Source organism: Microbacterium invictum, assembly GCF_034421375.1.
GTDB lineage: Bacteria > Actinomycetota > Actinomycetes > Actinomycetales > Microbacteriaceae > Microbacterium > Microbacterium invictum_A.
Map to the genome: position 1 here is coordinate 3,116,032 of NZ_CP139779.1, position 57,671 is coordinate 3,173,702.

General features: G+C 71.4%; 40 protein-coding genes (2 of these 40 only partly in view). 13 read left to right on the top strand and 27 right to left on the bottom strand.

The genetic code is table 11. The annotated features are described in order from the left end of the window. The 14 genes from tuf to T9R20_RS15110 form a co-directional block, all read right to left on the bottom strand. Nucleotides 1–577: the beginning of an elongation factor Tu gene (gene tuf, locus T9R20_RS15045; protein ID WP_322410122.1), read on the bottom strand. 617 nt of this gene lie to the left of the window's left edge; only the first 577 of its 1,194 coding nucleotides appear in the window; the start codon lies at nucleotides 575–577; its stop codon lies beyond the left edge, outside the window. A gap of 126 nt (nucleotides 578–703) precedes the next feature. Further along, a complete protein-coding gene (gene fusA, locus T9R20_RS15050; protein ID WP_322410123.1) occupies nucleotides 704–2,818 on the bottom strand; it encodes an elongation factor G in 2,115 nt (704 codons plus the stop codon). A gap of 129 nt (nucleotides 2,819–2,947) precedes the next feature. After that, complete coding sequence (gene rpsG, locus T9R20_RS15055) at nucleotides 2,948–3,418, bottom strand: 30S ribosomal protein S7 (RefSeq protein WP_124291717.1); 471 nt, start codon at nucleotides 3,416–3,418, stop codon at nucleotides 2,948–2,950. A gap of 5 nt (nucleotides 3,419–3,423) precedes the next feature. Beyond that, the gene (rpsL, locus tag T9R20_RS15060) at nucleotides 3,424–3,792 is read right to left on the bottom strand and encodes a 30S ribosomal protein S12 (RefSeq protein WP_018171438.1); all 369 of its coding nucleotides are present in this window, start codon (nucleotides 3,790–3,792) and stop codon (nucleotides 3,424–3,426) included. Nucleotides 3,793–4,035: 243 nt separating this feature from the next. Then, the gene (locus T9R20_RS15065; protein WP_322410124.1) at nucleotides 4,036–4,602 is read right to left on the bottom strand and encodes a hypothetical protein; all 567 of its coding nucleotides are present in this window, start codon (nucleotides 4,600–4,602) and stop codon (nucleotides 4,036–4,038) included. Between the two features lie 2 nt (nucleotides 4,603–4,604). Next, the gene (locus T9R20_RS15070; RefSeq protein ID WP_322410125.1) at nucleotides 4,605–6,746 is read right to left on the bottom strand and encodes a DUF5684 domain-containing protein; all 2,142 of its coding nucleotides are present in this window, start codon (nucleotides 6,744–6,746) and stop codon (nucleotides 4,605–4,607) included. Then, complete coding sequence (locus T9R20_RS15075; protein WP_322410126.1) at nucleotides 6,743–9,262, bottom strand: DUF3488 and transglutaminase-like domain-containing protein; 2,520 nt, start codon at nucleotides 9,260–9,262, stop codon at nucleotides 6,743–6,745. Before T9R20_RS15075 ends, T9R20_RS15070 begins: the two co-directional genes overlap by 4 nt. Further along, a complete protein-coding gene (locus tag T9R20_RS15080; RefSeq protein ID WP_322410127.1) occupies nucleotides 9,259–10,668 on the bottom strand; it encodes a DUF58 domain-containing protein in 1,410 nt (469 codons plus the stop codon). Before T9R20_RS15080 ends, T9R20_RS15075 begins: the two co-directional genes overlap by 4 nt. Before the next feature lie 22 nt (nucleotides 10,669–10,690). Next, nucleotides 10,691–11,659: a MoxR family ATPase gene (locus T9R20_RS15085; RefSeq protein ID WP_322410128.1), complete on the bottom strand. Its 969-nt coding sequence runs from the start codon at nucleotides 11,657–11,659 to the stop codon at nucleotides 10,691–10,693. Between the two features lie 33 nt (nucleotides 11,660–11,692). Next, complete coding sequence (locus tag T9R20_RS15090; protein ID WP_322410129.1) at nucleotides 11,693–17,725, bottom strand: Ig-like domain-containing protein; 6,033 nt, start codon at nucleotides 17,723–17,725, stop codon at nucleotides 11,693–11,695. Continuing rightward, nucleotides 17,725–18,861, bottom strand: coding sequence for a serine/threonine-protein kinase (locus T9R20_RS15095; protein WP_322410130.1), 1,137 nt, complete (start codon nucleotides 18,859–18,861; stop codon nucleotides 17,725–17,727). The genes T9R20_RS15090 and T9R20_RS15095 overlap by 1 nt, the downstream gene beginning before the upstream one ends. 155 nt (nucleotides 18,862–19,016) lie before the next feature. Further along, nucleotides 19,017–19,676 carry a spermidine/putrescine ABC transporter substrate-binding protein gene (locus T9R20_RS15100; protein ID WP_322412199.1) on the bottom strand — a complete coding sequence of 220 codons (660 nt, stop codon included), beginning with the start codon at nucleotides 19,674–19,676 and terminating at the stop codon, nucleotides 19,017–19,019. Nucleotides 19,677–19,707: 31 nt separating this feature from the next. Further along, on the bottom strand, nucleotides 19,708–20,319 hold the full coding sequence (locus tag T9R20_RS15105) for a hypothetical protein (protein ID WP_322410131.1): 612 nt from the start codon (nucleotides 20,317–20,319) through the stop codon (nucleotides 19,708–19,710). A 59-nt stretch (nucleotides 20,320–20,378) separates the two neighbouring features. Then, the gene (locus tag T9R20_RS15110; RefSeq protein ID WP_322410132.1) at nucleotides 20,379–21,488 is read right to left on the bottom strand and encodes an ABC transporter; all 1,110 of its coding nucleotides are present in this window, start codon (nucleotides 21,486–21,488) and stop codon (nucleotides 20,379–20,381) included. A gap of 216 nt (nucleotides 21,489–21,704) precedes the next feature. Here T9R20_RS15110 and T9R20_RS15115 point away from each other — a divergent pair, with 216 nt between their 5' ends. Next, nucleotides 21,705–22,340 (top strand): hypothetical protein, encoded by a 636-nt coding sequence (locus T9R20_RS15115; RefSeq protein WP_322410133.1) that lies wholly within the window; start codon nucleotides 21,705–21,707, stop codon nucleotides 22,338–22,340. A 25-nt stretch (nucleotides 22,341–22,365) separates the two neighbouring features. Here the strand turns inward: T9R20_RS15115 and T9R20_RS15120 are convergent, their stop codons facing one another. From T9R20_RS15120 to T9R20_RS15130, 3 genes are all read right to left on the bottom strand, one after another. Beyond that, nucleotides 22,366–22,983 carry a hypothetical protein gene (locus tag T9R20_RS15120; RefSeq protein ID WP_322410135.1) on the bottom strand — a complete coding sequence of 206 codons (618 nt, stop codon included), beginning with the start codon at nucleotides 22,981–22,983 and terminating at the stop codon, nucleotides 22,366–22,368. Nucleotides 22,984–23,358: 375 nt separating this feature from the next. Beyond that, nucleotides 23,359–27,228 (bottom strand): DNA-directed RNA polymerase subunit beta', encoded by a 3,870-nt coding sequence (gene rpoC, locus T9R20_RS15125; RefSeq protein WP_322410137.1) that lies wholly within the window; start codon nucleotides 27,226–27,228, stop codon nucleotides 23,359–23,361. A 45-nt stretch (nucleotides 27,229–27,273) separates the two neighbouring features. Beyond that, nucleotides 27,274–30,771 carry a DNA-directed RNA polymerase subunit beta gene (locus tag T9R20_RS15130; RefSeq protein ID WP_322410138.1) on the bottom strand — a complete coding sequence of 1,166 codons (3,498 nt, stop codon included), beginning with the start codon at nucleotides 30,769–30,771 and terminating at the stop codon, nucleotides 27,274–27,276. 296 nt (nucleotides 30,772–31,067) lie between these two features. Between T9R20_RS15130 and T9R20_RS15135 the strand changes: the two genes are divergently transcribed. Together T9R20_RS15135 and T9R20_RS15140 are read left to right on the top strand one after the other, a co-directional pair. Beyond that, entirely contained in the window at nucleotides 31,068–33,737 is a 2,670-nt protein-coding gene (locus T9R20_RS15135; protein WP_322410140.1) for a DUF4062 domain-containing protein, read from the top strand. Nucleotide 33,738: 1 nt separating this feature from the next. Beyond that, entirely contained in the window at nucleotides 33,739–36,342 is a 2,604-nt protein-coding gene (locus T9R20_RS15140; protein ID WP_322410141.1) for an ATP-binding protein, read from the top strand. Here the strand turns inward: T9R20_RS15140 and T9R20_RS15145 are convergent. Next, entirely contained in the window at nucleotides 36,332–37,924 is a 1,593-nt protein-coding gene (locus T9R20_RS15145; RefSeq protein ID WP_322410142.1) for an urea amidolyase family protein, read from the bottom strand. The two genes, T9R20_RS15140 and T9R20_RS15145, sit on opposite strands and share 11 nt — an antisense overlap. Nucleotides 37,925–37,937: 13 nt before the next feature. After that, nucleotides 37,938–38,693 (bottom strand): 5-oxoprolinase subunit PxpA, encoded by a 756-nt coding sequence (locus T9R20_RS15150; RefSeq protein ID WP_322410143.1) that lies wholly within the window; start codon nucleotides 38,691–38,693, stop codon nucleotides 37,938–37,940. Nucleotides 38,694–38,785: 92 nt separating this feature from the next. Between T9R20_RS15150 and T9R20_RS15155 the strand changes: the two genes are divergently transcribed. Next, nucleotides 38,786–40,525, top strand: coding sequence for an ABC transporter ATP-binding protein (locus tag T9R20_RS15155; protein ID WP_322410144.1), 1,740 nt, complete (start codon nucleotides 38,786–38,788; stop codon nucleotides 40,523–40,525). 327 nt (nucleotides 40,526–40,852) lie between these two features. Here the strand turns inward: T9R20_RS15155 and T9R20_RS15160 are convergent, their stop codons facing one another. The 3 genes from T9R20_RS15160 to T9R20_RS15170 all read right to left on the bottom strand — a co-directional run bounded on the left by T9R20_RS15160 (nucleotide 40,853) and on the right by T9R20_RS15170 (nucleotide 44,570). Then, a complete protein-coding gene (locus tag T9R20_RS15160; protein WP_179558497.1) occupies nucleotides 40,853–41,812 on the bottom strand; it encodes an ABC transporter permease in 960 nt (319 codons plus the stop codon). After that, nucleotides 41,809–42,813 carry an ABC transporter permease gene (locus T9R20_RS15165; protein ID WP_322410145.1) on the bottom strand — a complete coding sequence of 335 codons (1,005 nt, stop codon included), beginning with the start codon at nucleotides 42,811–42,813 and terminating at the stop codon, nucleotides 41,809–41,811. The genes T9R20_RS15160 and T9R20_RS15165 overlap by 4 nt, the downstream gene beginning before the upstream one ends. 89 nt (nucleotides 42,814–42,902) lie before the next feature. Next, a complete protein-coding gene (locus T9R20_RS15170) occupies nucleotides 42,903–44,570 on the bottom strand; it encodes an ABC transporter substrate-binding protein (RefSeq protein WP_322410146.1) in 1,668 nt (555 codons plus the stop codon). A gap of 218 nt (nucleotides 44,571–44,788) precedes the next feature. Between T9R20_RS15170 and T9R20_RS15175 the strand changes: the two genes are divergently transcribed. From T9R20_RS15175 to T9R20_RS15185, 3 genes are all read left to right on the top strand, one after another. Continuing rightward, nucleotides 44,789–45,652 (top strand): fused MFS/spermidine synthase, encoded by an 864-nt coding sequence (locus T9R20_RS15175; RefSeq protein ID WP_322410147.1) that lies wholly within the window; start codon nucleotides 44,789–44,791, stop codon nucleotides 45,650–45,652. Between the two features lie 109 nt (nucleotides 45,653–45,761). Continuing rightward, entirely contained in the window at nucleotides 45,762–46,289 is a 528-nt protein-coding gene (locus tag T9R20_RS15180; RefSeq protein ID WP_322410149.1) for a hypothetical protein, read from the top strand. Nucleotides 46,290–46,319: 30 nt separating this feature from the next. Continuing rightward, nucleotides 46,320–46,877, top strand: a complete 558-nt coding sequence (locus tag T9R20_RS15185) for a SprT-like domain-containing protein (protein WP_322410150.1) — start codon at nucleotides 46,320–46,322, stop codon at nucleotides 46,875–46,877. Here the strand turns inward: T9R20_RS15185 and T9R20_RS15190 are convergent. Beyond that, nucleotides 46,830–47,510, bottom strand: coding sequence for a 2-phosphosulfolactate phosphatase (locus T9R20_RS15190; RefSeq protein ID WP_322410151.1), 681 nt, complete (start codon nucleotides 47,508–47,510; stop codon nucleotides 46,830–46,832). The genes T9R20_RS15185 and T9R20_RS15190 overlap by 48 nt on opposite strands. Before the next feature lie 52 nt (nucleotides 47,511–47,562). On the opposite strand from T9R20_RS15190, the gene T9R20_RS15195 reads away from it, so the two are divergent. Beyond that, nucleotides 47,563–48,096 carry a hypothetical protein gene (locus tag T9R20_RS15195; protein ID WP_322410152.1) on the top strand — a complete coding sequence of 178 codons (534 nt, stop codon included), beginning with the start codon at nucleotides 47,563–47,565 and terminating at the stop codon, nucleotides 48,094–48,096. A 293-nt stretch (nucleotides 48,097–48,389) separates the two neighbouring features. Here T9R20_RS15195 and T9R20_RS15200 read toward each other — a convergent pair whose 3' ends face one another. The 4 genes from T9R20_RS15200 to T9R20_RS15215 all read right to left on the bottom strand — a co-directional run bounded on the left by T9R20_RS15200 (nucleotide 48,390) and on the right by T9R20_RS15215 (nucleotide 52,883). Further along, on the bottom strand, nucleotides 48,390–49,862 hold the full coding sequence (locus T9R20_RS15200; RefSeq protein ID WP_416182917.1) for an FtsX-like permease family protein: 1,473 nt from the start codon (nucleotides 49,860–49,862) through the stop codon (nucleotides 48,390–48,392). Then, nucleotides 49,859–50,641, bottom strand: coding sequence for an ABC transporter ATP-binding protein (locus T9R20_RS15205; protein WP_322410154.1), 783 nt, complete (start codon nucleotides 50,639–50,641; stop codon nucleotides 49,859–49,861). The genes T9R20_RS15200 and T9R20_RS15205 overlap by 4 nt, the downstream gene beginning before the upstream one ends. 273 nt (nucleotides 50,642–50,914) lie before the next feature. Beyond that, complete coding sequence (locus T9R20_RS15210; protein ID WP_322410156.1) at nucleotides 50,915–51,553, bottom strand: response regulator transcription factor; 639 nt, start codon at nucleotides 51,551–51,553, stop codon at nucleotides 50,915–50,917. Nucleotides 51,554–51,701: 148 nt separating this feature from the next. Beyond that, on the bottom strand, nucleotides 51,702–52,883 hold the full coding sequence (locus T9R20_RS15215; RefSeq protein ID WP_322410158.1) for a histidine kinase: 1,182 nt from the start codon (nucleotides 52,881–52,883) through the stop codon (nucleotides 51,702–51,704). 248 nt (nucleotides 52,884–53,131) lie between these two features. On the opposite strand from T9R20_RS15215, the gene T9R20_RS15220 reads away from it, so the two are divergent. The 5 genes from T9R20_RS15220 to T9R20_RS15240 all read left to right on the top strand — a co-directional run. Beyond that, a complete protein-coding gene (locus T9R20_RS15220; protein ID WP_322410159.1) occupies nucleotides 53,132–53,980 on the top strand; it encodes a nitrilase-related carbon-nitrogen hydrolase in 849 nt (282 codons plus the stop codon). 157 nt (nucleotides 53,981–54,137) lie between these two features. Continuing rightward, a complete protein-coding gene (gene hydA, locus T9R20_RS15225; protein ID WP_322410161.1) occupies nucleotides 54,138–55,571 on the top strand; it encodes a dihydropyrimidinase in 1,434 nt (477 codons plus the stop codon). Nucleotides 55,572–55,576: 5 nt separating this feature from the next. Then, nucleotides 55,577–56,593 carry a TIGR03842 family LLM class F420-dependent oxidoreductase gene (locus T9R20_RS15230; RefSeq protein ID WP_322412201.1) on the top strand — a complete coding sequence of 339 codons (1,017 nt, stop codon included), beginning with the start codon at nucleotides 55,577–55,579 and terminating at the stop codon, nucleotides 56,591–56,593. A 7-nt stretch (nucleotides 56,594–56,600) separates the two neighbouring features. Beyond that, nucleotides 56,601–57,560, top strand: coding sequence for an ABC transporter permease (locus T9R20_RS15235; RefSeq protein WP_322410162.1), 960 nt, complete (start codon nucleotides 56,601–56,603; stop codon nucleotides 57,558–57,560). Continuing rightward, nucleotides 57,557–57,671, top strand: partial view of an ABC transporter ATP-binding protein gene (locus tag T9R20_RS15240; protein ID WP_322410163.1) — the 5' end (the start) only. 725 nt of this gene lie beyond the right edge of the window; 115 of the gene's 840 nt are visible here — the first part of the coding sequence; the start codon lies at nucleotides 57,557–57,559; its stop codon lies off the right edge, out of view. The genes T9R20_RS15235 and T9R20_RS15240 overlap by 4 nt, the downstream gene beginning before the upstream one ends.

A 57,671-nucleotide genomic window follows, 5' to 3' on the forward strand; every position in this document is an offset into this window, starting at 1 on the left:
TGATCGACTCGACCCACTTGTCGTCGCCCTCGAGAGCCTTCAGGCCCGAGACGCGGATGACGGGGGCGTCGTCGCCGGGGAAGCCCTGGCTGGACAGCAGCTCGCGGACCTCGAGCTCGACGAGCTCCAGGATCTCCTCGTCGTCGACCATGTCGGCCTTGTTCAGGGCGACCATCAGGTACGGCACGCCGACCTGCTTGGCGAGCAGGACGTGCTCGCGGGTCTGCGCCATCGGGCCGTCGGTGGCGGCGACCACGAGGATCGCGCCGTCCATCTGAGCGGCACCGGTGATCATGTTCTTGATGTAGTCAGCGTGACCCGGGGCGTCGACGTGAGCGTAGTGACGCTTCGGGGTCTCGTACTCGACGTGCGAGATGTTGATCGTGATACCGCGCTGACGCTCCTCGGGAGCCGAGTCGATCGACGCGAAGTCGCGCTGCACGTTGGTGGCCGACGGGTACTTGTCGGCGAGCACCTTCGAGATCGCGGCGGTGAGCGTGGTCTTGCCGTGGTCGACGTGACCGATCGTTCCGATGTTCACGTGCGGCTTGGTCCGCTCGAACTTGGCCTTAGCCACTGGGTCCTCCTCAGGACGGTCGTGTAGAAGTTCCGGGCACTGGTTTGCGACCGGTCGTCTACGGGGATGGCTCTCAGTGTAGTAGAGAGGGTTTCTGGTGGTTGGTGTGCGAGAAGCCCCGGGGGGTCACTCGCCCTTGGTCTTCTGGACGATCTCGTCCATGACGTTGCGCGGCACCTCGGCGTAGCTGTCGAACTCCATGGAGTACACAGCACGGCCCGAGGTCTTCGAGCGCAGGTCGCCGATGTAGCCGAACATCTCCGAGAGCGGCACGTTGGCACGCACCACCTTGACGCCGGCGGCATCCTCCATCGACTGGATCTGCCCGCGACGGGAGTTCAGGTCGCCGATGACGTCGCCCATGTACTCCTCGGGAGTACGCACCTCGACGGCCATGATCGGCTCGAGGATGACGGGGTTCGCCTTGCGGATGGCCTCCTTGAAGCCCATGGACCCTGCGATCTTGAACGCCATCTCCGACGAGTCGACGTCGTGCGCCGCACCGTCGAGGAGGATCGCCTTCACGCCGACCATCGGGTAGCCCGCGAGCACGCCGACGTTCATCGCGTCCTGGAAGCCCGCGTCGACCGAGGGGATGTACTCGCGCGGGATGCGGCCACCGGTGACCTTGTTCTCGAACTCGTACGTCTTCTCGGCCGTGACCTCGAGCGGCTCGATCGCGAACTGGATTTTCGCGAACTGACCCGAACCACCGGTCTGCTTCTTGTGGGTGTAGTCGTGACGCTCGACGGTCTTGCGGATCGTCTCGCGGTACGCCACCTGGGGCTTTCCGACGTTGGCCTCGACCTTGAACTCGCGCTTCATGCGGTCCACGAGGATGTCGAGGTGCAGCTCGCCCATTCCGCGGATGACGGTCTGGCCGGTCTCGGCGTTCTGCTCGACGCGGAACGTCGGGTCCTCTTCAGCGAGCTTCTGGATCGCGAGACCCAGCTTCTCCTGGTCGGCCTTGGTCTTGGGCTCGATGGCGACCTCGATGACCGGCTCGGGGAAGGTCATCGACTCCAGGACCACCTGGTTGGCGCTGTCGGAGAGGGTGTCACCGGTCGTGGTGTCCTTCAGGCCGATCACGGCGTAGATGTGCCCCGCGGTGACCGAGTCGACCGGCATCTCCTTGTTGGCGTGCATCTGGAAGATCTTCCCGATGCGCTCCTTCTTGCCCTTGGTCGCGTTGACGACCTGGGCGCCGGAGTCGAGGTGACCCGAGTACACGCGGATGTAGGTGAGGCGACCGAAGAACGGGTGCGTGACGATCTTGAACGCCAGCGCCGTGAACGGCTCATCGCGGTCGGGGTGACGCTCGATGAGGATCTCTTCGTCCTTGGGGTCGTGCGCCTCGATGGCAGGGACGTCCAGGGGCGAGGGGAGGTAGTCCACGACCGCGTCGAGCATGGGCTGCACACCACGGTTCTTGAACGCCGAGCCGCACAGCACGGGGTAGATCTCGCTGGCGATGGTCATCTTGCGGATGGCGCCCTTGATCTCCTCGTGGGTGAGCTCCTCGCCGCCGAAGTACTTCTCCAGGAGCACCTCGTCGCTCTCGGCGACGGTCTCCATGAGCTTCTCGCGGTACTCGTTGGCCTTGTCCACGAGGTCGGCCGGGATCTCCTGGATCTCGTACTTCGCACCCATGGTCACGTCACCCTTGGCGTCGCCGGGCCACACCAGCGCGCGCATGTAGACGAGGTCCACGACGCCGACGAAGTCGTTCTCGGCGCCGATGGGGATCTGCAGCACGAGGGGCTTCGCCTTCAGGCGGTTCACGATCGTGTCGACGGTGAAGTAGAAGTCCGCGCCCAGCTTGTCCATCTTGTTGACGAAGCAGATGCGGGGGACGTCGTACTTGTCGGCCTGGCGCCACACCGTCTCGGACTGGGGCTCGACGCCCTCCTTGCCGTCGAAGACGGCGACCGCACCGTCGAGGACGCGGAGAGAACGCTCCACCTCGACCGTGAAGTCGACGTGCCCGGGGGTGTCGATGATGTTGATCTGGTTCTTCTCCCAGAAGCACGTCACCGCGGCAGAGGTGATCGTGATGCCACGCTCCTGCTCCTGCTCCATCCAGTCGGTGGTCGCAGCGCCGTCGTGGGTCTCGCCGATCTTGTGGTTGACGCCCGTGTAGAAGAGGATGCGCTCGGTCGTCGTCGTCTTTCCGGCATCGATGTGCGCCATGATGCCGATGTTGCGGACCTTCTTGAGGTCGGTGAGCACTTCTTGTGCCACGGGGTGTCTTCCTAACTTGTGGTTGCGGTGGAGCGTTTCGTCTCGCTTCGCTCGCTCAACGACCGTGCGGTCCGGTCGTTGAGCGAGCGGCGAAGCCGCGAGTCGAAACGCGGCGACGCGGAGTGCTGGTTACCAGCGGTAGTGCGCGAAGGCGCGGTTCGACTCGGCCATCTTGTGGGTGTCCTCGCGGCGCTTCACCGCGGCACCCAGGCCGTTCGAGGCATCCAGGATCTCGTTCTGGAGGCGCTCGGTCATGGTCTTCTCACGACGGCCCTTGGCGTAGCTGACGAGCCAGCGCAGCGCCAGCGTGTTGGCGCGGTGCGGCTTGACCTCGACCGGCACCTGGTAGGTCGAACCACCGACGCGGCGGCTCTTGACCTCGAGGGTCGGGCGGACGTTGTCGAGCGCCTTCTTCAGGGTCGCGACGGCGTCCTGGCCGTTCTTGGCCTCGACGCCGCGCAGGGCGTTGTAGACGATCGACTCGGCGATGGACTTCTTGCCGTCGACGAGGATCTTGTTGACGAGCTGGGTGACGATCGGCGCGCCGTAGACCGGGTCGTTGACGACGACGCGGCGAGGAGCGGGTCCCTTACGAGGCATCTAACTCAACCCTTCTTCGCGCCGTAGCGGCTACGGGCCTGCTTGCGGTTCTTCACGGCCTGGGTGTCCAGGGCGCCGCGGACGATCTTGTAGCGGACACCGGGGAGGTCCTTCACACGACCGCCGCGCACGAGCACCAGCGAGTGCTCCTGCAGGTTGTGACCCTCGCCGGGGATGTAGGCGGTGACCTCGGTCCCGTTGCGCAGCTTCACACGGGCGACCTTGCGCATCGCCGAGTTCGGCTTCTTGGGGGTGGTGGTGTACACGCGGGTGCACACGCCCGCCTGCTGCGGGTTCGCCTTCAGGGCGGGCGCCTTGGTCTTCGAGACCTTGGGCGAGCGACCCTTGCGAACCAACTGCTGAATGGTTGGCACGTTCTCTCCTTGTCAGTGCTGCACGGTGACAGCGTCGTGGTTTCACCACAGATCCACCGGCGCAGCAGAATGACCTGACACGATTTCGAGGGTGGATATGCCGTGGGGGTGGCCTGTTCGCAGGACCAATCCCGTGCGGCGCCGGAACGGCCGCTCGCCGGTCCGACCATCGTCGGGCACAGCGGACGGCGCGCGTGAGCGCACACCCGCTCAATGATACGCCCCTTTCGGGGACCGGGCAATTCAGGCGGGGAGCGTCAGGAGCGCGACGACCGCGACGACCGCCGCCGCCATGGTCAGCGCGGCCGCCAGGATCGTCACGACGGCGCGGCGCCGGGTGCGCCGGCGACGCTCGGCCGCCACGCGGGCAGCGTCCACGACGGGCTGCTGCGGCTGGGACGCGGGGGCCGTGCGCGGCACGCGGGCCGCCGTATCGGGCCGGGGCGAGTAGACATCGGCCTCGGGGCCGGGGCGGCGGGCCGACCGCGACGCCGTGTCGCCGCCCTGGGCGCCACCGGCGTCGGGAGCGGGGCGGATGACGCCCGTCGACCGCGCATCGGCGGTGCGCACCGTCCATTCGTCCACACCGTCGCTGCGGCTGCGCGCCCGCTCCGAGATCACCGTCTCTTCGGCGGGAACCTGCCGGCGGGAGGGCGCGGTCGTCTCGATCGGCGTCTGCCGGCGGGAGGGCGCGGTCTGCTCGAGGGCATCGCGCTCGCCCGACTCCCGCCCACCGGGCTCGCCCGGCTCGAGCGCATCGGGCGCCTGGCGCTTCGAGGGCGCCGTGCGCTCGTCGGGGAGGTCGGTCATCGTCAGCTGTTGCTGCGCACCAGTCGGATCTCGGCGTCGCCGAGGAAGAAGCGGTCTCCCGCCTCGACCTCGACCCCCGAGGGCGCCTCGACCTCGGTGCCCATGAGCGTGGCGAAGACGACGCCGTTGGTCGACCCGAGGTCGGTGATGTACCAGGTGTCCTTCCGCAGCTCCAGCCGTGCGTGCCTGCTCGAGACGGTCGAGTCGTCGATGCGGATGAGCTGCGCGCGCGGGTGCTCGGGGTCGGGCGTGGGCCGGCGGCCGAGGATCGCGACATCGGAGGTGATCGCGATGGACTCCCCCGCGGGCGTGACGACGGCCCAGTTGGTGCGGCGGCGTCGCGCGACGATGGTCTGGTCGATTCCGTCGTCGAGGTCCGGGACGCCGGGGCGGGCGTACTGGGCCGACACGGCGCCCCCCGCGGCCCGCGGCGCACCGGCCACGGGTGCGCCGGCGATGGCCGACACCGGACCGGAGGTCTCGGGGAAGGGCTCGGATTCCGGCATCGGCGAGTGCGCCGGCCGCCACGGCTCGTCGCCGGGCGCCGCAGGCGCCGGGGCGGACGCGGGCGGTGCAGGATCGGCGGCCGGCACCCGCGTGAGGGGCGCCTGGAAGAGCGGTGCGGATGCGGCGGAGACCGCGCCGTCAGGGGCGTCGGCGCCGTCGGCGGGGGTGCTGCGGCGCCGGATGCCCGGGACGTCCCCCTCATCGGCCGCGTCACCGACGGCGGGGGTGACGACCGCACCGGGGACCGCGGCGATCGGGGCAGGTGCTCCGGTGACGGCACCGGTGACCTCGCCGGTGACGTCCTGATCGAGGACGAACCCGTTCCACACCGACTCCGAGCGGCGGATCTCGGCGCGCGACGACGCGGTCGACGGCCCCGACGCGTCGTCGGCATCCTGCGCGCCGGGGTTCCGCGCGTCGGCGCCCGTCGCGTCCGTGCCCGTCGCGTCCGTGCCGATCACGCCGCGGTCCATCGCGGTGGCGGGGCCCTGAGCGGGAGCGTGGAGAACCGCCTCGGCGGCGACCTCGGGTCCGGAGGCACCCTCGGGGCGCGATGCGGGCGAGTCGTCGCCGGGGCCCGGCGAGCCGCCGGCGGCATCCGTCCCCGGCTCGGGGTCCCACGACCGCACCGGGCGGAAGGGCTCCAGCGACGGCCACACCGGACCGGACCGCACCGGGGTCTCGGGCTCGGCCGGAGAGGAGACCGGCGGCCAGGAGGGGAGGGCGAACGGATCGGATGCCGCCGGCGCGGGTTCCGCGGCCGGCGCGGGCTCCGCGGCGCGTTCGACCCCTGCCGCAGGTGCGGCCTCGGGTTCGACCACCGGCGGGGTGAAGCGGGGCACGTCGGGCTCGGCGAACAGGCCCTCGACGGCGTCATCGGCGTCGGGGCCGCGGCCTGTCCCGGCCGCCCCCGCACGGCGTGCCCGCGTCGCGATCGGCGCGGTGTCGGGGGCGCCGGGCGCCGTCTGCACGGCAGGCGCCGACCGGCGCGCGTCGTCGGTCGACGAGTCCTCGTCCAGGCCCGGAGCGTCGGTGTCCGCGTCGGCGTCGGCGCGGTACCCCTCATCCGCGCCTCGAATGGTGTCCTCCCAGGACGCCTCGCTCCGTGTCGCCGGAGCGGGGCCTGCGTAGTCCGGGGCCGGGAGAAGGGGCGTGTAGACGGCGCCGCGCGCGGTCGGGACCCCGTACGCGCGCTCGGCGAAGTCGTCCTCGACCGAGCCCCCGAGATCGGGGTTGACGCTGCGGCGAGGGCCGGCGTCCTCGGTTCCGATCCACCGGGCAGACCCGAAGCCGATCACCGAGGCCCAGACCGGGAGCAGAACGGCGGCGAGCACCGTCATCCCGGCGCCGTAGCCGAACTCGCGACCGACGCGGTGGCAGGCGACGATCAGCGCCACCCACACCAGCAGAGCGCCCAGGACGGGCAGGAGCAGCAGCAGGACGAGCCAGCCCGAGAAGCCGCCGAGCTGCAGCAGCACGGCGAGGTTCAGGACCGGCACCCAGGCCTTCCAGCTCTGCTCGCCGGACTTGCGGAAGACCGCGCCGAGGGCGAGGGCGGTCCACGCGTAGACGACGATCACGACGAGGGCGCTGGAGACCCCCACCGTCACGACCAGCGATGCATCGGTTGCGCTCATGTCGTTGCGCGCGCAGGGAGGATCCCTCGGCGCTTCCCCCTCTCGACGGGGCGCGGGCTGTCGCCCCCGGGCGACAGGTGTCGGATGAACGATCTCAACGATACGGTCGCGGCAAGGCCTCGCCAGAAGCCACGCTCGCGGCGCAGGCGCCGCCGTTCGCCGTCCACCCCGCGCCAGAACTCCGCCGCCTCGGCGTCGGAGAGGTCGGCGCGGGAGAAGACGGCGCGGTCCGCGGCGAGCGCAAGGTCGCGACCGACCGGTGCGTGGAGGGCGGCGGCGACCTCGGTGCGCGTGAGCGCGGCGGGGACGGCGTGCCCGGCATCCACCGCCGCGTCGACGTACTCGTCCCAGCCCGAGGCCACTCGGGTGGCCGCGTCACCCCGGCGGCGCCGGCCGCGGCGACGGAGCGACTTGGCGAGAACGATCGCGAGGAACGGCCCCAGGACGAGCAGCAGGATGAGGAGCACGAGGCCGGTGATCCGCAGGATCGGCCACAGCCACGCGAGGTCGAGGCCGTCCCGTGCCTCGTCGGTGTCGTCCCGCGCCGAGTCCTCCTGCGTGGGATCCGGCGGCACGACCTCCTCGACGGGATCGGGGAGCACCTCGGTGACGTTCTCGGGGTCACGCTGCTCGGTGACCTCGAGGCTCGGCGACTGGGCGTACTGCGGCGTGACGTCGATCGGCACCCAGCGGCCGTCTTCGCCCTGCACCTCTGTCCAGGCCGAGATGTCCTGAGCGCGGCACGCACCGCCATCGCACACCGACACCCCGGTGTCGGGGGACGCCAGCCGGGCGCCGACGACGACCCGCGACGGGAAGCCGAGCTCCCGGGCGATGAGGGCGACGGCGACGGCGAACTGCTCGTCGTCGCCGATCGCGGCGACGTAGTTGCCCGTCTCGGCGGCGCGCGGGTCGCTCTCGCGCTCGAGGAGGGTGTCGAACATGTCGTCGATGCGGGCGAGGGAGTGCCCGGCCGCGCTCGGCTGGAACCGGTAGTCGGGCAGATCGCTCATCCACAGCGGGGGCTGCGCGCCCATCTCGAGCGCGTGGCTGAGGTAGCCGCGCTCGCGCAACAGCGACACGAGGCCTTCGAGCGCCTGACCGCCCTCTCCCACGGCGTGCCGCTCGACCCACCGCGACAGGTTCTCGGGCGCGGCGGGGGCGCCGTCCTCCGGAGCGCCCGGCGCGCTCAGGCTCGACAGCGCGGGCGGGGCGGGCTCGACGCCGTCGACGACGTACCGATCGCCCGGGACGAAGCCGCCGTCGGCGGTCTGCACGGCCGCGGCGAGGTCGGCGTTGTAGTAGAACCGGTCGGTGAGGGCATCGGCCCGGTCACCGTCGAAGCGCACCGTGGCGACCCGGCCGAGCGTCGGCATCCAGATCCCCTCCCACTCGCCGATCTCGATCTCGGCGCGCGCCGGGGTGCCCGCTCCGGGATCGAGCGCCGAGGGCAGGCGGACGAACCGCGATGCGGCGTCGGCGCCGCTTCGGAAGACCTCGCCGTCATAGGTGTCGAGGGTCGCCAGCCGCACCCGGTCCGGCGTCCGCTCGCCGCCCGCGGCGACGGTGAAGAGCACGTCGCCGGCGCGGTCGTCGGCGAACAGGGCGCGGTACTCGGCGAGGGGGCTCACCTCGCGCGAGAGGTCGAGGTCGGGGCCAGCCGCCGAGCGCAGCACGTCGCGCGACCCGCCCGGGGCGAGGAGGGGCACCACTCCGGCACCGATCACGAGGGCGAGGACGACCATGCCGGCGCCGAGGAGAGTGCGCCGCCGCTCGCTCCGCGACGGGCGGCGGGTGATGCGCACGCCGCTGGAGAGGGCGGCGCGCTGGAGCGCCCGGATGCGTTCGTCGTGCGTGCGCCAGGCCAGCCACAGGATGCCGGCGAGCACCGCCAGGGCGCCGACCGCCGTCTCGACGGGGGCGGTCAGGGTCACCGGGCCGAAGACGAGCGGCGCGCTGACGACGGGCTGCCCGAACAGCAGGCCGAAACCGGTCATCGCCAGGCCGACGGGCACCGCGGCGTAGGCCAGGCGGTCCGCGCGCCAGGACAGCCGGAGCGCCGCGGCGGTGCCGACCAGGAAGACGACGAGCGCGGGCATCAGGAGGTTGCGGTACGACCCCACCGGCAGCTCGACGGTGACGAGGTCCTTCCAGCCGACGACGACACCGGCACCGAGTTCGGCCAGCCCGCGGACGAACTCCGCCGGCCCGGCCAGGCGAGCGGGCACGGCGAGGGGGACGCCCACGACAACGAACGCTCCCGCGAGGAGGGCGGCCACGAGCCATCCGCTCCACCGCCGCAGCTGCGCGAGGACGGCGATCCCGGCGGCGAGCGAGGCGGCGACCGCGACGAGGAGGATGAAAGAGGTCGAGCGGTAGACCGGCCAGGCCGCGACCGCCGCGATGAGCACCATGAGGAGGGTGAACACGCCCCCCGCGATGAGCCGCGGCAGGTCGGTCGACCGGTCCTCCCGCGTGTCGGCCGCGCGCTCGTGGGCCGCGATCACCGCGCTCACGAGGCCGCTCCCCGCACGAGGAGTCCGGAGAGGTCGTCGAGGGTGCCGACGGTGAGGACGCTGAGACCCGTGAGCACCCGCATCCGCGGGTGCGCGCGCTCGTCGCAGATGACCGCGGCGACGGCGGTGTCGGCGGGGAAGGTGAGGGCGGCCTGCTGCAGGCGCGGGAGCGTGACCGTCGACCCGACGACGAGGAAGGCCACCGAGAGACGCTCATTGGCCTCGGCGGTCAGCCGGCAGACGTCGACGATCGGCATGGTGCTCTCGAGTCGCTCCACTCCGCTGAAGCCGTCGAGCATGGCGCGCGGCGAGATGGTGGGCAGGTGACGGATGGCGCGAAGGCGCCCCCGCACGACGCGCGGGATCTCCGATCCCACGACGATGTCGAGGTCGCGCGCGTCTCGGACGGCCCGGAGGCCCAGCGACGCGGCGGTGCTGACGGCCAGCTCGAATTCGTCGTCGTCGAGGAACTCGTTCTCGGCGACGCCGAGCACCACCGCCATCCGCGAGCGCCGGGTCTCTTCGTACTGGCGCACCATGAGCCGGCCGGTCTTCGCGGTGGACTTCCAGTGGATGTGCCGGCGCGAGTCTCCCGCGGTGTACTCGCGGATGGCGTGGAACGACATGTCGGCGTCGACGAGGCGTCGGGTCGGGCTCCCCTCGAGGTCGCGCACCAAGCCCGCGCTCGTGGAGGGCAGCGCGACCGTGCGGGGGTGGACGAAGACCTCGTGGACGTCGTCGAAGCTGTGCTCGCGCCGGAGGAGCCCCAGCGGATCGGAGCGCACCGTCGTCGCGGGGCCCACCGGCACGATCCCGCGGCGGAGTGAGGGGATGTCCAGCGGCTGCGAGACGGTGTGACCGGGGCGCAGGAGCGGGACGCCGAACTCTACGAGGCCGCGACCGACCGGGATGTCGAGGCGCCCGGGGAGGGCGATCCGCCGGCTGTCGTTGCGGACGGTGATCTCACCGGTGATCCCCTGGCCCGCCACCACCCGCTCGTGGGTGAGGGCGAGGTCGACGTCGTAGGCCCGGGCGCCGAAGAGGAACGGGATGCTGAGGAGGAGGAGGACCAGCGAGATGCCGCCGGCGACCACCCACTCCGTCCAGCCGAGCACGAGGCCGATCACGAGGCCCGCCGTGGCGGCGAGTGCGACGAGCGCCCCGGCGGGACGGATCGTGCGCGAGGCCCACGAGGCGCCGACCCGCGACGCGGCGCGAACGGCTCGCGCGGCGGCGGTGACCGCGACCGCGGCGCGGACGAGCCGGCCCGAGCGCCCTCCCGGGGCGAGCTGCGTGGTGCTCTGCAGCCCCGTTCCCTGCACGGTGCTGTGCAGGGTGTGCCCGCCCGCGCCCGTCCGCCCCCCGGTGCGGGAGGTGCGGGTCACGCGGGACTCGGTGGCGCTCATGGCTCTCGGATCAGGTCGATTCTCAGACGGTCGCTTCGCGACGGGTCGGGGGCGCGACGTCCAGAAGCACCTGGCCGACGACAGCCTCGGGGGTCACCCCGTCGAACTCGGCCTCGGGCTGCAGAATGAGGCGATGCGAGAGCACGGCGACAGCGAGGGCCTTGACGTCGTCGGGGGTGGCGTAGGTGCGTCCCTGCGAGGCGGCGCGGGTGCGAGTCGCGCGGGTGAGGGCGAGGGCGCCGCGGATGCTGACGCCCAGGCGCACCTCGTCGGCCGAGCGCGTGCCGTCGACGAGGCGGGCGATGTAGTCGAGGACCAGGGCGTCGACGTAGACGTTCGCGGCGAGGTCGGCCATGCCGACGAGGGCCTGCGGGGTGATGACCGCCGGCAGGTCGGAGGTGGCGACCGCGGCGCCGTCGAGGATGCGGACGGTCGCGGCGTGGTCGGGGTAGCCGAGCGAGGTCCGCATGAGGAACCGGTCGAGCTGCGCCTCGGGAAGGCGATAGGTGCCCGCCTGTTCGACGGGATTCTGGGTGGCGAGGACCAGGAAGGGCACGCCCACCTGGCGGCTCACCCCGTCGACGGTCACCCGCCCCTCCTCCATGACCTCCAGGAGCGCGGCCTGGGTCTTGGGGCTCGCACGGTTGATCTCGTCGGCGAGGACGATGTTGGCGAAGACCGGGCCGGCGTGGAACTCGAACGTGCCGCTTTTCTGGTCGTAGACCGAGATGCCGGTGATGTCGCCCGGCAGCAGGTCAGGGGTGAACTGGATGCGGGTGTTGGTGCCCTGCACCGACTGCGCCATCGCACGGGCGAGCGACGTCTTGCCGGTGCCGGGCACGTCCTCGAGGAGCACGTGACCGTCGCTGAGCATCGCCGTCAGCACGAGCTCGACGACGCGGCGCTTGCCGAGCACCGCCCGCTCGACGTTGTCGGCGAGCTGGCTGAAGGTCTGCGCGAACCAGGTCGCCTGCTCCTGCGTGATGGTCATCGTGTCGTTCCTCGGTGTCGGTGGAGCGTGAGATCAGGGTTGGGCGGGCGGGGCAGCGGGCGGGGCAGCACCGTCGCCGGGCTGGCAGTCGGCCCGGAACTGCTCGGTGACGTTCTGCAGCCCCCAGCCGCGCGCCGACCAGTCCACGGTCACGGTGATGCCCTCGACGCGGTCGGCGCCTGCCGGAACCGACCAGGTGTCGGCACTGTGCGGCAGGACGTTCCCGGCGGCGTCGAAATACCGCAGGTTCGCCGGGCTGAAGCTGATGGCCGCGCCGTTGCCCCCCGGCCCCGTCGAGGAGTCGCCGACGAGGGTCAGAGTGCTGCCGCCGACACAGGAGGTGGCCCGCCAGGTCGCGGTCATCTGCCACGGGGCGCTCCCCTCGCGCGGGGTGACCGTGGCCTCGGCCGAGCGCGTGCCCCAGAACTGATGCTCGTACCAGACCCGGACGCGAGGGTCCTGCCCGAAGACCGTCGAGGGAAGGCCCGAGAAGCGCACCTGGTTGCGGTTGGGGATCTCCTCGTTCGAGGTCGGCTGGTCCCGGATGACCCAGTCCGCGCGGTTCTGCCCGATGGTGGGCCGGCCGTCCACGACGAAGGTGTACCCGGTCGGCGCCGCGGCCGACTGCGCGGCGCGCACCGTCGCGGTCGCCGTGGCGGTGCCGTAGACCTCGCCCTGATAGACCGATTCGACGCACATCTCGAACTCGTACTCTTCGCCGTCCTCCAGGCCCGGGAACGTGGCCACGGCGCCGTCGTCGCTCGTCACGCATCGGTCGCCCTCGGGGACGATGCCGTATCGCAGCGTCGAGCCCGCTCCGTTCGTGCCGGCGCTCGCACGCGCGGTGACCGTCGAGGTGCCCTCCCCGTCGGAAACGGACTCGAGGTCGAGCGCGGGGCTGAGGGGCGCACCCACCCCGTTGGCGTTGACGGTGACCGAGGCTCCGGCGTTCACGCCCCCACCCCCGAGTCCCGGTGGCCGGTCGAATCGGGAGTAGGGCGTGACCGTGACGGGCGTCGGGGCGTTGGAGCCGACCCGGTAGGAGCGGACGTCGACGGTCGTGTCGCGGCTGCCGACGTTCACCACCGACCGGTCGCCGGTGGAACTGGTGATCTCCAGCGACCCGGTGCGCGAGGGGTCGATCCCGTCGATCCGAAGGGCGATGTACCCGCCCTCACCGCGGGTCTCGAGCGGTACCCACTGCACACCCGTGGGCGCCGGCGGGGCGTCGTAGGCCCATGCCTCGGTGCGCACGACCCCGCGCGACTCGCCGACGGCATTGACGGCGACGGCCTCATAGACGCGGCGCTCGCCGTTGGGCGCCGAGATGGGCGGGCACGACCCGGCGGGACCGCACTCGGCGACCACCTGGCCGGCGTACCGGATGCGGAAGCCGCTCAGCCCGGGGTAGGCCAGTCGCGCGTCGCCCGGGTCGACCCGGAGCGTGACCGTCTCGTTGCCGAACGCCGTCTGAACGAGCGCGGCCGGCGGACGCGGGAATCCCTGGAGGTCCAGCAGCAGGCGGCCGTCGCGTTCACCTGCGGTACGACGGCCCTGCGCGTCGACGACCGAGAACGTCGCGGAGCACGTGGCCCCCGGAGCATCCGGCGCCCACGACGCCACGACCGTGCGGGGCGATGACACCTGGAAGCTCACGCCCGCGCAGGCGCCCGTCGGGCGGACGTCGACGACCGCGAGAGGGGTTCGCGGCAGCGGGTTGATCTCCCCCGCGGCGCCGATCACGGTGATGGTGCACGACGACCCCCCGGCCTGCGAGCACTGCTGCGTCACCGATCCGCCCTGCGGGAGGGTGGAGGGCGCCTGACCGACCCGGAGGATGAGCCGGGACGGCGCCGTGTTCGGGTGGCTCGGCGCCGACACGGCGACGACCTCCTCGCGACCGGGGACGGCGGTGTCCGCACCTGTCACGGTGACGATCGAGCCCTCGAGCGACACCTCGAAGGCCCCTCCCGGGTACGACAGCGCGTAGGCGATGCCGTCCCAGTCCTCGCGCAGCTGCCAGGTGGTCATGTTCCGCAGGTCGAAGGTGGCGGTCTCGCCCGGTCCGACGGTGAGGGCGCCGGGACGCAGCTCCGGCTGAGGGTCCGTCGCCTCGACGAGGATCGGCACCGAGAGGTAGGTGAAGTCCTCGGTGCCGGCCACCCGCACCGGCACCTGGCAGGCGTCGGTCCATGGGGCGCCCGCCCCGGCGTCGTAGCGGATCTGCCCGTCCCCCGCCGCCGTGCAGACCGCCTCGGCGCGGGCTCCCGATGCGCGCACGTCGTCGCCGACCTCGAGCGCGGCCGTCCGCGGGATCGCGACGAGGTCGTCCATGTCGAAGGTCGCCGATTCGAGCTCGGGCACCTCGACGGGCTGTGCGGATGATCGCAGCGCCAGCGACAGGTCGTCGTCGCCGGGGACGCGGAGGAAGCCGTAGCTGGTCACCTCTCCCGAGGCCCCTTCGCCGGTCACCGAGAAGGGGATGACGCGGGTGGTGGCCGGGAGCGGACCGGAGATCTCCGACCCGCGGACCGTGACGTCGCCCGGCTCGCCCCAGAGATCGAGCTCGAGGTCGTCGATGTCGCCGCCGGACCACGAGACGTTGCCCGAGAGCACGTCGACGCCGTCGACGAAGTCCTCACGGGTCTCGGCGGTGAGGACCGTGTCCTCGACCACGGGGAAGTCCGGCACGCTCTCGCGCACGACCGTGACGACGATGAGTCCGCGCCCGGTGTTGCCCGAGCTCGATGTCACGTCGTAGAGGAACGACATCGTGCCGGGCTCGGTGCCTGCCGCGATCACCACCTGGCTGTCGCCGACCGAGCGGATCCTCTCGGCCAGCCGGACGAACTCGGGGTTCTCCGACCCGTCCTCGAGCGTCTCGGGCACGTCGGGGCGCACCTCGTCGACGGTCAGCTCGCCCATCGTCGGATCGCTGTCGTTGGAGAGGGGGTTGACGCGGATGGTGCTGTCGGAGCCCGCCTGCACCTGGACGGAGTCGGTGAAGGTCACCGGGCTGGGGTTGGCGTCGCTGTCGAGGACGCCGACGCGCGCCGTGCCCTCCCCGGCCTGGCCGAACTCGTCCACGACGCGGTAGGGGAAGGTGACCTGACCGCTGAAGCCGGCGACGCTGGTGTAGACGATCGCGTCCCCGTCGGCGGAGATGGTCGCCACGCCCGACTCGGGCTGGGCGACGACGCGGTCGAGCGACACGGTGTCGCCGTCGGGGTCGACGCCATAGCCGTCGAACTCGATCCTCGTCGACTGCCCGCTGAGCACCCGGCCCTCGACGGTGTCGGGGGCGGGAGCACGGTTCTCGTCGTCGGGCAGCACCTGTACCGTGACCCGCGCCTGATCCGTCAGCGACGGCGCCCCGGTGGTGTACACGTCGTAGTCGATCGCGTACTCGCCGGGCTCGTCGGGAGCGAGGTAGCGCAGCACGTCCCCCGACCCGAAGGCCAGAGCGGCGGCGGAGGACGAGAGCACCGTGGCCGGATTCAGCGTCGGGCGTCCGCCGGCGGGCGCGACGTCGTTCTCGAGCACGGGGATGTCGATCTGGGTTCCGGCGCGGACGACGACGGTGTCGTCGACCGCGATGGGGGCGAGCTCGGGGGCGGGGGGCAGCAGGTACACCGTGGCCTGCCCCTCGACCGACGATCCCTGGTTCTCGGTGCCGTCGGTGACGGTGTAGGTGATCGTCCCGAGCCGCCCCGGAGCGCCGTCGGCGGTCGAGCCCGACACCCGCAGGTAGTTCTGCGACAGCGTGTCGAAGGACAGCGACGCCCCCGCGTCGGGCTGGGCCTGCACATCGCTGAGGAGCAGCACGCGCCGGGTCGGGTTCGACACCGCAGCGAGGATGTCGAGCGTCGCGTCCTGCTGCGGACGGACGAACGCCACCACGGGCGCGGTGGAAAGGTCCGTCGGCGCGTCGGCGGCGAGCGCGGTCACACGGACCGTGCCGTTCTCCTGGGTGGTGCCGTCGGTGACGGTCACGTCGACGCGGTAGGTGCCCGGTTCTTCGGCGCGGAAGTCGAACGACGTCGAGCCGCCGACGATCGTGGCGCTCGCCCGGGCGTCGTCGAGGACGCGGACCGCGTCCAGGCGCACGGTGCCGGCCGTGCCGGTGACGTGCGGTCCGACGTCGATGGTGGTGGTGGCCCCGACGGTGTCGACGACGGCGAAGGACTGCACCGACAGGGTCGGCTGCGGCGACACCCGGATGACCAGCGGTTTCGTCGTCACGGCTCCCCGCGTGTCGGCGACCGACACGACGATCTCGATCAGCTGCTCAGCGCCGCTGCCGTCATCGGCGTGCTGATAGACGATGTCGCCCGCGGGGGTCGCGGCGACCTTGCCGACACCCGAGGTGTTCTCGGCCGAGAGGAGCAGCATGGGGTCGCCGTCGGGGTCGACCCAGCCCGTCATCACCGGCACGGTGACCGTCCCACCGCGGGCGACCTCGGGGGTCGGCCACTCGGCGAGGCAGCGCTCGACGCCGCACCACACGGGCGCGGTGTTCTGCTCGTCGCCGGCCACCTGCAGCGTCACGGTCGTCGCGGTCGAGGCGAGGCCCCCCGGTGCGGTGCCGTCGGTCACGGCGTACGCGAAGCTCGCAGCCCCGCTGGCGCCCGGCTCGACGCGGACGGCGAGCCGCTGGCCGTCGTCGGTGATCGAGACCGTGCCGAATCCTGGGTCGAGTCCGGTCACCGACGCGGGATCCACGCTCAGGACGTCCTCGTTCGGGTCGTGATCGTTGAGCAGCACCGGCAGGCTCACCAGAGCCCCGGGCCGCACCCCGAACGCGTCCGGCTCGGCGATCGGCGCCTTCGGATCGATGACGACGCTCAGCTGCTCCTCGCTCGGCTGCGCATCCGAGACGACCTCGTCGTCGAGGCTCCATCGCTGGCTGGAGGGCACCAGGCGCCCGTCGGGCACCGTCCAGACCCAGCCGGTGCGCGTCTCGTTCAGGATGACGGTGTCGCCGTTGGAGGTGAAGACCGGACGCCGCTGGTCGGAGAGCTCCTGCCCGGCGTAGTCGAGGGGGCTGAGGGTGCCCTGTTCGGAGGTCCACAGCTGACCGCCCAGATCGCCCTCCGCCAGCCACGCGGCGTGGACCACCCCGTCCTGGACGAGCGGTTGCGCCGGGGTGCCGAGCAGTGTCGTGTCGCCGACCACCGGCTCGGGATCACCGCCGTCGACGGGGATGCGCGCGAGCCCGGTGTCGGAGGCGAGGTACACCGCCGTCCCGTCTGGGTCGGGCGAGCTGGCGACCACGGCTCCGGTGACGGGCGCCGTCTGCGCGGCATCCGTCCCCGCGACGAGATACGACCCGTCCTCGCGATCGACCAGCACCCACGTGTCGCCTGCGCCGGTGATGGCGGGATCGGCGAGGTCGTCGATCGAGACTTCGTCGCGCGAGCGCACGGCGGATGCTCCGATGTCGTAGGTGAGCACCGATCCGTCGCCCTCGGAGTAGCTGAGGAGGATGCCGCGGGCGTCGAGGGCGACGGCGTCGGCGGCGTAGGACGGGGCGTCCTCGTCGTCGGAGGGGAACGGCTCGAGCCGTGAGGGGGAGCGCCCTTCGGCGAGGGTGCCGGTGTAGAGCACGCCCGACTCGGTGCGGTAGACGACGAACTCACCCGCGGTGACGACCTCGACGGTGCCGTCGGGGGTGCTCGGCGACTCCCGGAGCGCCTCGTCGTCGAGGTCGACGGGGAGTGCCTCGTCGACGCGGGTCACGCGGCTGTTGCTGCCGGTGAAGAGGAAGGTGCCGGCGCTGGACTGCGCGACCTGACTGGGATCGGAGACGGTGCGCACCGTGTCGAGCTCGAGGATGGAGGTGTTGACGCGCGCGTAGCGCGTGCCCTCGCCCGTCTGCAGCGCCCAGACGGACGTGTCCACCGGCGGCGTCTCCTGCGCGTCGAGCCCCGGCCAGACGATGCTCGCCACGACGACCGTCGCCACGGCGACGCCGCCCGCGACCAGGGCCAGGAGCGGACCGCGGCGGGCGATGCCCTGCCCGCGGGAGCGCACCGCGTGCGCGGGCCTCGCCCGGCGCGCCGCCATCACAGCACCCCCGCCGCGCGGAGAGCCGCGAGGACCACGGCGATGAGCGCGGCGGCGCCCGCTCCGCCGAGGATCCACGGCAGCGCACGGTGGGGAGCGGGAGCGGGGGCGGGTGAGGAGAGCGAGGTGTCCTCGTCGCGCAGCAGCGCGGCGACCCCCGTCGCCGCGGCCCGCTTGCGGGTCACCTCGCGCTCGAGGCGACTGCGCGCGGGACCCCGGAGTGCATCGTCGGAGAGATCGATGCCGCCGCTCGCCGCCCAGTCGGACGCCGGCACCTCCAGCGGCGTCGGCGACAGGCCGAGGCCCGCCTGGACCTCGCGGAGCGCGTCGGCGAGCTCCCGCGAGGTGGCGTAGCGCTCGCGCGGATCCCGGCTCATCGCTCGGGCCAGCACGTCCTGCAGTGCTGCGGGCACGTCGGCGCGGTTGATGGGGGTGTAGCTGGCCTTGGCGATCCGCCGCCGCAGGAGCTCTTTGGTGTTCTGCCCCTTCTCGCGCCGCTCGAACGGACTGTGCCCGGCCAACAGCGAATAGACGGTGGCGCCCAGGCTCCACACCTCGCTCGCGATGGTGCCGGCGGTCTCCTCGGCCACGACCTCGGGCGCGCTCCACGGGATCGACATCGCCAGCACCTCGCCGGCGCTCACACGCGCGAGGGAGGACGAGATGCCGAAGTCGGCCAGCACCGGGGCGCCGAAGGTGGTCACGAGGATGTTGCTGGGCTTGACGTCTCGGTGCACGAGCCCGGCGCGATGCGCCGACTCGAGGGCGCTGGCCATCTTCACACCGATGGTGAGGACCTCGTCCACCGGCATCCGCTCGATCCGGTAGCGCTGCGCGAGGGAGCCGGGGCAGTACTCCATCACGATGTACGGCCGCCCATCGGCGGAGATCCCGGCCTGGTAGACCGTGACGATCGACGGATGCGCGGACAGGTGCGCCAGGACGTCGGCCTCGGCGTTGAACATGCGCCGCAGCTCCGGATCGCCCACATCGCTCGGAAGGACCTTCACCGCGACATCGCGCCGCGGCATGTCCTGCCCGTAGAGGAAGACGTCGGCGAACCCGCCCGAGCCGAGAGGCCGGATGTACGACAGACCCGGCAGGATCGGAGGCGCGGAGGGCAGGCGAGTCGTCACCGCATCCCCTCCCCGGAATCCCACCCGCCCGACCGGCGGGATCACAGCGCTACGACGCTGGAAACCCGGCCATGCTAACAAAGCCCGCCTGCACCCTCGCCCAGGGCTGCGGAGAGCCCGGCGAACAGCGCCTGGATCGTTACCGACGACGGGGGTCAGGGCAGGGGATGCGGGTCGTTCGGGTCGAACGGCGCATCCAGCGACCGGGTGAGCTCGTCGAGCATCGCCTCGATCTGGGGCTCGACGTATTCGGTGATCCCGGCCTGGATCCGCAGGCGATGGTGCAGCAGGATGGTGCAGACCTCGCGCCCGACCATGTTGGCGTAGTCGTCGGCGAGGCCGACCTCCTGGCGGAGCGCGGCCTTCGCCTCCTCACTGAGCGGGGGGAGCTCGGGCACGTCCGAGTCGGCCTGGGCCGCCAGGCCCGACAGGGTGAAGAGGAACGGCGCTCCCGGTGTCGGCTCGGGGTCGAGCGGGAGCCCGTCGAACTCGGGTTCGAGCCCCTCCGCGGGCCGGTAGCTGCGGGCGCGATTGCGCGCGGCCTGCTGGTCGAGCTCGGCCTGGAGCATCGGGAGGTTCAGAGCGGTGTACTCCGCCACGGCATGGTCGACGATCGTCTTGATGCGCGTGGACAGGCCGTGCTGCACGCCGTGGGGCACGTCGGCGCCGAGGCCCGCCGCCGAGAGCACAGGGGAACCGAAGCAGCGACGGCAAGGAGCCACCCGTCCCCGGTGGGTCGCCGGCTCCCAGCGGGGCAGCCACCGCAGCCAGGCGTCCACCGCCTGGCTGACCTGGGTCTCGAGCGACCGCTCCACCCCTACACGGTATCCCTGCGGGTCGGCGGCGTCATGCGTCATCCTGCTCCTCCCCCTCCCACGGCCAGTGGGGACCGGAGCCGCGCGTGCGCACCATCGCGACGGCGCTGATCCCGGCGATCGCCCCGGCCGCGGCGAGGACGAGCCCGAACCAGGATGCCGCGACGCCGCCGGCGACGGTCGAGGCGATGCGCAGCTCTTCGCCCGAGGCGACGACGGCGATCCAGACCACGACGACGTAACCGAGGTACGCGCCGAGCGCCGTCCACAGGGCGACGGAATAGCGCGGGGACGCAGCAGGGGCGGGCGTCGGCGTGGCGGGCACGATGGACGTGGGGATGCCGGCGGTGGGGATGCCGGCGGCGGGGCGGCCCGACGCGGGGATGGACGAGGGATCGGGCGGGAGAAGCGGTCGCGGCATGACGCTGAGCAGCACGCCGGCGACCGCGAGCGTCGAGGCCAGCACGGCGAAGACGCCGGGAAGGGGCCCGAGCCCCTGCACCTCGATGACGCTGCGGTCGAGGATGAGGCTGGTCATCCCGAGCCCGAAGATCATCAGGGCGACGTACCCAACGGTGGCGAAGACGACGGCGATGAGCGGGGGCACCGGCACGCGGGGGCGGTCGTCGACGGGCTCGATCACGTCATCCCGTCGTCACTCGCGGTGTGCGTCGTCGGCGTCGTCGCCTCAGCGCGCCCGGCTCACTGCCGGACGAGCTGCGGGCCCGCTTCGAGCGTGCGCTCGTACTCGCGCTGCGCCTCGTCGTTGAGCTCGGTCATCCGCTTGCCGCGCGAGGCCACCCATGCTCCGAACCAGATGGTCAGCTCGCGGCCGAGGATGAACGCCACGATCGCGAGCGGGGCGAGCACCTGTTCGGCGGTGATCTCCGCCCCTTCGCGGGCGGTGAGCGTCCAGAACGGCGCCTGGAAGAGCTGACCGAGGATGTGACCGGCCCACGCGGCGACGCCGACGAGGAGTCCGAAGATCACCCACGCGCCCCAGCGGCCGCGATTGATGATCGCGCCGAGCAGCCAGAACGCAACGAAGAAGACGATGACGGGGATCCACAGCGACCAGCTCGCGAGCGCGGTGAGCAGCGTCGAGACGAGGGAGTCCACGGCGACCTCGCCGGCGAGGGCACCCAGACCGATCCAGGCGGCGAGATACAGCACGCCGAACAACAGCGCGGCGAGGAGGCCGATCGCTCCGGCCGCCGCGCGGTTGCCTCGGGGCCGGGGCGCCTCGGGCGCCTGCACGAAGATCGGCTGCGGTGCCGCGGTCTGCTGCGGAACGGGGGCGGCCACGACCGTGGGTGCGTCGTAGCCGCGGTCCGAGGCGGGTTCACTGGGCGTCACCGAGGGGCGCGAGGATGCCGCGGCGGCGCCGGCTCCGGCGGCGGCACCGGCGGCTGCGACGCCGCCGGTGGGCGCTGCGGAGCGGTCGGCGGAGCTGTCGGCCGACGCCTCGTAGGCGGCGAAGCGATCGCGCTCCGCGTCATCCCGGTAGTCGGCGCTGTCGCCGTAGCCGGTGGTGTCGCGGGAGGCGGGGGCATCCCAGCGCGCGGTGGCGGGCTCGCTCGTCGGGGCGTACGGGCGGTCGTCCGCGGGCGTGGCGGCTGCGGCGGCGCGGGCGTCACCGTCGTCGACGGGGCGGTCGGCGGGCTCGGCGGCGCGAGCGGCGTCCTCGCGGACAGCGGCCGCGCGGGCGGCTTCGGCGTCGGCGAGACCCTCGTTCGCGCGCGTGACGACGTCATCGCCCGTCGGGCGGGGCTCCTCGACGGGGTCGCCGTACGACGACTTCGAATCACTCATCGTTCGCACTCCTCACGCAGGACTGGCGCCCCGCACAGCGAAACTAGCGGCACGGACGCCCGGAATCGCGCAGGCGTGCCGCGCGGCGCGAGACGGATTCGCCGATCGGGTGCGTCACGGGCGCCCCCGCGCCATTCCCGGATCGGAATATGAGCGCGGTCGCCGACCACCCGCGCGTCGCCGGTCGCGGATGGCCCGTCTTCCTAGAGTGATGCCATGACGCACCGTGCGGTCGTCGCGGCAGCGGCAGCATCCGGCCTCCTCATCGCCCTGGCCCTCGCCGGCTGCGCACCCGAAGACGGCGAGGAGACGGCGACGAGCCCCTCGGCCGGGGCCTCTCAGACGCCGTCCCCGGGGGCATCCTCGCCCGGGGCATCCGGCTCGCCCTCGCCGTCCGGGATTCCCACGCCCTCGACGGCGGTCGGCGCGGCGGCGGTCCCGGAGACCTGCGAAGCGCCGCTGTCGGACGCAGTGATGGCGCAGCTCGAAGGCATCCCTCTGAACGATCCCGCCAACGGCGGCGACCTCGGAGCGCAGCCCGACGGGTCGCTGGTGTGCCTGTGGCGCGATCCGCAGGCCGACACCACCTTCCTCGAGACGACGTATCAGCCGATGAACCGTGGGCCCGCGCTCGATCTGCTGAACCAGCTCGCCGCGGAGGAGGGGTTCACGTGCTACACCCCCGACGGCGGCACCCGCTGCGAGAAGACCTGGGAGAGCGAGCAGTACCCCGTCACGAACGGGCGGACGCTCTTCTGGCGTGACGACCTGCTGATCGACACGTCGTACTCCAACCTCGCGCCGAGCGGCTACACCTCGTCGATCGTCTCGGCGATCTGGCCGACGGGCTGAGCGACCGGCCGGCACGCGCCGCTCGTCACCCCCAGAGGCGCGCGGCGATGCGGCCGGCGTAGTCCTCGGGGTGCCAGCCGCGCTCGACGCTCACGAGCCACCACCCGTCGCGGAACGTGTGGGTCTCGGTCGCGTCGCCGGTCGTGAGGGTGCAGCTGAGGGTGGGCGCGGCAGCGCTGCAGACGTAGCCCGCGGCGCTCAGGGCCGCCTCGCCCGCGGCGACGGCCTCGGGGGTGACGGTCGCGAGCGCGGTCTGCAGGGTCGCACCGTCGCGGGTGTGCCACCGGCACGAGATCCGGATGTCGGGGGCGAGCGCTTCGACGAGGGGCGGCGTCGCGGTCTCGGGCACGGCCGACGACTGGGCCAGGAGCGCGCCCGGGAACCACGCCAGCTGTCGCCACAGGTCGTCGGGGTAGATGTCGCGGCAGTCCAGGGGCGCCTCGCCCGCGAGCGCCGCGACGAGGGGGTCGTCGGGCTGAGCCGCCTCCCCCCGGGCGGTGGCGGCGCGCAGGGTGTCACCGGCCCACGTCACCACGGTCGGGACCATCGGGGCGGCCAGCCACACGAGAGCTGCGACGACCGCCGCGCAGAGCAGTCCGACCGGGGCGGAGAGCCACAGACTCCGACCCGGGATGCGCGCCACCTTCCACCTCCGGATCCACGGTACGGCGGCGCGCGCCGCGGGCCCGTGACGGCTCGCCGCGCGCTGTGCACCTGACCCGCCGGGCGTGCCGCCGCGCGGGTCGCCCCTCCGCGGCATCCCCCTCCTCCCCCGCCCTCCTCCTCGCCGATCATCCGGTGGCTCGGCGCTGGCGGCAGGCCCAGCCGAAACCGCACTTCCCCGCCGAAAACCACGGCGACGCGCTCGGTCTCGACGCCGAAGGCAGGTCTCGACGAGAGAACCCGCGGCCCGCTCGGTCCCGACGCTGCGGGTCGCTCTCGGCGCGCACGCGCCCGGGACCGGAAACGCGAAGGGCCCCGGCGATGCCGGGGCCCTTCGGTGGTGCGGAGTTTCGACTCAGTTGTAGGTGCCGAAGTCGTCCGTGGAGAAGCTGTCGAAGTCGACGTAGCTCAGGTCCGCGTCGCTGTAGGCGCCGTCCGAGGCGAAGATGCGGTTGGGGTACCGCTCGCTCTTGGCCTCCTCCGTCGCCTCGACCACGACGTTGCGGTACTTCGCAAGGCCGGTGCCGGCGGGGATGAGCTTTCCGATGATGACGTTCTCCTTGAGGCCCACCAGCGGGTCGCTCTTGCCCTCCATGGCGGCCTGCGTGAGAACACGCGTGGTCTCCTGGAACGACGCGGCCGACAGCCACGACTCGGTCGCGAGCGACGCCTTGGTGATACCCATGAGCTCCGGACGACCCGACGCCGGGCGCTTGCCCGAGCCGACGGCCTCGCGGTTGATGCCCTGGTAGCGCTTGAGGTCGACGAGCTCACCCGGAAGCAGCGTGGTGTCGCCGTGGTCGACCACGGTGACCTTCCGCAGCATCTGGCGCACGATGACCTCGATGTGCTTGTCGTGGATCGGCACACCCTGCGAGCGGTAGACGCCCTGGACGCCGTTCACGAGGTACTTCTGCACCTCGCGGGCACCCATGACGCGCATGACCTCCTTGGGGTCGAGCGTGCCGACCTGCAGGGGCTGACCGACCGTGACGTGCTGGCCGTCCTCGACGAGGAGAGTCGCGCGCTTGAGCACCGGGTAGACCACCGGCTCGTCACCCGAGTCGGGCGTGAGGATGATCTTCTTGCTCTTGTCGGTCTCCTCGATCGTGATGCGGCCGTCGGCCTCGGCGATCGGGGACGCACCCTTGGGGGTACGGGCCTCGAAGAGCTCCTGCACGCGGGGCAGACCCTGGGTGATGTCGTCCGCCGACGCCGACCCACCGGTGTGGAAGGTACGCATCGTCAGCTGGGTTCCGGGCTCACCGATCGACTGGGCCGCGATGATGCCCACGGCCTCGCCGATGTCGACGATCTTGCCGGTCGCGAGCGATCGGCCGTAGCACTTCGCGCAGACACCGACGGCGGAGTCGCAGGTGAGCACCGAGCGGACCTTGATCGTCTCCACGCCCGCCTCGACGAGCGCGTTGATGACGATGTCGCCGACATCGGAGCCCGCCGCGGCGAGCACCTCGCCGGAGGCGCTGACGACATCGGCCGCCAGGGTGCGGGCGAACACCGAGTTCTCGACGTTGGCGTCCTTGACCAGAGTGCCGTCGAAGCCGGGAGCGGCGATCGGCAGCTCGAGGCCCTTGGACGTGCCGCAGTCCTCCTCGCGGATGATGACGTCCTGCGAGACGTCCACGAGACGCCGGGTGAGGTACCCGGAGTCGGCGGTACGGAGGGCCGTGTCGGCCAGACCCTTACGGGCACCGTGCGTGGCGATGAAGTACTCCGCCACCGACAGGCCCTCGCGGTACGAGGAGATGATCGGGCGCGGGATGATCTCACCCTTGGGGTTGTTCACCAGGCCTCGCATACCGGCGATGTTCCGGATCTGCAGCCAGTTACCGCGCGCACCCGACGAGACCATCCGGTTGATGGTGTTGTCGGCCGGGAAGTTGTCGCGCATCGCCTTCTGGACCTCGTCGGTCGCCTCGGTCCAGATCTTGATGAGCTCCTGACGACGCTCGGCGTCGGTGGTGAGACCCTTCTCGAACTGCGACTGGACCTTCGCGGCCTGCTTCTCGTAGCGACCCACGATCTCCGCCTTGTTGGGCGGGGTCAGGATGTCGCTGAGGGCGACCGTCACACCCGAGCGCGTGGCCCAGTAGAAGCCGGCGTCCTTGATGCGGTCGAGCGTCGCGGCGACCTCCACCTTGGGGTACTCCTCGGCGAGCTTGTTGACGATCTGCGACAGCTTGCCCTTGTCGGCCTGTTCGCGCACGAACGGGTAGCCCTTGGGCAGCGCGTCGTTGAAGATCGCCTGGCCGAGCGAGGTGTCGACGAGGCCGTGGCGCTCGTATCCCTCGGGGGCCTCGCCCTCGAGGAAGGTGAGCCCCGGAACGCGGATGCGGACCTTGGCCTGCAGGTCGAGGGTGCCCTCGTCCTTGGCCAGGATCGCCTCCGAGACCGAGCCGAACACGCGACCCTCGCCCGCAGCGCCCTCCTTCACCGTGGTGAGGTGGTGCAGGCCGATGATCATGTCCTGCGAGGGCAGGGTCACCGGACGGCCGTCCGAGGGCTTCAGGATGTTGTTCGAGGCGAGCATCAGGATGCGGGCCTCGGCCTGGGCCTCGACCGACAGCGGAAGGTGCACGGCCATCTGGTCACCGTCGAAGTCGGCGTTGAACGCCGCACACACGAGCGGGTGGAGCTGGATGGCCTTGCCCTCGACGAGCTGCGGCTCGAACGCCTGGATGCCCAGGCGGTGCAGGGTGGGCGCGCGGTTCAGCAGCACCGGACGCTCGCGGATGATCTCCTCGAGCACGTCCCACACCTCGGGACGCGTGCGCTCGACGGCGCGCTTGGCGGCCTTGATGTTCTGCGAGTGACCGAGGTCGATGAGGCGCTTGATGACGAACGGCTTGAAGAGCTCCAGGGCCATCTGCTTGGGAAGACCGCACTGGTGCAGCTTCAGCTGCGGACCGACGACGATGACCGAACGGCCCGAGTAGTCCACGCGCTTTCCGAGCAGGTTCTGGCGGAACCGGCCCTGCTTGCCCTTCAGCATGTCCGAGAGCGACTTCAGCGCACGGTTGCCGGTACCGGTGACGGGGCGACCGCGACGGCCGTTGTCGAACAGCGCGTCGACGGCCTCCTGCAGCATCCGCTTCTCGTTGTTGACGATGATCTCGGGAGCACCGAGGTCGATCAGGCGACGAAGACGGTTGTTGCGGTTGATCACGCGACGGTACAGGTCGTTCAGATCGGATGTCGCGAAGCGGCCACCGTCGAGCTGCACCATCGGGCGCAGCTCCGGCGGGATGACGGGGACGACGTCCAGGACCATCGCGGCGGGGCTCATGCCCGTCTGCAGGAACGAGTTGACGACCTTCAGGCGCTTGATCGCGCGGATCTTGCGCTGGCCCTTGCCCTCGGCGATCTGCAGGTGCAGGCTCTCCGCCTCGGCGGCCAGGTCGAACGCCTCCAGGCGGCGCTTGATCGACTCGGCGCCCATGTGGGCCTCGAAGTACTGACCGAAGCGGTCCTGCAGCTCCTGGAAGATCTCGTCCTCGCCCTTGAGCGAGCCGACCTCGAGGGTGCGGAAGTCCTCCCAGACGCGCTCGAGCTTGGCGATGGCGTCGTCGGCCTGCTTGCGGGCCTGCGCCATGTCCTTCTCGGCGGCGTCCTTGACCTTCTTCTTCTGGTCGGCCTTGGCGCCCTCCGCCTCGAGGGCGGCGAGCTCCTCCTCCAGCTTGGACAGGCGCGCGGCGATCTTGGCGTCACGGCGGTCGCCGAGCGTCTTGATCTCCAGGCGGATGTTGTTCTCCTGGGTGGCGAGGTCGCGGTGACGCGCCTCCTCGTCGACAGAGATCACCATGTACGCGGCGAAGTAGATGACCTTCTCGAGGTCCTTCGGCGCCATGTCCAGCAGGTACCCGAGGCGCGAGGGCACGCCCTTGAAGTACCAGATGTGGGTGACCGGGGCGGCCAGCTCGATGTGGCCCATCCGCTCGCGGCGGACGGAGGACTTGGTGACCTCCACGCCGCAGCGCTCGCAGACGATGCCCTTGAAGCGGACGCGCTTGTACTTGCCGCAGGCGCACTCCCAGTCGCGGCTGGGCCCGAAGATCTGCTCTCCGAAGAGGCCGTCCTTCTCGGGCTTGAGCGTGCGGTAGTTGATGGTCTCGGGCTTCTTGACCTCGCCGAACGACCAGCGGCGGATGTCGTCGGCCGTGGCGAGGCCGATGCGAAGCTCGTCAAACGTTGTTGCGTCGAGCACTAGTTCTCCTGTTGTCAAAAGTGGGTTGCGGTCGGCGTCGACGGATCAGATCTCGTCGATCGACGACGACTCGAAGCGGCTCGAGATGTTGATGCCGAGCTCCTCAGCGGCGCGATAGGCCTCGTCGGTGCTGTCGCGGAGGCTGACCACGGTGCCGTCCGCCGAGAGGACCTCGACGTTCAGGCACAGCGACTGCATCTCCTTCATGAGCACCTTGAACGACTCGGGGATGCCGGGCTCCTGCAGGTTCTCGCCCTTGACGATCGACTCGTACGCCTTGACGCGGCCGGGGATGTCGTCGGACTTGATCGTGAGGAGCTCCTGCAGCGCGTATGCGGCGCCGTAGGCCTCGAGTGCCCACACCTCCATCTCACCGAACCGCTGGCCGCCGAACTGCGCCTTACCACCCAGCGGCTGCTGCGTGATCATCGAGTAGGGGCCGGTGGAACGGGCGTGGATCTTGTCGTCCACGAGGTGGTGCAGCTTCAGGATGTACATGTACCCGACGGAGATCGGAGCGGGGAAGGGCTCCCCCGACCGGCCGTCGAACAGCTGGGTCTTGCCCGTGGAGTCGATCAGGCGCACACCGTCGCGGGTGAGGGTCGTGGAGTCGAGCAGACCCGCGATCTCTTCCTCGGCGGCACCGTCGAACACCGGGGTGGCGACCTTCGTGCCGGGGGCGGCCTCGCGAGCCTCCTCGGGCAGGCGCACCGCCCACTCGGGGGTGCCCTCGACCTTCCAGCCCTGCTTGGCGATCCACCCGAGGTGGGTCTCGAGCACCTGGCCGAAGTTCATGCGACCGGGGATGCCGAGCGGGTTCAGGACGACGTCGACCGGCGTCCCGTCGGCGAGGAACGGCATGTCCTCGACCGGCAGGATCTTGGCGATGACGCCCTTGTTGCCGTGGCGGCCGGCGAGCTTGTCGCCCTCGGTGATCTTGCGCTTCTGGGCGATGTAGACCACGACGCGGCGGTTCACGCCCGAGCCGAGCTCGTCGTCGCCGTCCTCGGCGTTGAACTCCTTGACGGCGATGATCGTGCCCTGCTCGCCGTGGGGGACCTTCAGCGACGTGTCGCGCACCTCACGGCTCTTCTCGTTGAAGATCGCGCGCAGCAGGCGCTCCTCGGCGCTCAGCTCGGTCTCGCCCTTGGGCGTGACCTTGCCGACGAGGATGTCGCCGGGGCGGACCTCGGCGCCGATGCGGATGATGCCGCGCTCGTCGAGGTCCTTCAGCAGGTCGGGGCTGACGTTGGGGAGATCACGGGTGATCTCCTCCTTGCCGAGCTTGGTGTCGCGGGCGTCGACCTCGTACTCCTCGATGTGGATCGACGAGAGGGTGTCGTCCTTCACCAGGTCCTGGCTGAGGATGATGGCGTCCTCGAAGTTGTGACCCTCCCAGGTCATGAACGCCACGAGCAGGTTCTTGCCGAGCGCGAGCTCGCCGTTCTCGGTCGCCGGGCCGTCGGCGATGACCTCGCCGGCCTCGATGCGGTCGCCCGCCGAGACGATCACGCGCTGGTTGTAGCTCGTGCCCTGGTTGGACCGGTCGAACTTGCGCAGGAAGTAGTCCTGCGTGCCGCCCTCGTCGAGCTGGATGGTGACGACGTCGGCCGACACCTCCATGACCACACCGCTCTTCTCGGCGGTGACGACGTCACCGGCGTCGACGGCGGCGTAGCCCTCCATACCGGTTCCCACCACGGGCGATTCGCTGCGCAGCAGCGGCACAGCCTGACGCTGCATGTTCGCGCCCATGAGCGCGCGGTTGGCGTCGTCGTGCTCCAGGAAGGGGATGAGGGATGTCGCGACCGACACCATCTGGCGCGGCGAGACGTCCATGTAGCCGATCTCGTCGGCGGGGATGAGGTCGACCTCGCCGCCGATCTTCCGCGCGAGGACCCGGTCCTCCTGGAAGTGGCCGTCCGCCTTCAGGGGGGCGTTGGCCTGGGCGATGATGTAGTCGCTCTCCTCGCTGGCCGTGAGGTAGTCGATCTGGTCGGTGACCTTGCCGTCGACGACCTTGCGGTACGGGGTCTCGATGAAACCGAACGAGTTGATGCGGGCGAACGAGGCCAGCGATCCGATCAGACCGATGTTCGGGCCTTCCGGAGTCTCGATCGGGCACATGCGGCCGTAGTGCGAGGGGTGGACGTCACGGACCTCGACGCCGGCGCGCTCGCGCGACAGACCGCCGGGGCCGAGCGCCGAGAGGCGTCGCTTGTGGGTCAGACCCGCGAGCGGGTTGTTCTGGTCCATGAACTGCGACAGCTGCGAGGTGCCGAAGAACTCCTTGATCGCGGCCACCACGGGGCGGACGTTGATCAGGGTCTGCGGGGTGATCGCCTCGATGTCCTGCGTGGTCATGCGCTCGCGGACGACGCGCTCCATGCGCGAGAGCCCCGTGCGGACCTGGTTCTGGATCAGCTCGCCGACCGCGCGGATGCGACGGTTGCCGAAGTTGTCGATGTCGTCGACGTCAAGACGGATCTCGACGTTCTTGCCGCCGCGCACGCCCTCGAAGGTCTCGTCGCCGCGGTGCACGCGCACGAGGTACTTGATGGTGGCGACGATGTCGTCGACGGTCAGCACCGAGTCCGACAGCGGAGCATCCAGACCCAGCTTCTGGTTGATCTTGTAACGACCCACCTTCGCCAGGTCGTAGCGCTTGGGGTTGAAGTAAAAGTTGTCCAGGAGCGCGCGGGCGGCCTCGGCGGCGACCTGCTCGCCCGGACGGAGCTTGCGGTAGATGTCGCGGAGGGCGTCCTCCTTGGACAGGATGGTGTCCTTGGAGAGGGTCTCCTCGATGGAGTCGAAGCCGGCGAACTCGTTCAGGATGTCTTCGCTCGACAGGCCCAGGGCCTTCAGGAACACCGTGACCGACTGCTTGCGCTTGCGGTCGATGCGCACGCCGACCTGGTCGCGCTTGTCGATCTCGAACTCGAGCCATGCGCCGCGCGACGGAATGATCCGCGCGGACACGATGTCCTTGTCGGAGGTCTTGTCGGGCGTCTTGTCGAAGTAGACACCGGGAGAGCGCACGAGCTGCGAGACCACGACACGCTCGGTGCCGTTGATGATGAACGTGCCCTTGTCGGTCTGGAGCGGGAAGTCGCCCATGAAGACCGTCTGGGTCTTGATCTCACCGGTCTGGTGGTTCATGAACTCGGCCTCGACGTAGAGCGGGGCGGCGTAAGTCTTGCCGCGCTCCTTGCACTCTTCGATCGAGTACTTCTCGGGCTCGAGGTAGGGGTTGGTGAACGAGAGCTGCATGGTCTCGCTCAGGTCCTCGATCGGCGAGATCTCCTCGAAGATCTCCTCCAGTCCGCTCACCTCGGGGACGTCGGTGCGACCGGCGGCCTTGGCCTCGGCCACGCGGGCACGCCACTGCTCGTTGCCGACGAGCCAGTCGAAGGACTCGGTCTGCAGCGCGAGAAGGTCGGGAACCGTCAGCGTGTCGGAGATCTTCGCGAACGAGAGCCGCGATGCGCCGCGGCCGTTCTTGGGGGTGGTGGTGGGATTGGATGCGTTGGGCGCAGCAGCCAAGGGATAACCTCCGTGAGCCCGGACCGGGCTTCGTTTCCTTGTCGTCAGGTGGAGTGCTCAGTCGTCCCCGAAGCCTGCACGTCGCGCACCGCGGTGAAGCGGGGGCGTGCAGTCACAGCCGACCACCATATGAGGGCAGGGGGAAACCAAGAGCGCAACTACCGAGCATAGTCCGGATGGCGCGCCGTGTCCAGCGCGATCCTTGACGAGTCGATGTTCCTCGGGTATAACGCGCTCCGCTGCGCGGAATTCCCGAGGATCTGGCGCGGATTCGCCGATGAGGCCATGATGTCTCCATGACGGGGGGCGTCGCCGCCGCCGCAGGACACGTCCGGTCCGCGGTCGCGGGTGGGCAGCGGCGAGTGATCCGCACGCCCGACCAGCGCCTCAGGATCTTCGTCAGCTCCACTCTGCGCGAGCTCACCGAGGAGCGCGCGGCTGTCCGCGAGGCCGTCGAGAGCCTGCGGCTGGCGCCGGTGATGTTCGAGCTCGGCGCCCGCCCGCATCCGCCGCGGGCGCTCTACCGCTCCTACCTCGCTCAGAGCGACGTCTTCGTGGGCATCTACGGCGAGAGCTACGGCTGGGTGGCGCCGGAGGAGGAGGTGTCCGGTCTGGAGGACGAGTACAACCTCGCTCCCCCCGAGATGCCGAAGCTCATCTACCTCCGCGCCTCGGAGGGTCGCGACCCGCGTCTGGACACCCTGATCGATCGCATCCGCGCGGACGACTCGGCCGCCTACCTGTCGTTCGCGTCGACCGACGAACTGCGCGACCACGTCCGCAACGACCTCGCGATCCTCCTCGCCGAGCGATTCGACGCGTCCCGGTCGCCGGCCGACCAGGAGATCTCCGACGCCGTGCCCGCGGCGGCGCCGAAGATCCCCATCCCGTACACATCCACGATCGGGCGGGAGAGGGATGTCGCGGCGATCCGCGATCTCCTCACCGGGTCCGCCCACGTGGTGAGCCTCATCGGCCCCGGCGGCGTCGGCAAGAGCAGGATGGCGATCGAGGTGGCCCGCGAGAGCGAGGACCTGTTCCCCGACGGGGTGTACTTCGTCCTGCTGGAGGGCGTCCTCGAGCCGGGCCTCGTCGTCCCCACGATCGCGTACTCCCTCGGCGTGCGCGACAACGGCGAGGCGCCGCTGGAGGAACGCATCGCGCGGGCGCTGTCGGGTCGGCGTGTGCTCGTCGTCCTCGACAACTTCGAGCAGGTGATCGAGGCAGCACCGCTGCTCGTTCGTCTCTCGCACGCCTCGCCCATGGCGACCTTCCTCGTCACGAGCCGCATCGTGCTGCGCATCCGCGGCGAGCAGGTCTTCGACGTCGCGGGACTGCCGGTCCCCGACTCGTGGACGCGCGCCACGCTGGAGCGGGTGCATCGCACCCCCTCCTGCCGACTGTTCGCCGATCGGGCGAGCGCGGTCAGTCCCGATTTCACCCTCTCCGAGGCCAACGCCCAGGATGTCGCCGACATCTGCCGCCGGCTGGAGGGCCTTCCGCTGGGCATCGAGCTGGCCGCGGCGAAGGTGCGGGTGCTCGGCACCCGGGGGATCGCCGAGCGCCTCGAGCAGAGCCTGCCGCTGCTCACGGCGGCGGTGCGCGACCTCCCGGACCGGCACCGCACGATGCGCGCCACGATCGAGTGGAGCGTCAGCCTCCTCCCGCCCTCGCAGCGCGCCCTGCTGGAGGATCTCGGCGTCTTCGCCACCAGGTTCACCTTCGACGCCGTGGAGGCGATCGGCCGCGGCCGCCCCTGGGGCGAGCACGCCATGGACGACCTCGCGGCTCTCGTCGACTCCTCCCTGGTCAAACCCGTCGACGTCGACGGTCGGCCGGTGTTCTCGCTGCTGGCGCTGGTGCGCGAGTACGCGATCGGGCGCCTGAAGGAGCGGGGCGACGCGGCCGTGGTGCGCGCCGCGCACGCCGACCACTACCGCGACCTCGTCGCACGCATCGCGCCGGGACTGGGGGGCCCGGGGCAGGCGGACGCCGTGGCGGAGCTCGGCCTCGACCTGCCCAACCTCCGTGCGGCGGTGCGTCACCTCATCCACACCGGCCGCCTCGACGATGCCGGGGATTTCGCGTGGTCGCTCCTGATCTACTGGTGGGTGGCGGGCTTCTTCGCAGAGGTCCGGGTGTGGATGCTGGAGCTCCTCGGCAAGGACGAGCCGATCACCCCGCACACGCGGGCCGTCGCGTGGTTCTTCGCGCTGTGGGGCGAGATGTGGCAGCGTCCGAGCGCAGAGGCGGTGGCGGGCCTCGGCGAATGCATCCGTCTCTTCGAAGAGAGCGGGGACGAGGATGCCGCGGCGATGGCGCTCGCCGCACGGGCGACGGCCCGGCTTCAGCTCGACCTCCCTGATCTCGACACCGCCGATCGTGAGCTCACCGCCGCCGTGGCCAAGCTGCACGACCTCGGGAACACATGGGCCGCGGCCATCACCGAGGTCGCCCGGGGGCGCCTCGCATGGCTCCGCGGGCTGACCGATGACGCACTCGGGCACTTCGACCGCGCGACCGCGACGGCCGCGTCCGGCGGCGACCTCTTCACGACGTCGGTGGCCGGCAATCACCTCGCGCGCCTGCAGCTCGTGCGCGGCGAGATCGACGCCGCCGAGGCGCAGTGCGTTCGGACGCTCCTGGTGTCGCTGCGCCTGCACTTCGAAGAGGGGATCGCGTACGGGGTGGAGGGACTGTGCGCCGTCGCCGCCGCTCGCGGCGACGGCGAACGGGCCGGAGCGCTCTCGGCCGTCGCGGCGGTCATCCGCCATCGCATCGGGGTGTTCGACGCCGAAGCGTTCACGGTCCACACTCCGCAACTGGATGCGATGCGCGCCGCCGACCCCGATGCCGTCGCCGCCGGCGAGCGGCGCGGCGCAGAACTCACCCTTGCCGAGGCCCTCGCGCTGGCACTTCCCGCCGATGCGCTCGCCGAGGCCGGCGCCGTGATCGAGCGCTGGTGACATGACGACCGGCCCTCCCCCGCGCATCCGCACGCCCGATCAGCGGCTGCGGGTCTTCGTCAGCTCCACCCTGCGCGAGCTCGCCGAGGAGCGCGCAGCGGTCCGCGAGGCGATCGAGCGGCTGCGGCTGGCACCGGTGATGTTCGAGCTCGGCGCCCGCCCGCATCCGCCGCGGGACCTCTACCGGGCGTACCTCGAGCAGAGCGACGTCTTCGTGGGCGTCTACGGCGAACGCTACGGATGGGTCGCGCCCGGTGAGGAGATCTCCGGGCTCGAGGACGAGTACCGCCTGACGCCCCGCGCGATGCCGAAGCTGATCTACCTGCGCGATCCCGCCGAACGCGAGCCCCGGCTCGACGAGCTCGTCGCACGCATCCAGGACGACGACACCGCGTCCTACAAGACGTTCGGCTCGCCCGAGGAGCTCGCCGAGCTGGTCGAAGCCGATCTCGCCACGCTCCTTGCCGAGCGATTCGATGCCGGGAGCATCCACGCCCGACCGGATGAGGAGGCGCTGACCTTCGCGCCCGTTCCCACGGCGTACACCCCGCTCATCGGCCGCGAAGCCGACGTCGACGCCGTGGCTGACCTGGTGCGGGATGGTGGGCACCGGCTGGTCACCCTCCTCGGGCCCGGCGGTATCGGGAAGAGCCGGTTGGCGATCGCCGTGGCCGAAGCGGTCGGCGACTCCTTCGACGGCGTCGTCTTCGTCGCGCTCGAGAACGTCTTCGAGCCCGATCTGCTGCTCCCTTCCATCGCGTCCGCCCTCGGGATCCGCGACAACGGTGAGATCCCGCTCCGGGAGCGGCTCGCGATCGCCCTCGCCGATCGGCGCCTCCTGCTCATCCTCGACAACCTCGAGCAGCTCGTCGAGGCGTCGCCCGAGCTGGTGCACCTCTACACCCTCTCTCCTCGCAGCGTGCTCCTCGCGACCACCCGGACGGTCCTGCGGGTGCGAGGCGAGCGCGTCTACGAGGTGCTCCCCCTCGCCACCCACGATCCGGCGTCGCCGTCGTCGATCGCCCGCGCGATGGAGGCACCCGCCGCCCGGCTCTTCGTCGAACGGGCGCAGTCGGTGCAGCCCTCCTTCGCAGTCACGCCGGCCAACACCCCGGCCGTCGTCGGCATCGTCCAGCGGCTGCAGGGTCTGCCGCTGGCCATCGAACTCGCCGCCGCACGCGTACGACTTCTGCCGCCCGCGGCGATCCTCGCGCGACTCGACGATCAGCTGAGCCTGCTCGCCGCGCCCACCCGGGACCTCCCCGAGCGGCAGCGCACCATCCGCGCGACGATCGAGTGGTCGACGGGACTTCTCCCGCCCACCCGGCGGGAACTCCTGTCGGACCTCGGGGTCTTCTCCTACGACTTCACCCTCGAATCGGTCGAGGCGATCGGCGCGGAGCGCCCCTGGGCCGAGGAGGTGCTGGAGGCGCTCACCGATCTCGTCGACTCGTGCCTCGTGAGCTCGTCGGATGTCGACGGGCAAGCGGTGTTCCGCCTGCCCGTGAGCGTCCGCGAGCACTCGATCGAGAGGCTGCGCGCCGAGGGCCGGGACGCCGAGATGCGCGACCGTCACGCACGTCGCTATGTGCGGATCGCTCGCGCGGAGGCGGGCCGCCTGGGCGGACCCGATCAGCGCTCGGCGGTCGAACGCCTGGCGCTCGAGCGGAGCAACCTCCGATCGGCGGTGCGTCACCTCGTTCTCTCGGGCGACGCCGAGGCGGCGACCGACGCCGCCTTCGCCCTCTTCCTCTTCTGGTGGATCGCCGGCTACCTGGGCGAGATCGGCGTGTGGATGCAGCAGCTCCTGGACCGCGTCCCCGACCCGCCCCCGCGCGCGCGGGCCGTGGCGGCGTTCTATCTCGCCTGGAACGGCATGTGGCTCAACACCGGCCCGGAACTGCCCGCCCGACTCGACGAGGCATCCGCTCTCTTCCGATCCGCGCACGACGACATCGGCGCGGCCTTGGCTCTGAGCGCAGCGGGCATCGCGCGGGTCGCAGCCGGCGACCCCGACCTCGACGCCGCAGCCGACCGCATCGAGCGCGGAAGAAGCGCCCTCGCCGCCGACGGGGTCGTGTGGGGCGCCGTCCTCGGCGCCGTGGCCCTCGGACGCCTGGAATGGATGCGCGGGGACAACGAGGCGGCGTTGGTGCGCCTGCGTGAGGGCAGGGAGCTGTCGATGAACGGCGGCGATCTTCTGACCGAGACGATCATCACCCACCACTTCGGGCGGGCACTGCTGTTCGACGGTCAGGTGGATGCCTCGGCCGACTCCTTCGCAAGGTCGCTGGAAGGCTCGGTCGCCCTGCGCCACGACGAGGGGATCGCGTACAGCATCGAGGGACTCGCGGCGATCGCCGCTCACCGCGGGCAGTTCCGCCGAGCGGGTGTGCTCTCCGGCGCGGCGGAATCGATCCGCCGCCGCACCGCGGCCATCGACGCCCCCGCCTTCGTCTTCCACACCTCCTACCTCGCGCAGGCTCCCGACCCCGACGAGGTCCGCCGCGGGGAGGCCGACGGGCGCGAGTACGGCGCCCTCGAGGCCGCCGCGTTCGCCCTCGCGGGCGCGCACGAGCGTGAACCGGAGGGCGTCAGGACCTGACCCGTGCGTGACGGAAGCGGATGCGGCTGCCGGGTCGCGCCTGCGCGAGCGCGTCGAGGGCGGCATCCGTCACGACCGCGATGACCGGGTAGCCGCCGGTGACCGGAGCGTCGGGGCCGAGGATCGTGGGCCGGCCCGAGGGCGGCACCTGCAGGGCGCCGGGCACCATGCCCTCACTGGGGAGTTCGTCGTCGCGGGCACGAGCGAGGGATGGGCCGTCGAGTCGGATCCCCACGCGGTCGGCGGCGCCGGAGACGACCCAGGTCGCCTCGAAGAGGGTCGCCCGCGCGTCGGCGGTGAACCAGTCGGCGCGCGGCCCCGGCGCGAGGTCGATCTCGAGGTCGTCGCCGTCGGGTGCGCCCCACGCCGCGTCGGGGGACGGCGGGACGGGGGCGGCGGGCACAGGGCCGACTTCGACGAGGTCGCCCGCCGCGAGCGGGGCCGGGCCGAGACCGGAGAGGATGTCGGTGGCGCGCGAACCGCGGACGAGGAGGCCCTCGACGCCGCCGCGCAGGGCGAGGATCGCGCGGGCGCCCCGCTCGATCCACCCGACCTCGAGCTCGGCGCCTGCGGGCCAGCGGTGCGCCGCATACGGGTCGATGTCACGCCCCGCGAGCCGGAGCGGACCGCCGCCGCCGGTGACGGCGAACAACATGTCGGCGAGGGCGACGGCGCGAAAGCCGCCCAGGGTGATCTCGATCGCCGCCGCGCCCTGGGGGTTGCCGACGAGGCGGTTCGCGGCGCCGAGCGCGCGGCGGTCCATCGCGCCCGAGCGGGCGATGCCGAGGGCGGCCGAGCCCGGCCGCCCTCGGTCCTGCACGGTGGCGAGCAGCCCCGGCTCCTCGACGCGCAGCGCCCCCGCGCCCCCCGCCAGGGTGCGCTCCTCCCCCGCGAGGGTGCGCTCCTCCCCCGCGAGGGTGCGCTCCCTGCCCGCGAGGGTGCGCTCCTCCCCCGCGAGGGTGCGGAACCGCACCCTCATGCCGGGCGCCAGGAGCGCCGGCGACGGGCGCGCGGGGTCGAACAGGGGTTCATCGGTCGTGCCGAGGAGGCGCCACCCGCCGGGGGTCTCGCGCGGGTACGCCCCCGAGAACACTCCCGCGACCCCCACCGCCCCGGCCGGGACGCGGGTCCGCGGGGTGGCGAGCCGCGGCACGTCGAAGGGCCAATCCTCACTGACGAGGTATCCGAATCCGGGCGCGAAGCCGGTGAACGCCACGGTCCACGTCGCGTGCGCGTGGCGCCCCGCGAGCTCCGCGGCCGTCATCCCCAGGAGCTCCGCCGTGTCTTCGAGGTCGGCACCGTCGTAGCGGATGTCGAGCTCGACCTCGGCCGGCGCCGCCGCCTGTTCCGCGGAGGCCGCGGTCGCGGCATCCGTCACCCAGGCCCGCGCGCGCGACAGGCTCAGCACCGCCGGATCGACCGTGATGAGCACCGTACGCGCCGCCGGGACGAGATCGATCACCCCGGGCGGCGGCTCGGCGACGAGGCGCGCGTGCAGCGCGAGCACGGCGTCGAGCCCCTCGACCTCGACGAGGATCGCGCGATCGCCCATCGGCAGCGTCCGCGTCGGCAGAGCACTCACCGCCGTCCTCCGCCTACCACGGGGCGCGCACGGTCACACCCGTGGCGTCCAGGGCTTCGCGCACCGCCCGCCCCATCGACACCGCCGCCGGGGAGTCGCCGTGCAGGCAAAGTGACGAGGGTCCGACGTCGAGCACCGTCCCGTCGACGGCGACGACCTCGCCCGATCGCGCCAGCCGGACCGCCCGCTCCGCGGCCGCGGCCACGTCATCGAGCACCGCGCCCGGCTCGCCGCGCGGGACGAGCCCGCCGCCCGGAAGGTATCCGCGGTCGAGGAACGCCTCGACGACGAACGGCAGACCGGCCGACTCGGCCGCCCAGGAGATCTCCCCCGGCATCCCGAGGATCGGCACGGCGCGTCCCTGCGACGCGGCGAGCTCGGCGACCGCCTCGGCCACCGCCCGCGCCGCCCCCGCGTCCGCGGAGACCGCGTGATAGAGCGCCCCGTGAGGCTTGACGTACCGGATGTCGGCCCCGGCCGTCGCCAGCGACCGGAGCTGCACCGCGACCTCGGCCCGCAGATCTGCGGGAGCGAGCGTCATCGGCACGCGGCCGAAGTTCGCCGGGTCCGGATAGGACGGATGCGCCCCGACGGCCACGCCGTGAACAGCCGCGCGCGCCACCGCCTCGCGCATCGACCACTCATCGCCCGCGTGTCCGCCGCAGGCGATGCTGGCGCTGGAGATCACGGCGAACATCGCCGCATCGTCGGCCGTCGGCATCCCGTCGACCGTCTCCCCCAGGTCGGCATTCAGGTCGATCGCGCCCATGTGTTCACGCTACGCCGAGGTGCCACGTTACGGATGCGTAAAGGCTCCCCGCGCCGGGCGCGTCGGCGCACGCGGCGGGGCAGGATGGGGGGATGCCTCGATCTTTCGAGCGGCCCGCGGCAGGGACGCCGCTGCTGCAGGTCCGCGACATGGCCGTGGAGTTCCGCACCGTCGACGGGACGGTCCACGCCGTCGAAGGGGTCGACCTCGATCTCGCCGCCGGCGAGACCCTCGCGATCGTGGGCGAGTCGGGGTCGGGGAAGTCCACCACCGCGATGGCGGTGATCGGCCTCCTCCCCGGCAACGGGCGGGTGACGCAGGGCTCAATCCTCTTCGAAGGCGAGAACCTCGTCGGGGCGCCCGAGTCGGTGATGCGTCAGGTGCGCGGCCGCTCGATCGGTCTCGTGCCGCAGGACCCGATGTCGAACCTCAACCCGGTCGCCAAGATCGGCACGCAGGTGGCCGAGACCCTCCTCGCGCACGGCCTGGCCACCCGCAAGGACGTCGACCGCAGGGTCGTCGAGACCCTCGAGGCCGCGGGTCTTCCCGACGCCGCCGCCCGGGCGAAGCAGTACCCGCACGAGTTCTCGGGCGGCATGCGCCAGCGCGCCCTCATCGCGATCGGCCTGGCGTGCAACCCCAAGCTCCTCATCGCCGACGAGCCGACGAGCGCGCTCGACGTGACCGTACAGAAGACGATCCTCGACCAGCTCGACCGGATGACCAGCGATACCGGCACCTCGGTCATGCTGATCACGCACGACCTCGGTCTCGCCGCCGAGCGTGCCTCGCGGGTCGTCGTGATGCATCGCGGACGCATCGTCGAGCAAGGGCCCGCGCGCCAGATCCTCGAGGACCCGCAGCAGCCCTACACGCAGGCCCTCGTGAAGGCGGCGCCGTCCGTGGCGGCGGTGCGGCTTCGTCCCGAGGTCTTCCGCCGGGCCGAGAAGACGGATGCCGCCGAGCCGGCCGCGCCCGCGGCATCCGCGCCTGTCGTGGTGACCGAGTCGGCTGCGCGGGGCGAGCCGGATGCCGGGGCCGCTCCCGACCACATCGTCGAGGTCGAGGGGCTGACCAAGGTCTTCCCGGTGCGCGGGCAGAAGGAGGACTTCGTCGCTGTGAAGGACGTCTCGTTCTCGATCCCGCGCGGGCAGACCGTCGCGATCGTCGGCGAGTCGGGGTCGGGGAAGACCACGACGGCCCGCATGATGCTGCGGGTCGTCGAGCCCACCAGCGGCACCATCTCGTTCGACGGGGTCGACGTGTCCACCCTCAAGGGGCGGGCACTGCGGGAGTTCCGCCAGAAGGTGCAGACGATCTTCCAGGACCCGTACTCGTCGCTGAACCCGATGTTCACCATCGAGCGACTGATCGAGGAGCCGCTGGAGTTCTACCGGCGCGGTTCATCGGCCGAGCGCACCAAGCGGGTGCGGCAGCTGCTGGATGACGTGGCGCTGCCGGCCTCGATGATGCGCCGGTACCCGTCGGAGCTGTCGGGAGGCCAGCGTCAGCGCGTGGCGATCGCCCGTGCTCTCGCGTTGTCGCCCGAGCTGATCGTCTGCGACGAACCGGTCTCGGCGCTAGACGTCCTCGTGCAGGATCAGGTGCTGCGGCTGCTGCGCGACCTCCAGCGCGAGTACGGGCTGAGCTACCTCTTCATCTCGCACGACCTCGCGGTGGTGCGGCTGATCAGCGACTACGTCTGCGTGATGAAGGACGGGCACCTCGTCGAGGCCGCGACGGGCGAGGAGATCTTCACCAACCCGCGGGATCCCTACACCCGGCGTCTCCTGGCCTCGATCCCGGGCAACGAGCTCGACATCGCGGTCTAGCGCCCGCGGCCGGGGTCGCGCCGGCGGGCGGCAGGCGTCGCCGCGTCGGTGGCTGGCGCCCGCGGAGCAGCGTTCACCTGTCGCAAGCGGTCGAGCCGACGCGCCGATCGCGTCCAGCGAGCGCCGGCGGCGGCACTCGCTGGGCTCAAACGATCGGGCGGACGCGCCGGTTGTGACAGGTGAAACCCCCGCGCCGGCGCCACCCACCGCTCCCCCGACACGATCCGCCCCTCACCGGCGCGAGGAGGGGCCGAACGTGACGGGGGAAGCGAAGCGGGGGTGAGGCGTGAGGGGCCGGCACGCGACGCACGCGGCCGCGACGCGACGCTAGCGCGCGCGGGTGCGGGGATCCATCGCCTCGCGCAGCGCCTCGCCGAGCAGGGTGAACCCGAGCGCGGTGATCGTGATGCAGGCTCCGGGCAGGAATGCCAACCACGGCGCGATCGCGAGCTCGAGCTGGGCGTAGGTGAGCATGCGCCCCCACTCCGCCGTCTGCGGCAGCCCGCCGCCGAGCCCGAGGAACGACAACGCTGCCGCCTCGATGACCGCGGTCGCGAGCGACAGGGTGCCCTGCACGATGACCGGACCGATCGCGTTGGGGAGCACGTGGCTCATCGTGATCTTGCCGCGGCCGAGGCCGAGCGTCTGGGCCGACAGCACGTAGTCGGCCGATCGCTGCTGCAGCATCGACGCGCGCAGCAGCCGGGCGAACACCGGCACTTGCGCGGCACCGATCGCGATCATGACCGATAGCTGCGTCTGCCCGAGGATGGCCGCGATCGACACCGCCAGCAGCAGCGAGGGCACCGAGAGCAGGATGTCGACGAAGCGCATGACGACGACGTCGACCCATCCGCCGAAGGCGCCGGCGATCAGGCCGAGCAGCATCCCGCCGAGAAGGCCGAACGCGGTCGAGACGACGCCGATCGTCAGCGACGCCTGCGCACCCCAGATCAGCTTGGACAGCACGTCGCCGCCGAAGCGGTCGAGCCCGAGCGGGAACTGCGGCAGCTCCCCCGGGCCGGGGATGTACGTCGGGGTGATGTAGCGCTGCCCCGGCAGATCGGTGGGACCGTACGGCGCGAGCACCGGAGCGAGTGCGGCGACGAGGATGAACAGCGCGATGATGACCGCGCCCACCCACGCCGAGGGGTTGCGGCGCAGCCGCCGGAACACGTCTCGCCAGAAGCCGCCGCGTACCTGCGCGCCCAGGAGCTCCCGGTCGTCGATCGCGGTGTCGTCGACCGGCCCGCCGCTCGGGGCGGGGGGAAGCATCGCCGAGGTCATTGGACCCTCACTCTCGGGTCGATGAAGCTGTACGAGACATCCACGATCAGGTTGATCAGCGCATAGGCGATCGCGATGAAGATGATGAATCCCTGCAGCACCGGGAAGTCGCGGGTGAAGATCGCGCGCGCCAGGAACGACCCGATTCCGGGGAAGGCGAACACCGTCTCGGTGAGCACCGCGCCCGAGATGAGCAACCCGGTCTGCAGGCCCACTGTGGTCACGACCGGGAGCAGGGCGTTGCGCAGGATGAACCGCCCGCGGATGGTGCCCTGCGACACGCCCTTGGCCATGCCGGTGCGGACGTAGTCGGCGTTCTGCACCTCGAGCACCGAGGCGCGGGTGATCCGCACGATGATCGCCAGCGGGATCGTCGCGAGCGCCACCGCGGGCAGGATCAGGTGCAGGAACGCGTCCCACGCGGCATCCCACTCCCCGGTGATGATCCCGTCGAGGATGTAGAAGTTCGTGTAGTGGGTCGCATCGATGCGCGGGTCCTGCCGCCCCTCGGACGGCAGCCAGCCGAGCTGGACGGCGAACACCCACTTCAGCAGGAACGCCAGGAAGAACACTGGGATCGTGATGCCGAGGAGGCTTGCAGCCACGGTGAGGTGGTCGGTGGCCTTGCCGTGACGTCGAGCGGCCCAGTATCCGAGCGGGATGCCGACGCCGACGGCGATGAGGAGCGCGGCGCTGGAGAGCTCGAGGGTCGCCGGGAAGCGACGCCAGAACTCCTCGGTCACGGCCCGCCCGGTCTGGATCGACGTGCCGAAGTCGCCCTGGAGCAGGCGGCCGAGCCAGACGATGTACTGCTCGAACAGCGGTCGATCGAACCCGTAGAGGCGGTTGATCTCGGCGACCGCCTCGGGGGTCGCCCGCTCGCCGAGGAGCGCGACGGCGGGCCCGCCCGGAAGGGCGCGGACCCACAGGAACAGCAGGATGGACAACCCGAACAGGGTCGGGATGAGCAGGAGGAACCTCTTGCCGATGGTGCGTATCACGGAGGGCAGCCTTCGAGGACGAGCGGAGAGGGGACGAACGGATGTCGCGGCGCGGCGTCAGTGGCCGCGCCGCGACATCCGGGTCGCCCTTACTCGGAGAGCTCGACGAGGTTGTAGACCTCGTCCTGCACGGGGCTGGCCGGGTACGAGGTGACGCGCTCGTCGAAGACGAGGGTCGGCACCGGGTGGGCCAGCGGGATTCCGGGCAGGAACTCCATGATCTGCGCGTTCGCGTCGGCGTAGGCCGACTCCTGCTCCTCGGCCGTGGCCAGGCCCCGACCGGTGGTCAGCGCACCGAAGATCTCGGCGTTGTCGAAGCCCCACTCGTTCGAGGGAGCGCCGAAGAACGTGCCCACGAAGTTGTCGGGGTCGTTGTAGTCACCGGTCCAGCCGAGCAGGTGGATGCCATGGTCGCTGCCGCCCTGGATGAGGTCGAGGTACTCGCCCCACTCGTTCGAGACGGGGTTCAGGACGATCCCGACCGCCTCGAGCTGCGACTGCAGGTTGGTGAAGATCTGCTCGGGGTTGGGCATGTACGGCCGCGAGATGTTGACCGGGTAGTTGAACGTGATGGTGAGGGGGTTCGACTCGTCGAAGCCCGCCTCGGCCAGCAGCGCCTGGGCGGCCTCCGGGTCGTACTCGTAGGTGGTGACGTCGGGGTTCCAGCCGATCACGCTGTCGGGCATGAACTGCGAGGCGACCTCGGTGCCCTCGGGGAGCACCTGGGAGATGAGCTGCTCCTTGTCGATGGCGTGCGCGATCGCCTGGCGGACGCGCTCGTCGGCGAGCTCGGGGACGGCCTGGTTCATGCCGAGGTAGAGCACGTTGAAGGGGTCGCGGTTGATGAGCGTGAAGCCGGCCTCCTCGAGCGCGCCGAGGTCGGCGGGGGCGACGAGGTCGTAGCCGTCGATGCTGCCGGACTCCAGCGCCTGGCGGCGGGCGGTGGTGTCGCCGATCACCTGGAAGATGATCTCCTCGACGACGCCCTGCTCGCCCCAGTAGTCCTCGTAGGCGGTGAGGGTGGTCGTGCTGCCCGGGTCCCACGACTCGAACTGGAACGGACCCGTGCCGGTCGGGTGACCCGTGGCGTACTCGCTGAGGGTCGGGGCCTCGGAGGTGCCGCCGACCTCGTCGGCGCCGTACTCCTCGAGGGCCGTCGGGCTCTGCATCGCGAACGCGGGGAGCGACAGCGCGGGGATGAACCCGGCGAAGGGCTCGGTCAGCGTGCCGGTGACCTCGGTGTCGCTGACCGCCTCGCACCCGCCGTAGATCGAGGTTCCCGTGTCGGCATAGCCGCGCATGAGCTTGCCCCAGTAGTACGACAGGCTCTCGCTCTGGGCGATGCCGGTGAAGTTGTTCTGGCGGTCGAAGTTGAAGCACACGGCTTCGGCGTTGAAGGGGGTGCCGTCGTGGAAGGTCACGCCCTCCTCGAGGGTGAAGGTGTAGGTCAGGCCGTCCTCGGACTGCTCCCAGCTGCTGGCCAGCAGCGGCGCCGGGTCGGCGGTGCCGGGCTCGACGCCGACGAGTCCCTCGAAGATCTGGCGGGAGACCCGGAACGACTCGCCGTCGCTGGCGAACGCCGGATCCAGGCTCGATACGTCACCGGACGCGCCGAAAATGAACGTCGAGTCGACCTCGCTCGGCTCCTCGCTTCCGCCGCCCTCCTCGCGCTGGCTCGCACAGGCCGTGAGGATCAGCGATCCGACGGCGATGGCGGCGGCGCCTGCGAGCAGGCGCTTCCTCGTTGAGTGAAGCATCGTGTACTGCACCTTCCTTTTTGGCGGTTCCCTTGCGGGGCCTTTTGGGGGCCCCTCGCGGGTCGCGAGCACAGCGATGTGGTGACAGCACCGGCCCACGGAGTGTGATCCCTCGACCGTACCCGCGCGCCGTCGCGCGGATGGTCACGGTGAGGTTGCGATTCTGTTTCGGCGCTCGCGGCGGGCGGGGGACGGATGCCGCGGGCTAGCGTGGAGCCATGGCGCGCGCTCGGGTGGAACAGGTACGTCCCTCGGCGCGGCTCGGCGACGGGACGCTCGCGACGATCGCGCCGTCGGAGTACGACACCGGCTGGGAGCTCATCGTCGACGGCACCCCGCAGTCGCACGTCGACCTCGACGATCCCACGCACCTGCACTTCGAGTACGTGTCACGGATGGCGGCGGTCATCGACCGTCTGAAGCTCCCCGGACAGCCCCTCACCGCCGTGCATCTCGGCGCCGGCGCGCTGACGGTGCCGCGCTACATCGAGGCGACCCGGCCGGGATCGCGCCAGCAGGTCATCGAGCTGGAGCAGCCCCTGGTCGAGCTCGTCCGCGAGCACCTGCCGCTGCCACGCGGGGCGGCGATCCGGGTGCGCATCGGCGATGCCCGGCTGGGCCTGGCCCGCCTTCCGCGCGCGCTCGTCGGCGCGGTCGACGTGCTCGTCTCGGACGTGTACGCCGGCGCGCAGACCCCCGCGCACCTGACCACGGTGGAGTTCTACCGAGAGGCCGCCGCGCTCCTCGCCCCCGACGGCGTGCTTCTGGTCAACGTCGCCGATGGCGCCGGGCTCGCGTTCGCCCGCCGACAGGTGGCGACCGTTCGGGAGGTGCTCCCCCACGTCATCGTGCTGGCCGAGGTGCAGACGCTGAAGGGGCGCCGCTTCGGCAACCTCGTCATCGCCGCGTCGCCGTCTCCCCTGCCGACGCAGTGGCTTCCGCGCCTGATGGCGGCCGGTCCCCACCCCGCGAAGGTCGCCGAGGGCGACGAGCTCGTGGAGTTCGCGCGCGGAGCGCGCCTCGCCACCGACGGCGACGCGACGCCGTCACCCAAGCCCGCGGCATCCGTCTTCGAACGGTGAATTCCGATCCGGATGCCGCCTCGCGGCGTGCCACGCCGGCCTCGGCGTCGCTGTCGCGCAGACTGGGGGAGCGTGGGCGCGGGACCCTCGAGCGTGGAAGGAGTCGATCATGAGCTACATCCTGGGATACGACCCCGACACTCTCCGGGAACAGGTCGACCCGGTGCGCTGCGAGGGGCGCCTCGACGAGATCGGCGAGCAGCGCAGCCTCCCGGCCCTCCTCGAGCGGGTGTGGCTGCTGAAGGTCCTCGATCGCCTGGACGACGCGCTGGTGCTCTCGGAGCAGTCGGTGCGCGTGGCCCGCATGGCGGGGACGCGCAAAGACCTGCTCCGCGCCCGGATTCTCCATGCGACCGTGCTGCAGGTGCGCGGCCAGCTCGCCGCCGCCGACCAGGAGCTCACCGCCTGCGCGGAAGAGGCCGACGGCCAGGGATGGGCGGGGATCGCCGCCTTCGCGTACCAGCACCGCGGCAAGACCCGCTACGACGGCGAGGATTACGACGCCGCCCGCACCGACTTCAAGCGCGCCCTGTTCCTCCGGCAGGAGTCGGGCGCGCCCGACGAACAGCTCGAATCGACCCTCCTCGCGATCGACGCGTCCGAGCGGCGGCGCATGCGGTCGTCGGTCGCGAGCTGAGTGTCGTAGGTACGTTCTACTGTTTCGAGCATGTCAGAACCTGAACGTGTGCGCGTGTGGGCGAACGCCCTGATCGACCGGCACCTCGACCCCTCCTGGACCTTCGGCTTCGACAACGCCAAGCGGCGCGCGGGGCTGTGCGATTTCCGGCGCAAGCGCATCAGCGTCTCGCGCTATCTGTCGGCGCGCTACGACGACGACACCAATCATCAGACCCTCCTGCACGAGGTCGCCCACGCCCTGGCGGGGCCTGCGGCCGGCCACGGCGCGGAGTGGAAGCGCATCGCGCGGGGACTCGGATATGTCGGAGGCACCACCCATGACGGCGAGACCGCCGTCGAGCTCGCCCCCTGGGTGGGGGTCTGCCCCGCCGGCCACACCGCATACCGCCACCGGCGGCCACCTCGCGCGACATCCTGCGTCGCCTGCGCGCCGCGGTTCGACCGCCGGTACCTCTTCACGTGGACGCGCCGCGAGATCTCCGCTGCCGCTCGCCTGGCGGCGATGACGCCGCGTTCCGATCGCGATCCCGACAGCGTGTCAGAGGCCCGCGATGCGGTCGCCACGGGCGACCGGCACCGCCGCTGACGCGTCGATCTCGGCGGCGCGGACGACGGCGTCGCGCAGGCCCTTCTCGATGAGCTCCTGGCCCGAGCCGCTCGCGGTGAGGAGGTGGCGCACCGCTCCGCGCAGGCCGCGGAACGACTCCCCCGCGGTGGCCGCCTCGGGCGAGGAGTGGTCGATCCCCCGCGTGGCGAGCGCATCGATCACGGCACCCGCGCCGAGGAGATCCTCCACGGCGAAGCGCAGCGGGTCGCCGCCATGACCGAGCTCGCCGGCGGGGATGACCGACACCGAGGTGCGCCGGCCGCGTCGCGCCTGCTCGTCGGCGATGGCCTGCGCGACGGCGGAGGCGTTGCGAAGACCGGCGAGGAGCACGATGGGGCCCGCCGGGTCGTCCTGAACCGGATGGGGACCCGCGGGCTCGGGGCCAGCGGCCGCGGCGGCGGCTGCGGTGACTCGGGCGCCGTTGAGCGACACGGCGAAGGCCGCGTCATCCAGGATCAGGTCCTCACCGCGGTCGACGACGTCGACCACGGTGCTCGAGAACCGGAGCACGTCGACGACGACGACGACGTCGGCGGGCGCGAGGCGCGCGAGGGCGTCCAGGCCCCAGTCCAGGCGCACCTGATAGCGGGATTGATCGAAGGGCGAGGGCATCCCGTCAGCCTAAACGGGCGGGCGGGGTGGCACGGAATGACAGAGTGGGCTCATGCGGATCATGCTCAAGCTCGTCATCGACTGCGATGCGGATGCCGCGTGGCGGGCACTGCACTCCCCTCGCGCGGTGGCGGAACTGTACGGGCCGCTCGTGCAGCTGACGCCCCTCGAACCCGACGAGCTGCCTACCGCGTGGGAGCCGGGCGCCGAGGTCGGCGTCGAGATGAGCCTGGGCGGCCGGGTCTCGCTCGGCCGCCAGATCATCCACGCCAGTGATCGGACGGTCAGCGGACCCGACGGGCCGATCCGGATCTTCCGCGACAGCGGCATCCCGATCTCCGGGCCGCTCGCGGCCCTCGATGTCTGGGACCACCAGATGGCGGTCTCGCCCGCGCCGGGCGATCCGACCAAGACGCTCTGGCGGGATCGCCTCGTCATCGGCGGGGCGGCCGCCCCCGCTCTCTGGCCGGGGCTGTGGGCCGCGTGGCAGTGGCGCGCGGCGCGCATCCGCGCCCTCGCGCCGACGTGGGCGCACGACCCGGCGCCCGAGGCCCCGACGCCCGAGGACTCGACGCCCGAGGCCTGACCGCGCGGCCGTCCGCTCGAGGCGTCGCAGCCACCGCAGCGACCGAAACCCACCTCGGCCGTCGAGTCGGGCGCAGCATCGCAGCGGCCGAAACCCACCTCCGCCGCCGAGGCCCACCGTGACGCGATGGGTCTCGGCGCCACAGGTAGGTCTCGGCGGGGTGGGTGCGGGGCGGGTGCGGCGCGGCGCGTGCGGCGCGGCGGGTGCGGTGCGGCGCGGCGGGTGCGGCGCGGCGGGTCGGCGCGACGGATATGGCCGATGTGGCGCGGCGAGAAGCCGCCGCGCGCGGCGCGCTACTCGGCGAGCGCCTCGACCGGGGCGACCCGCGTCGCGAGGCGCGTGGGCACCACCGCGGCGATGAGGGTGAGCGCGGCGGTCGCGCCCACCACGACGAGGACGGGGATGAGCGGCACGGCCGGCCACACGAACGTGGGGCCGGGCGGAAGGCTCGGGTCTCCGGGCACCGAGCCGAGCAGCGACTGCGCACCGGCCCACCCGTAGGCGACGCCCAGCACGAGGCCGGTCGCGAGGGCGGCGATCGTGAGGTGCGCGGCTTCCAGCAGCACGACCTTCCGCACCTGCGGCGCGGTGAGGCCGAGGGCGCGGAGGAGCCCGAGCTCGCGGCGACGCTGCACGACACCCAGCGTGAGCAGGTTCACCAGGCCCACCGCAGCGATCACCGCCGAGACCGCCACGAGCACCATCATCACCGCAGCGAAGGTGTCGAGCACCGCCGCCATCTCGCTCGGCAGCTCGCCGCCCGCCGACGCCGTGAGAACGGCCTTGGTCGACTCGATGGCCACCGCGAACATCGTCACGAGCGTCACACCCATCACCACGCCGATCGCCATGCGACTCGACCGCTCGGGGTAGCGCAGCGCGTTCTCGGCCGCCAACCTCGCGGTCACCGACCCGCCGAAGAGCCGGCCGATCAGCCGCAGAACGGGCGGCATGACGAGCGTCGCACCGAGCGCGATCCCGGTGAAGGAGAGGATGCCGCCGCCGAACGCGACGACGACCCCGAGCGGGCTCACGAGCCCGAGCGCGACACCCGCGGCCAGCAGTGCACCCCCGATCACGAACAGCACGACAGCGGCGATGTTGCGCCCGGTGCGGCGGGCGACCTGTTCGCGGGTGGCCTCCACAGCACCGCCGAGCGCCTGCATGGGCGTGACCGTCAGAACCCGCCGCGACCCCGCCCACGCGGCGACCCAGGTGGTGAGGGCGACGATAACAGCGGGCACGACGAGTTCCCCGGTGACGACGCGGTACGACACGCCGTCGAGGCCGAGCACCTCGGTGCCGATCGCGACGCCGAGCGCGGCGACGCCGGTGCCGAGGACGAGGCCCGCGAACGCTCCGATGACGCCGACGACGAGGCCCTGCCGGGCGACCTCCTGACGCTGCGCGCGGGCGGAGGCGCCGATGAGGCGCAGCAGGGCGATCTGCCGGGTGCGCCCGGCGATGACCGTGGCGAACGTGTTGGCGGTGACGATGCCGGCGACGTACACCGCGACGCCGACGAGGATGACGGTGAGGAAGCTCAGCACGAACGCGAGCGTCTCGCTGTCGCCGATGTAGGGGTCGGAGCGCAGGATCGCGGCGAGATAGCCGGTGACCGAGACGAGGATCACGCCGAAGGCGCTGGAGATCGCGGCGACCAGGATGCTCGCGCCCATGCCGCGCTCGCGCAGGAAGACCCATCGCGGGGCGGCGGTCCGCGGCATCCGGTCTGTCCTGTCGTCCGCCAGGGCGACCGCGCTCATGCGCCCACCTCCGCGGCGGGACCGGTCAGTTCGCCGGCGAGGAGGAACGCCGCGATCTCTTCGGCGCTCTGGCGGGGCTTGTCGGCGGCGATACGGCCGTCGCCGAGCACGATCACGCGATCCGCGTGGCTCGCGGCGACGGGGTCGTGGGTGACCATCGCGATCGACTGGCCGTGCTCACGGCTGGCGTCGGAGAGGAGGCGCAGCACCTCGCGGCCGCTCCGGGAGTCGAGGTTGCCGGTCGGCTCGTCGGCGAAGACCACGTCGGGGGCGGTGGCGAGGGCGCGGGCGATCGCGACGCGCTGCTGCTGACCGCCGGAGAGCTCGTGCGGTCGATGCCCGAGCCGCGAGGTCAGCCCGAGCGTGGCGACGAGCCGGTCGATGCGGGCGCGCTCCAGGGCGGACGGGCGACGTCCGTCGAGGTCGAAGGGCAGGAGGATGTTGCCCAGGGCGTCCAGGGTGGGCACGAGGTTGAACGCCTGGAAGACGAACCCGACCCGGCGGCGACGAAGAATAGTGAGCTCGACGTCGGTGAGCCCGGTGATCTCGGTGTCGCCGAGCCACGCGCGGCCCGAGGTGGCGGCGTCGAGCCCCGCCATGACGTGCATGAGCGTGGACTTGCCCGAGCCGGACGGGCCCATGATCGCGGTGAACTCGCCGCGGCGGATGCCGACGGTCACGCCGTCGAGGGCGCGCACTGCGCTGTCGCCGGTGCCGTAAGTCTTGGTCAGCTGTTGCACCCGAGCGGCGAGGCCCAGGTCTGTGGAGGAGATGTGCATGTCTTCGACGCTAGGAATCACGGGGGTACGCGCGCGTCGGCCCCGCGGCCGATCCGTGTACATCGGAAGGATGACGCGGGTCCGCGTCGCCACCTCTCACGAGCCCGCTCATCGAGGTGGCACAAATGGTCGGGGAGGACGCCCCACAGCGACCATCTCCGCCACCTCAATCGGACGCTGCACATCGAAGTGGCACAAATGGTCGGGGAGGACGCCCCACAGCGACCATCTCCGCAACCCCGATCCCGGCCGCATCTGCCGACCGCGGCGCGCTCAGGCCAGACCGTGCTCGAAGGCGAAGACCACCAGCTGGACGCGGTCGCGCAGGGCGAGCTTGGTCAGGATGCGACTGATGTGCGTCTTGACGGTGGCCTCCGACAGGTACTCCCGGGCGGCGATCTCGGCGTTGGAGAGCCCGCGCGCAGCGAGCGCGAAGATCTCCCGCTCGCGCTCGGTGAGCTCACCGTATGCCGGCGGCACGGGTCGCGGCGCAGCCTCGGCGAAGCGGGCGAACAGATCGCGGGTCGCCGAGGCGGCGATCACCGCCGATCCCGCGTGCACCGTGCGGATCGCCGCCAGGAGGAACTCGGGATCGGCGTCCTTCAGCAGGAATCCGCTCGCGCCCCCGCGGATCGCCCGCGCCGCGGCCTCGTCGAGGTCGAAGGTCGTCAGCATCACCACGCGCGGCGGGTCAGGGTCGCCGAGCAGCGCGGCGGTGGCGGCGAGGCCGTCCATCACCGGCATCCGGATGTCCATCAGCACCACGTCCGGCCGGGCCGCGCGCACGACGGTCAGCGCCTCGCGCCCGTCAGCGGCCTCGCCCACCACCTCGAGGTCGGACTGCGAGTCGACCACCATCCGGATCCCCGCCCGGAAGAGCGCCTGGTCGTCGACCAGTACGACCCGGATCACCGCCTTCCCCCGTCCGCACGGAGGCAACGGCGGGGATCCGGGGCAACACGCCGGCCCGCGCCGCGCCCGACCGGCGTGGCCGTCGAGAGACCCGCGGTTGTGCACGGCGCCGGCGCGCACGGCGAAAGGGCGGGCAGCCGCGAGGGGATCATGCCCGACCCCCCACCACCGGGATCGAGGCGCGCACGACGAACGAGCCGGACTCCTCCATCGCGGCGAAGTCGCCACCCGCGAGCTGCGTGCGCTCCCGCATGCCGATGACCCCGTGTCCCGTGCGGCCCGGGGTCGACGACCCGGCTGCGACGGAGTTCTTCACGGTGAGATCGACCCGATCCGCGAACCACGACAGGCCCACCTCGACCGGGCCGCCCGCCTCCCCGTGCCGGAGCGCGTTCGTCAGCGCCTCCTGCAGGATGCGGTAGACAGCGATCTGGACGGATGCCGGCGGCTCGCCCGGCGGGGCGGGGTCGATGTCGACGCGCAAGTCGACCCCCGCGGCGCGCACCTGCGCCCACAGCTCCTCGAGGTCGGCCAGGCTCGGCTGCGGCCCGTCGCCCTGGCTGTGGCGCAGCTGGGTGAGGAGCAGCCGCACGTCGGCAAGGGCCGCACGGGCCGTCGACGAGATCGTCTGCAGGGCGGCCGTCGCCGCCTGCGGATCGGCCGCGGCGGCGTATCGGGCCCCATCGGCCTGGGCCACGACCACCGCCAGCGAGTGGGCCACCACGTCGTGCATGTCTCGGGCAATCCGCGCGCGCTCGAACTCCGACCGCGCCTCCTCTTCGGCCCGCTCCTGCGCCAGGCGGTTCTCGCGCGCGCGGCGCGCGGTGCGCACGAGCGCTCCGCAGGTCCAGGCGAGCATCAACGCGAAAGTCGCTCCCCCGAGAACGATCACCGCGATGGGGAGCACCGACAGGTCGAGGGGCGCGGAGTACAGCGGCCCGAGGTACAGGTAGAGGGTGATCACGATGGCGCCCGTCACCGCCGACGCGAGCCCGGCCCAGAACACGCGGATGCTCCCATAGGCCGCCGCGGCGTAGAGCACGCCGAAGACCGCGACATCGACCAGGCTGGGCCCGCGCAGCAGGCTCATCTGCAGAACAGCGCCCGCCCACGCCAATGCCAGCGCCACCCCCGGCGAGAATCTGCGGAACCCGAGGGCCGCGCTGAAGAGCAGGACGTAACCGATGACCCCGAGCACTGTCAGCGTCCCGGTGGGTGGCCCGAGCACCCCGACACCGGCGTTCAGCTCGAAGACGACAGCGACGAAGAAGAAGCCGGCCGCCAGCGCGATGTCGGTCGCGGTCTGGAGGGGACGAAGCGGTCGGAACACCGTTTCACGCTAGAGGAGCGGATGCCCCGTGGCATCCGTCGTCCGATGTATCTCCCCGACGCGGCTCCGGCCCCTTGTGGGCGCGGCGCCGGAGGCTTTACTGTCCGGACACAGGCCGAAACCGGGGGGAAACGTCCGGGAAGAAGGATCAGTCCGCGGGGGCGAGTACTCACCGGAACGATCCCGACACCGGTCCCCGACGGCGTCAGCACGAAGAAGTACGGGACGACACGGATGGAGATGCGTAGATGACGACGGTGCGCGCAGCGATCACACAGACCACCTGGACCGGCGACAAGGAGTCGATGCTTGACAAGCACGAGGGCTTCGCCCGGGATGCCGCCGCGCAGGGCGCCCAGGTGGTGTGCTTCCAGGAGCTGTTCTACGGCCCCTACTTCGGCATCACGCAGGACAAGAAGTACTACCGCTTCGCCGAGGCCGCCGACGGACCGATCGTGCAGCGCTTCGCCGCGGTCGCCAAGGAGCTCGGCACGGTGATGGTGCTCCCGATCTACGAGGAGGCCGAGACCGGGGTCTACTACAACACCTCGGTGCTGGTCGACGCCGACGGCACCATCCTCGGAAAGTACCGCAAGCACCACCTCCCCCACCTCGACCGGTTCTGGGAGAAGTTCTACTTCCGTCCGGGGAACCTCGGCTACCCGGTCTTCGACAGCGCCGTCGGCCGGATCGGCATTTACATCTGCTACGACCGGCACTTCCCGGAGGGATGGCGCGAGCTCGGCCTGAACGACGCCCACATGGTGTTCAACCCCAACGCCACCAAGCCCGGCCTGTCGAATCGCCTCTGGGAAGTCGAGGGACCGGCCGCGGCGGTCGCGAACGGCTACTTCGTGCTGCAGCCCAACCGGGTGGGCCGCGAGGACAACGAGTACGGCGACCTCGCCGTGGACTTCTACGGCACGAGCCAGGTCATCGACCCGCGGGGGAACTTCGTCGGCGAGCGCGGTTCGGGCACCGAGGAGGAGATCCTCGTGCGCGACCTGGACATGGACATGGTGCGCGAGATGCGCGACGACTGGCAGTTCTACCGCGATCGTCGCCCCGACTCCTACACGAAGATCGCGCGCCCCTGACCTCATCACCCATGGACATGAGCGCACGGACGAGCGGAGCGGTGCAGGCAGCGCCGACGCTGGCATCGGGTCTGGCGGGAGCGCCGGCCGGAGGCCGACGCGGGGGCATGCGTCGGCGCTGCCTGCGCCGCGCAGCGACAACCAAGGAGATCACTTCATGACCACCACACTCATCACCGGAGGCACCGTCGTCTCCGCCACCGGGCGCGGCGAAGCCGACGTGCTCATCGACGGCGAGACCATCGTCGGGGTGCTCGCCCCCGGGTCGCAGCTGCTGGGCACCGACCTTGCGGCATCCGTCGACACGGTCATCGACGCGACGGGGAAGTACGTCATCCCCGGCGGCATCGACGCCCACACCCACATGGAGCTGCCCTTCGGCGGCACCGCCGCCTCGGACACCTTCGAGACCGGCACCCGCGCCGCGGCGTGGGGCGGCACGACGAGCATCATCGACTTCGCCGTGCAGCGCTACGGCGAGCGCGTCGAGGACGGCCTCGCCGCCTGGCACGAGAAGGCCGCGGGCAACTGCGCGATCGACTACGGCTTCCACCAGATCATCGGCGGGGTCGACGACGAGTCGCTGCGGGCGATGGACTCGCTCATCGACGAGGGGGTCACGAGCTTCAAGCTCTTCATGGCCTACCCCGGTGTGTTCTACTCCGATGACGCGCAGATCCTGCGGGCGATGCAGAAGTCGGCCGACACGGGGCTGCTGACGATGATGCACGCCGAGAACGGTCCGGCGATCGACGTGCTGGCCGCCCAGCTCGCCGAGGCCGGCAAAAAGGCGCCGTACTACCACGGCATCGCCCGCGCGTGGCAGATGGAGGAAGAGGCCACCCACCGCGCCATCATGCTGGCGAACCTCACCGGGGCGCCGCTGTACGTCGTGCACGTCAGCGCCAAGCAGGCCGTCGATCAGCTGGCGTGGGCGCGCGACCAGGGCTGGAACGTCTTCGGCGAGACCTGTCCGCAGTACCTCTACCTCTCCCTCGAAGAGCAGCTCGGAGCGTTCAGCGAGGAGTGGGGCCAGTTCGAGGGCGCGAAGTGGGTGTGCTCCACGCCGCTGCGAAGCCGCGTCGAGGGCCACCAGCACCACATGTGGCAGGCCCTGCGCACGAACGACATCCAGATGGTCTCCACCGACCACTGCCCGTTCTGCATGAAGGGGCAGAAGGAGCTCGGGAAGGATGACTTCCGCGCGATCCCCAACGGCATCGGCTCGGTCGAGCACCGCATGGACCTCATGTACCAGGGCGTCGCGACCGGGCAGATCACCCTCGAAAGGTGGGTGGAGCTGACCTCGACGACCCCGGCGCGGATGTTCGGCCTCTACGGCAAGAAGGGGGTGATCCAGCCCGGCGCCGACGGCGACGTCGTCGTCTACGACCCTCACGGGCACACCACCATCTCGGCGGCGAGCCACCACATGAACATGGACCACTCGGCGTGGGAGGGATTCGAGGTCGACGGACACGTCGACACCGTCATCTCGCGGGGCAGGGTGATCGTCGACGGCGGCACGTACCACGGCAGCAAGGGCGACGGACAGTACCTGCGGCGCGGCCTGAGCCAGTACCTGGTGTGACGGCCATGGATTTCGGCGTCGTCCTGCAGACCAACCCGCCCGCCGCCCGCACGGTGCAGCTCGCGAAGCTCGCCGAGGCGCACGGCTTCAGCCACGTGTGGACCTTCGACTCGCACCTGCTGTGGCAGGAGCCCTACGTCATCCACTCGGCGATCCTCGCCGAGACCAAGCGTGTGATCGTCGGCCCGTTCGTGACGAACCCGGCGACCCGCGACTGGACGGTCACCGCCTCGGTGTTCGCGACCCTCAACGAGATGTACGGCAACCGCACCATCTGCGGCATCGGCCGGGGCGACTCGGCCGTGCGGGTGACGAACGGCAAGCCCACGACCCTGAAGGAGCTGCGCGAGTCGATCCACGTCATCCGCGAGCTCGGCAACTCCCGGCCGGTCGAGTACAACGGCGCGACCCTGCAGTTCCCCTGGAGCCGCGGGTCCGAGCTCGACGTGTGGGTCGCCGCGTACGGTCCGCTCGCGCTGAAGCTCACCGGCGAGGTGGGCGACGGCTTCATCCTCCAGCTCGCCGACGTCGACATCGCCGCGTGGATGATCAAGACCGTGCGGGATGCCGCAGAGGCGGCCGGCCGCGACCCCGACAGCATCGCGTTCTGCGTGGCCGCCCCGATGTACATCGGAACCGATCGCGCACACATGATCGAGCAGTGCCGGTGGTTCGGGGGCATGGTCGGCAACCACGTCGCCGACATCGTCGCCAAGTACGGCCAGCACGGTGCCGTCCCCGACGCGCTCACCGACTACATCGCCGGGCGCACGGGGTACGACTACAACACCCACGGCAAGGCCGACAACGACCACGTCGACTTCGTGCCCGACGAGATCGTCGAGCGGTTCTGCATCCTCGGCACCGCCGAGGAGCACATCGCCAAGCTCGAGCAGCTGCGGGCCCTCGGGGTCACCCAGTTCGCGGGCTACCTGCAGCACGACAACAAGGAGGAGACCCTCCGCGTGTACGGCGAGACCGTGATCCCGGCCCTGCAGGCGCACGTGGCGGCCAAGAAGTGAGGGTCGGATGACGAGAACGGATGCCGCTCCCGACGTCGTCACCGCCGCCGCCCAGTCCACGTCTGTGAGCGCGACGCGCCCCCCGGGGCGTGGCGGCCGGCGCCGGGGCGCGGCATGGCTCTGGGGCGTGGTCGGCGTCGCCGCGGTCATCCTGCTCTGGGAGGTCTACAAGCTCCTCGGCCCCGAGGACGGCGTGATCGTCGCCGACGTGCGGATCCTCCCGCGCACGACCGACCTCGCCATGCCCCACGTCTGGGACATGGTCGTGCGCCTGGCAGAACCCGTCACCCGACAGGACGGCTCGCCTCCGCTCTGGGCGGCGGTCGCCCTCGCCGCGCTCACCACGCTGGGGATCGCCGCGGCCGGATGGCTCGTGGGCCTCGTGGTCGGCATGGCGCTCGCCCTCGTCATGCAGCGCTGGCGGTTGGCGGAATGGGGGCTCCTGCCCTGGATCATCCTCAGCCAGACCGTGCCGCTGATCGCCTTCGCGCCGATCGTCCGCAGCTGGGGGTCACGCATCGAGATCGCCGGCGCCCAGTGGCAGGACTGGATGTCGGTGGCCGTCATCGCCTCGTACCTGGCGTTCTTCCCCATCGCGGTCGGCGCCCTGCGCGGGCTGCAGTCCCCCGAGCGCCTGCACGCAGAGCTCTTCCACACCTACTCCGCCGGGTACTGGCAGACCCTGTGGCGCCTGCGGCTCCCGGCCGCGGTGCCCTACCTCCTCCCGGCCCTGCGCCTCGGCGCCGCCAACGCGGTCGTCGGCGCAGTGGTGGCCGAGGTGTCCACGGGCCTGCAGGGCGGCATCGGGCGCCTTCTCATCCAGTTCGCCGGGCAGGCCTCGGGCGACCCCGCCAAGGCCTGGGGCCCGATCTTCGGCGCGGTCGCCCTCGGGCTCATCGCCGCCGGGTCGATCGCGCTCCTCGGCATCATCCTGAAGAACTACCGACGAGGCGAGGTCACCGCATGAGCGCCCCCACCCCCACCACGGCAGCACCCCCCACGACCGCGGCGGTCTCGGTGACCGACGTGACGAAGACGTTCGCCTCGGCCGCCGGTGAGGTCCAGGCCCTCACCGCCG

Excerpts from the sequence above, each read along its gene's own strand:
- rpsG (WP_124291717.1), bottom strand. The coding sequence starts at position 3,418 with ATGCCTCGTAAGGGACCCGCTCCTCGCCGCGTCGTCGTCAACGACCCG.
- T9R20_RS15065 (WP_322410124.1), bottom strand. The coding sequence starts at position 4,602 with ATGACCGACCTCCCCGACGAGCGCACGGCGCCCTCGAAGCGCCAGGCG.
- T9R20_RS15070 (WP_322410125.1), bottom strand. The coding sequence starts at position 6,746 with ATGAGCGCAACCGATGCATCGCTGGTCGTGACGGTGGGGGTCTCCAGC.
- T9R20_RS15080 (WP_322410127.1), bottom strand. The coding sequence starts at position 10,668 with ATGAGCGCCACCGAGTCCCGCGTGACCCGCACCTCCCGCACCGGGGGG.
- T9R20_RS15085 (WP_322410128.1), bottom strand. The coding sequence starts at position 11,659 with ATGACCATCACGCAGGAGCAGGCGACCTGGTTCGCGCAGACCTTCAGC.
- T9R20_RS15090 (WP_322410129.1), bottom strand. The coding sequence starts at position 17,725 with ATGGCGGCGCGCCGGGCGAGGCCCGCGCACGCGGTGCGCTCCCGCGGG.
- T9R20_RS15110 (WP_322410132.1), bottom strand. The coding sequence starts at position 21,488 with ATGAGTGATTCGAAGTCGTCGTACGGCGACCCCGTCGAGGAGCCCCGC.
- T9R20_RS15115 (WP_322410133.1), top strand. The coding sequence starts at position 21,705 with ATGACGCACCGTGCGGTCGTCGCGGCAGCGGCAGCATCCGGCCTCCTC.
- T9R20_RS15135 (WP_322410140.1), top strand. The coding sequence starts at position 31,068 with ATGACGGGGGGCGTCGCCGCCGCCGCAGGACACGTCCGGTCCGCGGTC.
- T9R20_RS15140 (WP_322410141.1), top strand. The coding sequence starts at position 33,739 with ATGACGACCGGCCCTCCCCCGCGCATCCGCACGCCCGATCAGCGGCTG.
- T9R20_RS15150 (WP_322410143.1), bottom strand. The coding sequence starts at position 38,693 with ATGGGCGCGATCGACCTGAATGCCGACCTGGGGGAGACGGTCGACGGG.
- T9R20_RS15155 (WP_322410144.1), top strand. The coding sequence starts at position 38,786 with ATGCCTCGATCTTTCGAGCGGCCCGCGGCAGGGACGCCGCTGCTGCAG.
- T9R20_RS15160 (WP_179558497.1), bottom strand. The coding sequence starts at position 41,812 with ATGACCTCGGCGATGCTTCCCCCCGCCCCGAGCGGCGGGCCGGTCGAC.
- T9R20_RS15170 (WP_322410146.1), bottom strand. The coding sequence starts at position 44,570 with ATGCTTCACTCAACGAGGAAGCGCCTGCTCGCAGGCGCCGCCGCCATC.
- T9R20_RS15175 (WP_322410147.1), top strand. The coding sequence starts at position 44,789 with ATGGCGCGCGCTCGGGTGGAACAGGTACGTCCCTCGGCGCGGCTCGGC.
- T9R20_RS15180 (WP_322410149.1), top strand. The coding sequence starts at position 45,762 with ATGAGCTACATCCTGGGATACGACCCCGACACTCTCCGGGAACAGGTC.
- T9R20_RS15185 (WP_322410150.1), top strand. The coding sequence starts at position 46,320 with ATGTCAGAACCTGAACGTGTGCGCGTGTGGGCGAACGCCCTGATCGAC.
- T9R20_RS15190 (WP_322410151.1), bottom strand. The coding sequence starts at position 47,510 with ATGCCCTCGCCCTTCGATCAATCCCGCTATCAGGTGCGCCTGGACTGG.
- T9R20_RS15195 (WP_322410152.1), top strand. The coding sequence starts at position 47,563 with ATGCGGATCATGCTCAAGCTCGTCATCGACTGCGATGCGGATGCCGCG.
- T9R20_RS15200 (WP_416182917.1), bottom strand. The coding sequence starts at position 49,862 with ATGAGCGCGGTCGCCCTGGCGGACGACAGGACAGACCGGATGCCGCGG.
- T9R20_RS15205 (WP_322410154.1), bottom strand. The coding sequence starts at position 50,641 with ATGCACATCTCCTCCACAGACCTGGGCCTCGCCGCTCGGGTGCAACAG.
- T9R20_RS15220 (WP_322410159.1), top strand. The coding sequence starts at position 53,132 with ATGACGACGGTGCGCGCAGCGATCACACAGACCACCTGGACCGGCGAC.
- hydA (WP_322410161.1), top strand. The coding sequence starts at position 54,138 with ATGACCACCACACTCATCACCGGAGGCACCGTCGTCTCCGCCACCGGG.
- T9R20_RS15230 (WP_322412201.1), top strand. The coding sequence starts at position 55,577 with ATGGATTTCGGCGTCGTCCTGCAGACCAACCCGCCCGCCGCCCGCACG.
- T9R20_RS15235 (WP_322410162.1), top strand. The coding sequence starts at position 56,601 with ATGACGAGAACGGATGCCGCTCCCGACGTCGTCACCGCCGCCGCCCAG.